Origin of the sequence: Streptomyces sp. CA-179760 (genome assembly GCF_050937045.1) — a bacterium.
Taxonomy (GTDB): domain Bacteria; phylum Actinomycetota; class Actinomycetes; order Streptomycetales; family Streptomycetaceae; genus Streptomyces.
In genome coordinates this window covers 7279043-7335414 of sequence record NZ_JBNJLZ010000001.1, presented here as the reverse complement: position 1 = coordinate 7335414, position 56372 = coordinate 7279043, and the positions used below count along the sequence as shown (strand labels likewise).

The window sequence follows — 56372 nt, the reverse complement described above, 5'->3', positions numbered from 1 at the left end:
CCGGTGAGGAAGCGCTTCCGGGACGCGGCTGGCCATCTGCAGCCTCTAGAGCGGCATGGGCGCCATGTCGCACTCGATACGGCGGCGCTGACCGGCCGCGAGTAGCCAGGGATGGTCGGCACGGAGCGCGCGGGAGAAGCCCTCCACCGCCTGCCGCTGCAGCTCTTCCGCCTCCGGCCCGCGGCCCAGCCCGCGCAGGTCGAGCGCGAGGTTCGCCGTGCCGGCGAGCGCCAGCGGGTGTTCTTCGCCCAGAACCTCGGCCAGCAGCGGCACAGTCGCCCTGTCGATCTCGTGTGCCTCGTCGAAGTCGAGCCGGAGATATGCCGTGTTGGCCCGGCCGAGCGCCGCGGTCAAAGTGATCACGTGACCGGGCCCCACTGTCTCGCTGAGCCTGCGGGCCGCGTCGTCCTCCAGTTCCCGCGCCTGGTCGAGGCAGCCGAGCGCACGCAGGGTGGCGGCCAGGTTGGCCCTGGTCAGCAGGGAGTAGGCATGCTCCTCACCGAGGAGGTACGCATATCGTCCCAGCGTCTCCTCGGCCAGTCCCTGGGACTCTTCGAGCTGGCCGGCCAGGCGCCGGTCGACCGACACGTTCGTTGCCGTCTGCAGCGTGTCGAAGTGGTCGGGTCCGTAGCGCGCGTTGAAACGCCGCAAGGTGGCCTCCGACAGCCGGGCGGCTTCGGTGAGCGCACCGTCACGGCGTCGGCAGACCGCGAGGGTACGGGCGATGCGCAGGCTGAGCGGGTTCTCCGCTCCGAGGGCTTCACGCACCCGGCGGTGCACGTCTTCCTGGAAGCCTCGTGCACCCGCGTAGTCGCCGGCTTCCAGCATGTCCAAGGCAAGGGCGTTGAGGCTGTTGAGCGTGAAGAAATTCGCGGGCCCGAACATCAGATCCCTCAGTCGGGCATTCTCCTGATCGAGGCGTAGCGCCTCCTCGAACTGCCCGCACCAGCGCAACGTCACCCCCCAGCTGTGGGTGGCGCGCAGGGTCATGGGGTCGTCCGGACCGAATTGCGACCGTGCCAGCTCGGCGGCCTCCCTGCACAAGTCCCTCGCCTCTTGGAACCTGGCCTGGTAGCCGCGGGCGTCGGCCATCTCGCACAGGGAGTCGATCAGGTCCTCGGACTCGACCCGCATCCGCCGGGACACGTCCAGAGCCCTCTCGGTGAGCGGGATGGACTCGGGAACCTGGCCGATCTGGCGCAGCAGGAACCCGAAACTCTTCATCACGCGGATGACGTGGAAGTCCTCCTCTCCCGAAGCCGCCAGCCAGGCGCTCCAGGCCTGCCGGGCCAGGTCAGCGGCGCCTTGATGATCGCCCCAGGTGTAGAGGAACCAGACGGTGTCGAAGACCAGTTCGCGCACATAGGTGTCGATGCTGGTCACCGCTTGCGAGGTGAGTACATGGGGAAGCAGTGCCTGGTAGGCACGCCACTCCAGCGCTGATCCGTACGGGCCCGGTTTCGCGGCCGACAGCAACTGGTGTGCCGCGTCCCGCATGTGCTCCCTTTCCTCAGGGCTCAGTTTGGCCAGGAGCACCGTCTGCAGCAGGCGGTGCATCTGCAGGGTGTCGGTCCGCGGGTCGACCTTGACGAGAGAGAACTGGCTGAGATCCCGGACTGCGCGGTTCAGCTTGATCGACTCCCGCAACAATGGGTCGATTTCGGGCGTGATGGTGACACCGCGGCTGCCACGCAGGATGGACCTCGGAATGGGCTCAGGGGCCATGCTGGCGCAGATGTCGAGAAGCTGCCGGGCACCGGGGTTGCTCTGCCGGAGCCGTTCCAGTGAGATGTCCCAGGCAGCGGCGACGGAGACCGGGTAGTCAGGTGCCGGGTCGAGATCGAGGATCTCGGGGCTTCGCCGGTCGAGCAGGTCGAGGTACTCATCGACCTGCATGCCCGTCACTGCGTGCCAGGTACCCGCCTGTTCCACGGCGAGGGGCAGATCTCCGAGAGCCTCGGCCAGCCGGCCGGCCTCCTCGGTCGACAGGTCGGGGGACCTTTTCTGGAGCAGCTCGACGGACTCCGCACGTTCGAAGACGTCCACCGGCAGGGGCGTGGCCACGCGCTCCCAAGTTCGGTTCCGGGAGGTGACGATGATCTTCCCGGGCCCATTGGCGGGGAAGTAGTTCCGCACCATTTCGACATCCTCGGCATTGTCGAAGACGAGCAGCCAGTCGTCGTACGGCACTCCGGTGCGCAGCGCTTCCAGGGCCGCGGGGACGGCCGTGCCCGCGGCAGGGACGCCCACGCTGTCCTGATCCGTCGGGGCGACGCCCAGTTGAGCGGCGAGAGTCGCGAGTGCGGCGAGGACCAGACTCTCGCGCTCGGCGGCGATCCAGCAGATCACCTTGTAGTCGTATTGATGGGTGTAGACGTACTCCAGCACAAGCTGAGACTTGCCCACACCACCTAACCCGTGCAGCGCATGAGGCAGTACGGCCGCAGTGTCCTGGGCAGCGAGTTGTTCCTCCACCGTCCGCAGCAGTGCCTGCCGGCCGACGAACGTCGTGTTCCGCAACGGAACGTTCACCAGGAGGGCAGGCGATCCCGCCGAAGTCCTGTTCATTGCCTGCCGTGCCTCCGTCGGGTGCTGGTTGAGGTCGAACGGTCCTGCCGCCGTCTGCGCGGCCGGTGCCTCGTGTGCGGGCCCATGCATCAGCCGTGTGGAACGCTCTGCGGGCCGGTCGCCGACCATGCCCGGGGTGCCTCGCTCGGCCTCGATACGGCGGGCCCGTTGGGAGTACGAGCCGGCCAGCGCCCGCATGACCGCGAGCTCGGACTGCTGCCAGGCCCCTGCGTTCGGGTCGGGCAGAGCCGCGCCGTAGGGGTCGCGCAGGGCGGCCCGCAGCGCGACGCCGCGTTCTCCTGCCGCGGGCAGTTCGCCGAGGATCTGGATGATTCGGGCCAACTGGGAGCGGGTCGTGGTGGCGAGCAGTGCTTCACGGATTCCTGCGGCGAATTCGGGAGGCTCCGAGTCGTGGCCGTCCCAGTCGATCAGGCCGCCCATGAGGATCTCGGCGAGGTGTTCAGGGCCGGCGGACGGCATGGTCCGCATGCGCAACTGCTCGATGAGCTCGAACTCGAGGGGGATCGCGGCGATCTGCGTAGCGAGCCTACGGGCCGCCGGTGTGGCCAGGGTGAAGAAGCGGCCCACCGCCTCGCTCGCTCCTGATCGACGCGGGGCGCGCAGTCCGGGCGCAGGAGCTCCCCGGTGCAGCGATCCCACGACCACGGCGGGCAGCGCACGACGCACGCCCGGTTCTCCCATGACCAGGTCGGCCCAGGCAGCGAAGGAGCCTGCCTTCAACGACAGCACCGGGACGGGCAAGGCTTCGTCGGAAAGGTGAGGCAGGGGACGCATCGGATCGGGCCCGCCCGCCGACGGCCCGAGGCCCAGACGGTGGTTGGCCTCGCCGAAGCCTCCGGCCTCCAGTTCCGCGGGGTGGGGATACAGGGAGGAGCGGTGCCGCATGTGCGGCGGCAGCAGGTGCACCAGGGCGGTGGGGCCGGCCCGGCCGAGGCGATCGAGGAGGTGGTCGGCGCCGGATGCGGCCCAGCCATGGCCGAGCCCGTCGGTGACAACGAGGAAGACACGGTCTCTTCTGCCGTTGAGGATCTCCCCGGGGTCGAGTGCGGCCCCCGCCGCACTCCATCGCAGTGTCGGTTCACCGTTCGGGGTCACCCCCACCCTCACTGTCCGTACGGCCCGGAAGGCACCGCTGTGTTCGGCGGCGGCGGACACAGCGGCCGTCTCCTCACCCCAGATCGCCATGGTGGGGGCGTCGTCGACAAGGAGCACCAGCTCGAACGCGGTGGCGTCGGCGGGCTGGAAGGTGGGGATCCAGAGCTCGTCGAAGACGCCCCGTTCGGCCGTGGCCTCTTCGTCCAGTCGCACGGCGTCGTGGGAGGGCACCTGGCGGGCGAGGCGGTGCAGGGCCCGGGCGAGCGCCGCGGCGGGGCGGTTCCGCTCCGATGTGCCGGGCGCTGTCCGGGGGAGGACGGGTCTGCCGAGCTGCACCCGGTCGTAGCCATCCGGGTCGGGCGTGAACAAGGAGGGCGGCGGCGTACTGGTTTCGTCCGTCGGCGGATCCGCGGGCTCGTCGGGCGGCGGAGGGTTCGCAAGTCCCGCTGTCCCGCCTTCCCGCTGCTCCTTGTCCGGCGGGTTTGCGTCCGTGCGGACGGGGCGATCGGTACGCGTCCAGTGGGCGCTCAGCCAGAGGGCGTCCGCGAAGTCCTGCCAGCGGGGGGTGGGCGATTGCACAGCGGACAATGAGGGTTCCGGCGGGGGCTGTGCCGCGGTTCTCGTGCCGACGGCGCCCACGTCGGGCCCCGGCGCGGGCTTGTCGGGCACCCCGTCCACTCAACGGCCCTTCGCCAGGTCGCGCAGCAGCATCTCCAGAAGCTTGCGCCCGCCCTCATCGGCCCGGAAGGTACCCGCGGAAGTGAGCTGGACGGCATTGAGCAGCTGGTCCAGGGAGTGCATGCCTCCCGCCTCGATCCGTTTGACGAACAGATCCACGAGGGCCTCGGCGTCCGGCGGCCGTGCCCTCAGGTGGCTTTCCACGATGGCGAGCAGTTGCTCACGGCTGGGGGTGCGCATCGCAAGCGGAAGACAACGCCGACGGAATGCGGCCGGAAACTCCCGTTCCCCATTGCTGGTGATCACCACGACAGGGAACTCCCGGCATTCCACCCGGCCTTGCCGCACCACGGCGTGCACCTCTGGATCACTGGTGTGCACAGTCGCGCTGTCCTGCGTGTCACGAACCAGCTCCGGGATGTCGTAGCTGCCGTTCTCCAGAACGTGCAGGAGGTCGTTGGGCAGGTCGATGTCGCTCTTGTCGAGTTCGTCGACAAGCAGCACGCGAGGGCGCTCGTAAGGCAGCAGGGCTGTGCCGAGGGGGCCCAGCGTGATGAAGTCACCGATGGTGGGGGGCGGTGGTCCGTCGTCGGCTCCGGCGGCATCGCCGGCCAGCCCGGCTCGCCATGCCGCGATGGCCTGAGCACGGCCGAGCGCGTCATGGGCGTACAGTCCGTCTCGCAGGGTGGTGCGGCTGACGATGTTCCACTCCAGCACGCGCCCGAGACCGAGCTCGCGAGCCATCAGGTAGGCGAGTGTCGACTTGCCCACGCCAGGTGAGCCGGTCACCAGCAGGGGCCTGCGCAGCAGAAGGGCGGCATTGACGATGTCGGTGCTCTCGCCGTCGAGCTGTGGAACGGCGTCGACCTGACCGAGGCGGCGCGTCGCGGACTCCTCGTCCTCGGGTGGTGGAGGCTGCGGTGGGTCGCCCCGGAACCGGCGCCAGGGCGGCACCGGCGGCAGTGGGGGCAGCGCCCCTCGCGGGGCGGCCCCCGTGGCTCGGAAGACGCGCCAGTTCTCCGCCTCCGCCGGTTCCGGCCCGCTCATACCGGGGCCTCCTCACTGTCGGTGGTGTGCTTGCTGTCGGGCTGACCGATGGCGGACTCGTCCGCCGGGTCGTGGTCGGCGGCTGTCTGGATGTCCACGAGCCTGTTCGGGTCGTCCCAGAAGAAGGCGATGTGCCGGCCGAGCAGCAGGGGCCCGGCGGCATCGAGTTCCGCCCTGCGCCGGAGTCGGTGGATGACCAGGGGGAGCTGTGTCGGCCGCTGCACTGCGGCGAAGACGGCCGTGACCACCTCGCGGCGCTCCTCGAGGAACGTACCCCTGCGGTCCCAGACGGCAAGGGCGACCCCTTCGGCGATGGCCGCCTTGAGGGCTTCGGTGGCCGGGCCTCCGTCAGGAGCATCGAGCACCGCGGCCGTGCGGCCGGGTTCGGCGGCGAGGGCAGCCTGCCACTCGTCAAGTGCGTCGGTATCGGAAGCCCGCCAGCCGTGGACGGCGATGCCCTGGCTCTGCAGTCTGGTCCACCGTTCCTGCCACTGAGCCCTGACCAGGACATCGTCGGTGCGCATCCGCTCCAGGCTGCGCAGGTGCACTGCGTACTTCAGCCCGAGAGGCAGCGGTTTGCCGTCTCCCGAACGGACGGTCAGACCCGCCACGTTGTGATTCAGCAACGTGTACGGGAGGACGAACTCGACGTAGGGTGGCGAGGCTTCGGCGCCGTCCGGGACGGAATCCGGAAGCCCTGAGGCGAGCCGCACCACCTGGCGCAGAGCACGCTCCACCGCGTCGCCGAGTCCGTCGAGGCTGATCGTCTCGGGCAGGGACGGCTGTGGTTGCCAGTAGCCGGGGACCGTGTTGAGCCAGGGACGGACCACGATGTCTCCGGATCCGTCGCCCGCCGGCTCCACGGTCACGACCAGGCTTCGGGGAATCGTCGGGTCGGGAGTGGCTCTCACCCGGTGAGCCCGCCGTCGTTCGAGTGCGGTGAGCAGACCCGACCGCTCTGCCCAGCCCCGGGCCCAGGAGGACAGGGCGTTCTGCCAGCCTGGCGCCCGGATCAGCCCCGCCGCGTGCTCGATGAGAAGCACGGCCGGCGGTAAACCGTCCGGCTGCACGTTCAGCTCCGTGAGGTGCACGAACAGCCGACCGGGGGTAAGCCGTGGCGGCATCTCGAGGTGCAGTTCTCTGGAGAGTCCGTCACGAAGCGCCGCCCCGGGCAGCTGCCCGTCCACGGCGTCCAGAAGCGCGAGAGCCGCATCCGTGTCACGCCGGGTCAGCGGCCCGGGGAGAGGCCGGGAGACACTCTGCTGATGATTTCCGGAAGTCAGCAACTGCTCGAACTCGGCGGCGACCGAGGAACCTTCGAAGAGCCGCACCACGTCGACCAGCGCACGCTCACCGTCGGGTACGCTCAGCGAGGCTCGCACCAGAGCGATGACGTCTTCGCGCTGCCTGGTTCCGCGCAGATCGACGTGCACGTTCAACTGATCCGCGAGGACTCCGGCGAAGAAGACCCGCCCCGGCTGATCCTCGACACAGCTCAGTTCGCACAGCGCCTCTGTCAGGCGGAACAGCAGAGATCCTCCCGGCGCACGCCCGAACTCGCCTAATCCAGCCGCTGTCTCCACCGACCTTCCCCCACGAGCCGGTACACCTGACTGACCAGCGAACGTAGCACGTCGATCCCCCTCTAACCAGAGTTGCTCGGCATCGGACGTCACAAAGCGCAGGTGGGCGAGAGCAGTTCATCGCCCACCTGCTCACAGCCTCGGGTCCACCGGCTCCGATTCCAGGGCCAGCACCCCGAAGACCGCCTCGTGCACCCGCCACAGCGGCTCACCGTCGGCCAGCCGGTCCAGGGCCTCCAGACCCAGGGCGTACTCGCGGATCGCCAGGGACCGCTTGTGGTTGAGGAACCGTGAGCGCAGGCGGGCCAGGTTCTCCGGGCGGGTGTACTCGGGGCCGTAGATGATCCGCAGGTACTCGCGGCCGCGGCACTTGATGCCGGGCTGGACGAGGCGGCCCTGAGGGTCGCGGACGAGGGCGCCGATCGGCTTGACGACCATGCCCTCGCCGCCGCGGCCGGTCATCTCGAGCCACCAGTCGACTCCGGCCCGGACGGACTCGGGGTCGGCCGTGTCGACGTACAGCCGACGGGTGGTCCTGAGCAGCCCGCTGCCGTCGTGCTCGACGAGCCGGTCGAGCAGGGCGAGCTGCTCGTCGTGGGGCAGGGCGGCGAGGCTGCGGCCCTGGACGGCGAGGATCTGGAACGGTGCCAGGCGGACGCCGTCCAGGCCCTCCGTGGTCCAGCAGTAGCGGCGGTAGGCCTCGGTGAACGCGGCGGCGTCGGCGGAGCGTTCGCGGGTCCGGGTCAGCAGGCCCGTCACGTCCACGCCGCGTGCTGCCGTGCCCTCCAGCGCCGCCAGCGCGCCCGGGAGCACCGCGCCGGAGGCGGCACCCACCGCCGCGTACTGGGAGCGCAGCAGACCGGACGCCTTCAGGGACCAGGGCATCAGCTCGGCGTCCAGCAGCAGCCAGTCGGTGGCCAGTTCGTCCCAGAGACCGGCCTCGCCGACCGCCGTGCGCACCCGGTCGAGGATCTCCTCGGTGAGGGCGTCGTCGTCGAGGAACGGGCGCCCGGTGCGGGTGTAGAGGGCCCCGGCGGGCCCGTCCACCCCGAAGTGCTTGCGCGCCGCGTCGGTGTCCCGGCACACCAGGGCCACCGCCCGCGACCCCATGTGCTTCTCCTCGCACACGACCCGCTCGACACCGTCCGCCGCGTACTGCGCGAAGGCCTCCACCGGGTGTTCGAGGTAGCCGTCGGCCTTGCTGGTCGCCGTCGGTGCCATCGTCGGCGGGAGGTACGGCAGCAGCCGCGGGTCCACCGCGAAGCGGCTCATGACCTCCAGGGCCGCCGCCGCGTTCTCCTCACGGATCGAGATCCGGCCCTGGTGCCGGGTCTCCACGACTCGCCGGCCATGCACGTCCGCCAGGTCCAGCGGGCGGCCGTCGTGCCCACCGGGGGCCTCCGTGAGCAGCGGCTTCACCGGCTCGTACCAGACGCGCTCCGCCGGCACGTCGACCAGCTCGCGCTCGGGCCAGCGCAGCGCGGTGAGCTTGCCGCCGAAGACGGCGCCGGTGTCCAGGCAGATGGTGTTGTTGAGCCAGGTGGCCTCCGGGACCGGGGTGTGGCCGTAGACGACGGCGGCCCGGCCCCGGTAGTCCTCCGCCCACGGGTAGCGCACCGGCAGCCCGAACTCGTCGGTCTCCCCGGTGGTGTCGCCGTACAGGGCGTGGCTGCGGACCCGGCCGGAGGTGCGGCCGTGGTATTTCTCGGGCAGCCCGGCGTGGCAGACGACCAGCCGGCCGCCGTCGAGGACGTAGTGGCTGACGAGGCCGTCGAGGAACTCCCGTACCTCGGCGACGAACTCCTCGCTCTGGCCCGCCATCTGCTCGATGGTCTCGGCGAGGCCGTGGGTGTGCTGGACCTTGCGGCCGCGCAGGTGACGGCCGTACTTGTTCTCGTGGTTGCCGGGCACGCACAGGGCGTTTCCGGACTTCACCATCGCCATGACGCGGCGCAGCACGGCCGGGCTGTCGGGGCCTCGGTCGACCAGGTCGCCGACGAAGACGGCGGTGCGGCCCTCGGGGTGGACTCCGTCGGTGTAGCCCAGCTTGGCGAGCAGCGCCTCCAGTTCGGCGGCGCAGCCGTGGATGTCGCCGACGATGTCGAAGGGGCCGGTGAGGTGGGTCAGGTCGTTGAAGCGCTTCTCGGTGACGACCGTGGCGTGCTCGACCTCGTCGACGCCGCGCAGGACGTGCACCTTGCGGAAGCCCTCGCGCTCCAGGTGCCTGAGGGAGCGGCGGAGTTCGCGGGTGTGGCGGTGGATGACCCGGCGGGGCATGTCCGCGCGGTCGGTGCGGCCCGCGTTGCGCTCGGCGCACACCTCCTCGGGGACGTCGAGCACGATGGCGATCGGCAGGACGTCGTACTGCTTGGCCAGGTCGATCAGCTGGCGTCGGGCGTCGGGCTGCACGCTGGTCGCGTCCACGACCGTGCGGCGGCCGGCGGCGAGGCGCTTGCCCGCGATGTAGTGCAGGACGTCGAAGGCGTCCTTGGTGGCGCTCTGGTCGTTCTCGTCGTCCGAGACGAGGCCGCGGCAGAAGTCGGACGAGATGACCTCCGTGGCCTTGAAGTGCCTGCGGGCGAAGGTGGACTTGCCGGAGCCGGAGGCACCGACGAGCACCACCAGGGAGAGGTCGGTGACGGGCAGGACCCGCCCCTCGCGTACGTCGGTCATGCCGCCTTCGCCTCCTTCGGGGTGGTCAGGGTGAACACGGCCATCTGGGTGGGCGGGCCCACCTCGGGGTCGTCGGGGCCCACGGGTATGAACTCGGCCGTGTAGCCGTGCCGTTCGGCGACCGCCTCGGACCATGCCCGGAACTCCGCCCGGGTCCATTCGAAGCGGTGGTCGCGGTGGCGGACGTGGCCGGCCGGGAGGCTCTCCCAGCGCACGTTGTACTCGACGTTCGGGGTCGTCACGAGGACCGTGCGCGGGCGGGCCGAGCCGAACACGGCGTACTCGAGGGCGGGCAGCCGGGGCAGGTCGAGGTGCTCGATGACCTCGCTGAGCACGGCGGCGTCGTAGCCCTTGATCCGCCGGTCGGTGTAGGCGAGCGAGCCCTGGATGAGCTTGACGCGCGCGGCCTGCCGCTCCCCCATGCGGTCCAGCTTGAGCCGCCGGGAGGCGATGGTGAGCGCCCGCATCGACACGTCCACGCCCACGATCTCGGTGAACGCCGGGTCCTTGAGCAGGGTCTGCACCAACTGGCCCTGTCCGCAGCCGAGATCCAGGACACGGGCGGCCCCGGACGCCTTGAGCGCGGCGGTGACCGCCTCCCGGCGCCGCACGGCCAGCGGGGTCGGACGCTCCTCCGTCTCGGTCTCCGCCCCGACCGCGTTGTCGATCTCCTCGACCTCGCTGTCGTCGGTCTCGGCCAGCCGTACCAGCTCCAGCCGCTCCGTCGCGGCACGGGTCAGCGACCAGCGGCGCGCGAGGTAGCGGCTGGTGATCAGCTTCTGCTCCGGGTGGCCTGGCAGCCAGCCCTCACCGACACGCAGCAGCTTGTCGACCTCGTCGGGGGCGACCCAGTAGTGCTTGGCGTCGTCCAGGACCGGGAGCAGGACGTAGAGGTGGCGCAGGGCCTCGGCGAGGGTGCGGTCTGTGGACTCCAGTTCGAGTCGGACGTAGCGGGAGTCGCCCCACTGCGGGAACTCGGTGTCCAGCGGCACGGGTTCGGCGGTGACGGTCCAGCCCAGCGGCTCGAAGAGCCGCCGTACCAGCCCGGGGCCGCCGCGGGCTGGCAGCGCCGGCACCTCGATACGCAACGGCCGCGGTACGGCGGGCAGTTCGGGCCGGGCGTTGCAGACGCCCTTCATCGCGCTGGAGAAGACGCCGCTCAGGGCCACGGCGAGAAGGGAGGAAGCGGCGTAGGGGCGGTCGTTGACGTACTGCGCGAGCGCCGCGTCCGGGGCACCGCCCCGGCCCTTGCCCTTGCCCCGCCTGACCAGTGCCACCGCGTCCACCTCCAGCAGCAGCGCCGCCGTGCAGCGCTCGGCTGTCGCCTCGGGGTAGAGGACGTGGGCCGTGCCGTAGGAGGTGGAGAACGCCTGGGCCTTCTCGGGATGCTTGTGCAGGAGGAAGCCGAGATCGGTGGCCGGGCGTTCCGGGGTGCCGGTGGTGGTGATCGTCAGGAACACGGTGGTGAGCCTCGAAGTAGGGGCTGAACTGCGGATCCACTCACCGTACAGAGGGAACATCGGCAGCATCCGGGAATTTTCGCTAGCCTCCGGCCGACCGGGCGTTCGAGGGAGGATGTGCGACTGTGAGCACCATCGACACCAGCAGGCCCCATGCGGCGCGGATGTACGACTACTTCCTGGGCGGGAAGGACAACTATCCGGTCGATGTGGCGGCGGCCGAGCAGGTGACCTCGCACTTCCCCGCCGTGAGCGCGATGGCGCGGACCAATCGCGCCTTCATGCACCGCGCCTCCCGGTTGCTGGCCGAGCGGGGCGTCCGCCAGTTCCTCGACATCGGGACCGGCATCCCCACCGAGCCGAACCTGCACCAGATCGTCCAGGGGATCGCCCCTGAGGCCCGGGTGGTCTACGCGGACAACGACCCGATCGTCCTCCGGCACGCCGAGGCCCTGCTGCACAGCGCGCCGGAGGGGAGGACCGCCTATGTCCAGGCCGATGTGCGGGACCCCGGGAAGATCATCGCGACGGCCCGGGAGACCCTCGACTTCAGCCGGCCGATCGCCCTCTCCCTGGTGGCGCTCCTGCACCTGGTGGGCGACGGGGACGAGCCCCTCCGGCTCGTCCGGGAGCTCCTCGAACCGCTCGCGCCCGGCAGCCACTTGACGCTTTCCCACGCGACCGGCGACTTCGACCCGGAGACCTGGGAGCGGGTCGTCGAGGTGTACCGCAAGGGCGGCACGGCGGCGCAGGTGCGCGGCCTCGGAGAGTTCTCGGAGTTCTTCACGGGCCTTGAGCTGGTGGACCCCGGGGTGGTCCTGGCCGCGCGGTGGCACCCCGCGCTCGGCGAACCGCGCGAGGGCGATGACGGGGGCGAGGAGGAGATCCCCCTCTACGTCGGCGTCGCCCGCAAGCCCTGACGGAGGCCCGGCGGATCGCGCTCCACGGCCCGATCCGCCGGACGGCCGACGTGCCGTGCCGGCCCTACGACAGCTGCGCCTGCACCTGCGAGGAGATCAGCTCCAGGTGGTCGAGGTCGTGCAGGTCGAGGATCTGGAGGTAGATCCGCCGGGCGCCGATCTCTGCGTAGCGGCCGATCTTGTCGACGACCTCGGACGGGGAACCGGCCAGCCCGTTGAGCTTCAGCTCGTCGGCCTCGCGGCCGATCGCGGCGGCACGGCGGGCGATCTCCGCCTCGTCACGGCCGACGCAGACGACGAGGGCGTTGGAGTAGGTCAGATCGTCGCCGTCGCGGCCTGCCTCCTCGGCGGCGGCACGGACCCGGCCGAACTGGCGCTCAGTGTCCTCGATGGAGGCGAAGGGCATGTTGAACTCGTCGGCGTACTTCGCGGCCAGTCGCGGGGTGCGGGTGGCGCCGTGGCCGCCGATCAGCACGGGGATCTTCTGCTGCGCGGGCTTGGGCAGCGCGGGAGAGTCCGTGAGGTCGTAGTGGGTGCCGTGGAAGTCGAAGGTCTTGCCGCGCTCCGTCGCCCACAGGCCGGTGACGATCTCCAGCTGCTCCTCGAGGCGGGCGAACTTCTCCTTGGGGAACGGGATGCCGTAGGCCTTGTGCTCCTCCTCGAACCAGCCGGCACCGAGGCCGAGCTCGACGCGGCCGCCGGACATCTGGTCGACCTGCGCGACCTGGATGGCGAGCACGCCGGGCAGCCGGAAGGTACCGGCGGTCATCAGGGTGCCGAGCCGGATGCGCTTGGTCTCCCGGGCGAGTCCGGCCAGGGTCAGCCAGGCGTCGGTGGGGCCGGGGAGGCCGTCGCCGGAGCCCATGCGGAGGTAGTGGTCGGAGCGGAAAAAGGCGTCGAAGCCCAGGTCCTCGGTGGCCTTGGCGACGGCGAGCAGCGTGTCATAGGTGGCCCCCTGCTGGGGCTCGGTGAAGATGCGCAGTTCCATGCTTCCATCCTGCACGCCGGGGTGCGGGGCGACGAGATCGGTCCCCCGTCCCCGCGCGCCCCTGTCGGGTGAAATTACGTCCATACCGCGGGTGCGGCCTGACCCGGCCAGTGACCGGCCCCGGTGGTGATCGTTGGCTCGGGCGGAGCCGGAGCCCCCGGCTTCCGCACCGCCCGGCGACCGCCGGGGTGTCACCCGCGTCGGGCCTCCCCGGGGGCCATGGGCCGAGGAGGCCGTCATGTCCGAAGAGACCGTGCCGCAGCAGGGCGGGACCGGGCAGCCGAAAGGGCTGTTGCAGCAGATGGAGGAGCTGATGGCGGCGTTGAACGCGGATCTGTCGGCGTTGGACGCGGATCTTCAGGCAGCGGGGGATGCCGGCCGGGGGCCGGGCGAGGAGGGTTCTGTGGGCTGAGGGCGGGGGTGGGGGTGGGGGTGGGGGTCTTCGGGGTGAAGGCGGGCTTGTAGGCTGCGGCGCCGTTGTGGCCGGGCGCGCGGTTCCCCGCGCCCCTTGAGGGCGTTGCCGCGCAGCAGGCGCTCCAGCGGTCCCTCTCCTAGCCCGCCTCCCGCTCCGGTACCACCTGCTCGCGGTCCGCCAGTCTGCGGAGCATTTCGAGGACGCGGTCGCGGGACTCGTCCGCCGCGTCGATGGCCTCCATGCACTGCCAGTACGTCCCCTCGTCGTCCGCGGCGCAGGCGAGGCCGACGAGGGCGATGCCGACCTCGCCGAGGAGGCCGCCGAGGAACATCAGGGTGTGGCGGGCGTCGCCCAACTCGGTGAGCTGGCCCGCCCGCAGCTCACCGGGGGCCAGTTCGGGCGGGTCCAGGACGCCACAGCCCCGGCCCGCCAGCTCCGTCAATCCCAGTGCCTCGCCGCGCAGTTCGGGCGGTCCGGCGACCGCGAGGCGGCTGCCTATCGCCTGCGCGAGGGCCTGTGCCTGCCACACCTCGGCCAGGATCTCCCGCTGGTCCCCGCCCGCTGCCAGGAACCGCCTGCTCGTCACGATGAGCCGCACCGCGTCCATGCGCTGCCCCGTCTGTCCCGACGCGCTCCCGCGCGTACGCCTGCCCGAACTCCCTAGTCCACTACCCAGAGTGAAGGGGCCTGAGACGAAAAGCCAGAGGAAGGCGGAAATCTGCGGACAACAATTCGGATTCGGGCGGCATTTTGGTTACGTAGCGTACAAGTGGACTCTGCTACTCCAGGATCGGGAACCTCCGTTCGTTCCGGTCGATCTTCGCGTTCAGCGCGGCCAGCGGGTCGATGCCGAGTACCTCGCACAGCTGGAGCAGATACGCGAGCACGTCGGCGACCTCGTCGGTGACGCGGTGCGCGGAGCCGGGGTCGGTCATGACGCGGGCCGACTCCTCGGGGGTCAGCCACTGGAAGATCTCGACCAGTTCGGAGGCCTCCACGCTGAGTGCGGCGACCAGGTTCTTGGGGTGTGGTACTGCTGCCAGTTCCGCGCGGCCGCGAAATCGGCCAGGCGGCGTTGCAGTCCGGCCACGTCCAGGGGATCAGTCACGGTCCAGGTGTACCACCGTGACACCCTCCGTCCCGGCGGCCCACGAGGCGTCACTGACCGTGCCGACGAGCCGGATGTGGCCCCGGTCGCACATCCGGGCCGCCAGCCGCAGCAGTTCAAGCCGCTGCCGTCCGTCCAGGCCACGGTCGAAGCCGTCGGCGAGGACGGTGAGCGTCTGGAGCGCGGCGGGCACCTCGCCGGCCGGGTCGACCTCCAGTACGCCCGGTCCGGTGAGCAGGACCAGCGCGAGGGCCACGTAGCGCAGTTCGCCGTCGCCGAGGCGCCGTAGGTCCGTGCGGACGCCGTCGCCCCGGTCGAGGGTCGCGCGGATCGTTCCCGTCGCCTCCTCCGCCCGGGCCAGGACGTCCGCGACCGGTCCGGCGCAGCCGGCGCGTACCGCGGCGACGAACAGCGCGTGCCGTCGTCCGCACTCGGCGCGGGTGCGGCCCAGTACGTCGGCCAGATTGCCGCAGCCCCTGTACAGCCGGCCGGAGCCGGACGGTACGGGGCCCCGCATCCGGGCGGGCTGGGGGTCGCAGGCGAAGACGGAGCGCAGGGCGACCACCATCTGCTCGGCCGCGGCCAGCACCCTGCGCTGGCCGGAGGTCCTGCCGGCCACGCGCAGCGGCAGCAGGGCCGTGCCGAGCCGGTCGTCCGGCAGCGGGCCACGGGTCACCGGCGTCGGCCCGGCCGTGTGCCAGGAGGCCTGCACGGCACGTTTCCCGGGGTCGCGCAGGGCGGTCTCCAGGAGGATCAGGCCGCCGGACGTCAACCGCTCGCCCACGACCCGCAGTTCGGGCTCGGCCTGCACGGCCACGTCCAGCCGGACCGGGCCCGCGGGGCCGTCGGCCGTGCAGCCGATGCGGAAGCCGCGGCGGCGCTGTGCGTCGGGCCGGGCCCGCTCCGGGACACAGGCGACGGGGTCCGGGAACGCCTCGCCGAGCCCGGCGCCGCCACCGAGCCGGGCCAGGGCCTCGTAAGCCCGTAGCGCGCTGGTCTTGCCGCAGCCGCTGGGACCGGCGAGGAGGGTGAGCGGCCCGAGCGGGAAGGCGGCGCGGCGGTGGGTGGTGAAGGCGGCCAGGCGCAGCTCGGTGAGGCGGGGGCGGCCGGTATGCGCGAGGGGCGTGTCGGCGGGCGAGGTGGCAGCGGGGGGCTGGGTCATATCCGGACGGTAGGGCTCCGGCTGCAGGGCGAACCGTTCCGCCCCCGGGGCGTTCCTACGATCGAGCTACCGTCACACCGGTCGAGCCGACCTCACACCCCGGGAAGCCCGGCCCCCTCCATCAGCCCCGTCACCTCGGTGCCTGCCGGTGTCAGCAGGAACACGTTGCGGTCCACGCGGTGCATCCCGCTCGCCAGGCCGAAGACGACGCCCGTGCTGAAGTCGAGGACGCGCTTGGCGACCTCCGTCTCCGCGCCGGTCAGGTCGAGCAGCACGGGTACACCCGCCATCAGCCGCTCGGCGACGTCACGGGCGTCGGCGAAGACGTTCACCCGCAGGACGACGAAGCGGCGGCGCGTCTGCGTCTCGGCCTCGGGTATGGACCGGTGGCCGACGGAGGACGGCCAGGCGTCCCGGCCCCGCAGCGGCACGACCTGGGCGAGCCCCTCCCACTGTTCGTCGGTGACATCGTGGCTGTTCACCGGCATGCTCCGTCCTGGCTCGGGCTGACTGTCTGCATCGGGCAATTCTTGCGCAGAGTCACCCGTTCGGCCCAACAGCGACACGCTCCGCGACGTCAATGCACCTCACAACGGCCGGAAGGCGGCTGTGTGACGGGCGTAACTCCTCGTGATCAAGCAATGTGACACCTGCGTAACGGGGTCTTCGTACCGTCGACGGCATGACCACGACTCCCCGGCCGCAGCAGGAGACGCAGCAGGTGCGCACCGTCTGCTCCTACTGCGGTGTGGGCTGCGGCCTCGTCCTCGATGTCGGGGCGGGCCCGGACGGCCGGCGCAAGATCTTCAAGGCCTCCGGTGACAAGGCGCATCCGGCGAACGCGGGGCGCCTCTGCACCAAGGGCGCGACCACGGCCGACATGCTCGCCGCCCCCGGGCGGCTGGACGGCGCGCTGGTGCGGGACGACCGAGGCGAGGAGCCGGTTCCGGCGCCGGTGGCCGACGCGATCGCCGAGACCGCGGCGCGGCTGCGGGCGATCGTCGACGAGCACGGGCCGGACGCGGTCGCCTTCTATGTGTCCGGGCAGATGAGCCTGGAGGCGCAGTATCTGGCGAACAAGCTGGCCAAGGGGTTCGTGCGGACCAACGGGATCGAGTCGAACTCGCGGCTGTGCATGGCGAGCGCGGGCACCGGCTACAAGCTGTCGCTGGGTGCGGACGGGCCTCCCGGGTCGTACGACGACTTCGATCAGGCGGATGCCTTCCTCGTCATCGGGTCGAACATGGCCGACTGCCATCCGATCCTGTTCCTGCGGATGATGGAGCGGGTCAAGGCGGGTGCCAAGCTGATCGTCGTCGATCCACGGCGGACCGCGACCGCGGCGAAGGCCGATCTGTTCCTGCAGGTCAAGCCCGGGACCGACCTGGCGCTGCTGAACGGGCTGCTGCGGCTGCTGCACGAGGGCGGGCACACCGACCCGGAGTTCATGGCCGCGCACACCGAGGGCTGGGAGGCCCTGCCCGGATTCCTCGCCGACTACGCACCGGCCGCCGTCGCGGAGATCACCGGGATCGCCGAGGACGATCTGCGCACCGCCGCCCGGCTGATCGGCGAGGCGGGCCGGCGGTGGATGAGCTGCTGGACCATGGGGCTCAACCAGTCCACGCACGGCACCTGGAACACCAACGCCCTGGTCAATCTGCATCTGGCGACGGGGGCGATCTGCCGTCCGGGCGCCGGGCCGTTCTCCCTGACCGGCCAGCCCAACGCCATGGGCGGACGCGAGATGGGCTACATGGGGCCGGGGCTGCCGGGGCAGCGGTCGGTGCTCGTGGACGAGGAGCGGGCGTTCGTCGAGGACGTGTGGGAGCTGCCGCCGGGGACGCTGCGGAAGGACGGGGTCGGGAAAGGCACCGTCGAGATGTTCCGGAGGATGGCCGACGGGGAGATCAAGGCCTGCTGGATCATCTGCACCAACCCGGTCGCCTCGGTCGCCAACCGCCGCACCGTCATCGAGGGTCTGGAGGCCGCCGAGTTCGTCGTCACGCAGGACGTGTTCACCGACACCGAGACGAACGCGTACGCCGACGTCGTCCTGCCGGGCGCGATGTGGACCGAGGCGGAGGGCGTCTTCGTCAACAGCGAGCGCAACCTCACGCTGACCCGGCCGGCCGCGGACCCGCCCGGGGAGGCGATGGCCGACTGGCGGATCATCGCGGAGGTGGCGTGCGCGATGGGGTACGAGAAGGGGTTCTCGTACGACAGCGCCGAGCAGGTCTTCGAGGAGATCCGGCGGTTCTGGAACCCGAAGACCGGGTGGGACCTGCGCGGGGTGTCCTACGAGCGGCTGCGCGAGACGCCCGTGCAGTGGCCGGCCGCGCGGGAGGACGGGCCGGAGCGCAATCCCGTCCGGTACGTCGGTGACGAGGGGCTGCGATTTCCGACGGCCTCCGGTCGGGGTGTCTTCTTCGCGCGCCCGCATCTGCCCGCCGCCGAGATGCCGGACGGCGACTATCCGTTCGTGCTCAACACCGGGCGGGTGCAGCACCAGTGGCACACGCTCACCAAGACCGGGAAGGTCGCGAAGCTCAACAAGCTGAACTCCGGGCCCTTCGTGGAGCTCCATCCGCTGGACGCGGCCGCGATCGGCGCCGCGGAGGGCGATCTGGTCGAGGTCGCCTCGCGGCGCGGGCGGGCCGTGCTGCCGGCGGTGGTGACGGACCGGGTGCGGCCGGGGTGCTGCTTCGCGCCGTTCCACTGGAACGACCTGTTCGGCGAGTATCTGAGCATCAACGCGGTGACGAGCGACGCGGTGGATCCGCTGTCGTTCCAGCCGGAGTTCAAGGTGTGCGCGGTGTCGCTGGCGAAGGTGGCCGCGCCGATACCGGCACCGGCGCCGCCCACCGAGGCGCTCGTACCGACGGAGGTGACCCCGGGCGCCGCCGACCCCTTCGGCCTGGAGCCCTCCCCTCCGCCGGTCCTCTCCGCCCAGGAGCGCCGGTACCTCACCGGCTTCCTCGCGGGGCTCCGTTCGGGCACCCTCGGCGGTGTCCCGGTGCTCCCGCTCGACGCGCCCTTCTCGCCCGAGCACGCCCTGTGGGTCAACGGGGTCCTCGCCGGCATGTACTCCCGGACCGCGACGGCGACGCCCGCGCCGCAGGAGCCGGCCGGCCGCGAGATCGTCGTGCTGTGGGCCTCGCAGACCGGGAACGCCGAGGAGTTCGCCTCCGCCACCGCCGAGCGGCTGACCGCGACCGGGCATCGCGCGCGCCTGGTCGGCATGGACGAGGCCGACGTCGGGACGCTGGCCCGCACGGCCGACCTGCTCTTCATCACCAGCACCTTCGGGGACGGTGACGCGCCCGACAACGGCAGCGGCCTCTGGGACACGCTCGCCGACGCCGGGGCGCCGCGGCTGGACGGGGTGCGGTACGCCGTGCTCGCCTTCGGGGACTCCTCGTACGACGACTTCTGCGGGCACGGGCGGCGGCTGGACGCGCGGCTCGACGAGCTGGGCGGGGTGCGGCTGGCCCCGCGCACGGACTGCGAGCCGGACTACGAGCCCTCCGCCGGGGAGTGGCTCGACCAGGTGCTCTCGGCGCTGGGCGGCACGAGCACGGCCCCGGCCCAGGCCCCGACGCCGGCTCCGGCTCCGGCTCCGGCTCCGGCCGAGAAACCGAGGACCGTCTCCAAGCCCGTCGCCACCGCCCGGCTCGTCGGCAACCAGCTGCTCAGCCGGCCCGGTGCGGGCAAGGAGGTCCGCCGGTTCACCTTCGACCTGAGCGGGACGGACCTGGCGTACGAGGCCGGGGACGCCCTCGGTGTGCGGCCGGTCAACGCGCCCGCCCTGGTGGACGAGTGGCTGGCGGTGACCGGCCTGGACGCGACCACGGCCGTGCGGGTCAAGGGCGTGGGCGAGGTGCCGTTCGCCGAGGCCCTGCACCGGCACTTCGACATCACGAGGATCACGCCCGACCTGCTGCGCTTCGTCACCGAACGCGCCCGGGACAAGCACGAGTTGCGCAGGCTGCTGCGGCCCGACAACAAGGACGGGCTGGCGCAGTGGAGCTGGGGCCGGCAGGCCGTGGACGTGATCGCCGAATACGCGGTGCGGGCGAGCGCCGAGGAGTGGGCCGGGGTGCTGCGGGGGCTGCAGCCGCGGCTGTACTCGATATCGTCCAGCCCGCTGGTCGACGCCCGTCGGGTGTCACTGACGGTGTCCGTGGTGCGGTACGAGAACCTGCGCGGCCGGGCGCGCGGCGGGGTCTGCTCGCCCTTCCTCGCGGACTCCGGGGCGGACACGGAGGTGCCCGTGTCCGTGCAGCGCTCCCCGCACTTCCGGCCCCCGGGCGACGCCTCGACGCCGATGGTCATGGTCGGCCCGGGTACCGGTGTCGCGCCCTTCGTCGGTTTCCTCGAGGAGCGGCGGGCCCTCGGCCACCGGGCTCCCAACTGGCTGTTCTTCGGCGAGCAGCACCGCGCGACGGACTTCTACTACGAGGACGAGCTGACCGGGCTGCTCGACGAGGGCACCCTCACCCGCTTGGACACCGCCTTCTCCCGCGACCAGCGCAACAAGGTGTACGTACAGGACCGGATGCGCGAGCACGGGCCCGAGCTGTGGCACTGGCTGTGCGAGGGTGCCCGCTTCTACGTCTGCGGCGACGCCTCCCGCATGGCCAAGGACGTGGACCGGGCGCTCAGGGACATCGCGGTGACCCACGGCGGGCTGAGCGAGGCGGAGGCCGCCGCGTACGTGAAGCAACTCGCGTCGGACAAGCGGTACGTGCGGGACGTGTACTGACCCGCGGGGCCGGGAGGGGTTGTCAGCTGCTCGCTCTGGAGCGTGCATAACGTCGCTTCAGCTCGATCGTGTGAAGGTCGGCTTCTGTGCTTTGCGGCGTGATGGGCCGTTCGGGCTACGGTGACCGTGCGATCTGGGACGCCGGGTACGGCGCCAGTGTGCGGGGCCCCCGCTCCACCAGCGAGATGGCTCGGGGCCTCCCCGTCACCTTTGGCCGTACCCATATGGCCAGGTCGTGAGGGAGCCGGCCTCCCGGGATCGGACCACGCACCGGATGCGTGTCGCTGCCCCGGGGTTGAGTACGCCGGTGACCAGTGCGCCCAAGACCGTTCGGGGCGTGCGGCTGAGCAGGACCCACTTCCACTCAGTCCACAGGAACGGTACCGGCCCGGCTGTCAGCCCGTGGTGCGGACGAACCGGAGGGCGGCGGCGACCGTGGTCCGGCCGCGGATCATGCCCAGCTGGTTCCAGCCCATGCCGAACTGGTCCCGGTCCACGCTGAACTCGGTGTCCAGGGTGAGCCCGGCGGCGTCCCTGTCGGTCAGGCGGGCGGTGAGGGACAGCGGCCTGCTGATGCCGCGCACGGTCAGCTGACCGACGACACGCACCTGGTCGCCGTCGCGGAGTTCGGCGCCGCGGGCCGCGAAGGTGATCTCGGGGTGGTGGTCGGCGTCGAAGAAGTCGGCGGACCTCAGGTGGGTGTCGCGCTTGGCGTTCCCGGTGTCGAGGGAGGCGACGTCGAAGGTCAGGGTGCCGACGGCGGAGCCGTCGGGCCGGACCTCGCCCGTGCCGCTCAGCGCGCCGAAGCTTCCCTTCACGGTGACCAGGCCCCACATGGTCCTGTGCCGGATGCCGACGGTCGAGGCGGTCGCGTCGAGCTGCCACAGTCCGGTTTCCACGGCGACGGTCATGATGTTTCTCCCACTCGTATCGTCCAAATTTGGATGACTACAATGACTGCACGCTAGCGGCTCGTCCAAAATTGAACAACCCCCTGCTCCAAATTTGGACGACAGGTAGGCTGGACGGCATGGCCGACCCCCAGGAGCACCCCGCCGACCTGCCCGGATGTCCGTCCGCCGAGGGCAGCGGGCTGCTGCCCGCCGAGCTGCGCGCCTGGATGCTGCTGCTCGCCGCGACGGGAGCGGTGGAGCAGCGGTTGCGAGCGGTCGTGAAGGAGAGGCTGGACATCTCGCACGACGAGTTCCTGATCCTGTGCCTGCTCGCCGAGCAGCCCGAGGGCGGCCTGCGCATGACACGCGTCGCGGAGCTGCTGGGCCGCCCCAAGACCCGCCTCACCTATCAGATCGCCTGCCTCCAGCACGCCGGCCTCGTCACCCGCGGATCGGTGTGCGGGGACAAGCGCGGCATCGAGGTCGCCCTCACGGACAAGGCCCGCCGAGTCCTGACCGAGGCCTCCGCCCCGCTCTCCGAGACGGTCCGGCAGGCCCTCGCCCGCTTCATGGGCCCGGACCAGCGTGCGGCCCTGTGCGCGCTGGTGCCGGACCTCGCCGAGGAATCCCGCGCGCAGTGAGGGGCACCCACCCTGCCCGCCCGGAGCGGGGCAGCCTTCTCTACACCGTCGTAGAATCCGGGAACACGGGCGCGAGAAGGATCGTTGACCCGAGTACACACCCCACATGAGGAGCGACTTCTTGTCCGCCAGAGCGACGGACCTGCCACGATGAGCGCCACCGAGGCCCTGCTGGGCCTGCTCGCCGTATTCCTGCTGACCGCCGGCACCGGTTACTTCGTGGCCCAGGAGTTCGCCTACGTCTCCGCCGACCGCCTCGCCCTCGCGCGCGCGGCCGAGGCCGGGGACCGCAAGGCGGCCCGGGCCCTGAAGGTGCTGGAGCGGCTGTCGTTCATGCTGTCGGGCGCGCAGCTCGGCATCACCGTCACCGGCCTGGTCGTCGGCTTCATCGCCGAGCCGTCGGTGTCCGCGCTGCTGAGGCCCGCCCTGTCCGGGCTCGGCCTGCCCGACGCGGCCGTGAGCGGTATCGCCGTCGTCCTCGCCTTCGTACTGGCCACGGTCGTGCAGATGGTGCTGGGCGAGCTGGCCCCGAAGAACCTCGCGATCGCGGTTCCCGAGCGGCTGGCGAAGGCGCTGGCCCCGTCCACGCTGGCCTATCTGAAGGTCGTCGGCCCCGTCGTCCGCGTCTTCGACAACGCGGCGAACAAGCTGCTGCGCAAGGTCGGTATCGAGCCCGTCGAGGAGCTGCACCACGGCGCCACGCTGGAGGAGCTGGGCCATCTGATCGGCGAGTCCCACGAGCAGGGCGCGCTGCCGAAGGACACCGCGGCGCTGCTGGACCACGCGCTGGAGTTCTCCGAGCGCACGCTCGACGAGGTGATGGTGCCGCGCGCCGACGCCGTGTTCGTCCGCAAGGAGGCGGGCGCCGAGGAGGCGATCGGTCTGATCGCCGGGCACGGCCACTCCAACTACCCCGTCCTCGGCGACCACCCGGACGACATCGCGGGTGTGCTGGGCGTACGCGAGCTGATGGCGCTGTCCGCCGCCCGCATCGCCGGCGCGACCGCCGGTGAGGTGGCCCGGCGGCCCCTGCTGCTGCCGGACACGCTCGCGCTGCCCGACGCGGTGACGCGGATGCGGGAACAGGACGACGAGTTCGCGGTCGTCCTCGACGAGCACGGTGGCGTGGCCGGCATCGTCACCTACGAGGACATCGCCGAGGAACTGGTCGGTGACATCGCGGACGAGTCCGACACGGTCACCGTGCTCGCCGTCGCGGACGGCGACGGCTGGCTGGTGGACGCCGGCCGCCGGCTGGACGAGGTGGCCGAGGCCACCGGTGTCCTGCTGCCGGCGGACGACGACTACGACACCGTGGCAGGCCTGGTCGTGGACCGGCTCGGCCGCTTCCCGACGGTCGGCGACAGCGTCACGGTCGAGCTGCCCGAGGGCGGCCGGGCCGTGATCGACGTCCGTACGCTCGACCGGCACGTGGCCGACCGGGTGCGGATCAGCCCGCTCGTGGAAGCCGAGGAGATGGCGTGAGTTTCCCCATGGCGGTCTTCGTGACCGTGCTGCTGCTGATCGGCAGCGGTTTCTTCGTGGCGGCCGAGTTCGCGCTGGTCGCCGCCAAACGCCACCGCATGGAGAAGGCGGCGGCCGAGGGGCGGCGCGGTGCCGGGGCGGCACTGGCCGGTATCCGCGAGCTGTCGCTGATGCTGGCCGGCGCCCAGCTGGGCATCACCGTGTGCACGCTGGGGCTGGGCTCGGTGTCGAAGCCGGCGATCTCGCACGAACTGGACCCGCTGCTGCACAAGCTGGGCCTGCCCAGTGCCGTGAGCTACGGCGTGGCCTTCGCCGTGGCGATGGTCGTGGTGGTGTTCCTGCACATGGTCGTCGGCGAGATGGCGCCCAAGTCCTGGGCGATCGCCCACCCCGAGCGTTCGGCGATGCTGCTCTCCCCGCCCTTCCGGGCCGTGGTGCGGGCCGTGCACCCGCTGATCCGGCTGCTCAACGCGGTGAGCAACGCGCTGGTACGGCTGTGCCGGGTGGCCCCCCGCGACGAGCTGGCCTCGGTGCACGACCGGGAGCAGCTGACTCAGCTGGTGGAGGAGTCCGAGCGGCTGGGCCTGATCAGCGCGACCGACTCGGAGCTGCTGACCCGCTCGCTGACCGAGCCGGAGACGCCGGTCGCGGCGCTGCGGATCCCGGCCGCGGAGATCACCTGGGCCGAGGGCGGCGCGGACGTCGACGCGCTGTTGCGTTTCGCGGCCGAGCACGACCGCACCCGGCTGCTCGTCCGGGAGAACGGCGTCGTCCTCGGCTCGGTCCACGCCCGTGACGCCCTGGTCGCCCGGGCCCGGGGGCGTGCCACGACCGCGCGCGAACTGGCCCGGCCGGTGCCCGAGCTGACGGAGGCCACCACGGTCGCCGACGCGATCGAGGTGCTGCGCCGCCGCCGGTCGTCCCTGGCCGTCGTCCGCGACCCCGCCGGCCGTCTCACCGGCCTGGTCACCCTGGACGACCTGCTGGCCCGGCTGATGCAGCCGGCCGCGGCGGCTTGACGGCGCGGCCTGACAGGGCGACCTGACGGGGCGGGACCGAACATCCAGCACATCTGCACACCGCCCGCCAGGACACCGCAGGACGGCGCGCCCGGCGCCAAGTACGTCCCACGGCTTGGGAATTTGACGCCGAAGTGCCCGCTTCAAAATTCGGGGCGCAATACACCTGTGTGCCGCCGGGCGACGGGGTGCGTGAAGGAGTGTGCGCAATTCGGCGACCCCGTGGTCATGGCGGTGAAGGCGGTCACCGAAATGCCGGGTGCGGCGACGGCATGCGGCTGGCCCTCCGCTCAGCGGAATGTTTTGATCCTCCGCACGGCGGCACCGCGGATGCGGGAACCCGGTCCCCGGAATCCCGCGATCACCCGCGCCGCTCCGCCATTGCGCACTTTCACGCGAAGGGAAACACCCCCATGAACCTCACCCCCCGGGTTGACATCGCCGAGCTCTCCGACGCGGACCTGGAGCAGGTCTCCGGCGGCAACGCGGGCGGCGCTGCCGCCGCGGGCCTCGCGGGCGGCCTCTCCGCCGGCCTGGTCGGGCCGCTGACCGCCGAGGTCTGCGGGAACCTGCAGGCGGCGCTGTCGACGGAGGGCGCCGCGGCGGGCGCCAACGCGGGCGTTCACACGACCTCGCTCTGACGAACCCCCGCACGAAGGGCCCCGGCGCGATTGCCGGGGCCCTTCGTGCTGCACATGGTCGCAATGTTGTGGAATTCGCGAAGCACGTGACGGAAATATGTACGTGACGGGGGTGGGTAACACCGCAGAAGGGCATGACGCAGACTTACACGGGCCCATCAGACCCGGCTGTAAAGCGATAGGACCAACCCTGTGATACCCGACTCGACCCGAACCGAAGAACTGCCGATCTACGAAAGCCTCATCCGCGAACGCGGTGACGTCGTCGAGGAGGCCCGCGTGGTGGCCGAGGAGACGCAGCACCAGATGACGGAGGCGCTGAACGGTCTCACACCAGCGGGTCGTGGCCCCAGTTCATGAGTGAGTGGCGCCACCGGCTGTCCTGCAGGTCGCCGGAGGGCCGCTGTGCCAGGTGGCGGCGGACGTAGCCGACGACCTTGCGCATGTGCTGATGGTCGTCGTCCGTGAGATCGGCCTTCTTGGCCCGCAGGATCGCCACGATCCGCCGGCCGGAGGCGTGCCCGGTGGACTCGCCCCCGCCCTGCTGCTGACCGACGCTCCGCGACTCGTCGGAGGCCAGCCACTTCTCCAGTTCGGCCGGTGTCATGTTCACCAGCTCACGGAAGTCGTTCCAGGTCTCCTCGCGTTCCTCGCCGTCCACGCCGCCTCACTTCTTCTTCTTGAGCGCGGACGGCTTGTGCACGGCTGTCCTGCCGGACTTGTCGCTGCGCACCTCGTACTGCGGATCGTCGGACGAGGCGTCGACCGTGCGGCCCGCCGCCCGGGTCCGCTCGGTGATCTCCTTCTCCACCTCGCCCTCGGTCCGGCTGCCGTGACTGCTCCAGGTGACCTTGTCGCCCTTCTTCGGCTTCCCGCCCTCACTGCGGCGCTTCGCCATGCCCGTGCTCCCTCGCGGAGAGGTGTGCTGTCTCTCCAGCGTGCGGGCTCGACGCTCACCCCGCAGCTCGGCGGAAGGCCCAGCGCATCCCGGGTTCCGTCACGCAGCGGAAGAGGCGCCGTACGGAGGGCGTGCACAGCGCGGTCATGACCGCGGCGGCCACCAGGGTGGCCGTGAGCGCGCCTGCGGGTCCCTGGGCCCAGGCCGGTTCGTACCAGCCCCAGTACTTGGCGGCCTGCGCGACGAAGCCGTGCAGCAGATAGCCGCACAGCGTGCCCGCGCCCAACGCGGTGAACCACATCCGGCGTCCCGGCACCCAGGCGAGGAAACACGCGACCAGGACGACCGAGCAGCCGAAGGCAGCCAGGGTCATCAGGGGCCCGTACCAGAAGGGCGCGGCCAGGGCCCGGGCGCTGTCCGCGTGGAAGAACCAGGCGTAGTTCATCCGCGGAACCGCCCAGTACGCGACGGCGAGGGCGCAGACGGCGACCGGAACGGCGAGGAGGCGCACCTTGCGCCGGCGCACCAGCCGGAAGTGCTCCGGCCGCAGCAGCAGTCCGAAGACGAAGTACGGCAGGAACTGCAGGGTGCGTTGCAGGTCCAGGTCGTTACCGATGGACGGCGAGAGCGTCGCCAGCATCGCGATGACGAAGGCCAGCGGCAGCGGCCATCGCACATGACGCCAGAGCGGCGTGGTCAGCCGCCAGATGAACAGCGCCGCCAGGAACCAGGTCAGATACAGGGGATCAAGCAGGCTGATCGGCCGGTCGGAGTCCTGGCTGGTCCAGCGGGTGAACAGGGTGTACGCCGTCTCGAACACGACGTACGGCACGACGACGCCGGTGACCAGCCGCCTCAGCTTCCCCGGGCTCCCGTCGAAGGTGCGCGAGAAGTAGCCGGAGATGATGATGAACGCCGGCATGTGGAAGGCGTAGACGAGCATGTACAGAGCGGTGACGGCCCTGCTGCCCGGCCGCAACGGCTCCCAGGCGTGACCCACGGCCACCAGTACGATCGCCAGGTACTTGGCGTTGTCGAAGAACGCGTCCCGCTGCCGGACCGGCCGGGCCGGCGCGTCCTGCTCTTTCGTCCGAGTGGCCGTGCCTCCGTCGGCCGCCGGACGGGCCGTCGTCACCGTGTCACTCACGGGCCCTCCCCCAGCGACTCGAAGCGGCTGTGCCTCGTCTTGCCTGGAGTAAAGGTGTGGTGTCTGCGCAGAACATCGCCCGCACCTTAATCACAGTGCCGTGCCCTCGTTCAACTCGTAACGGGTGTGAATCGCTTCGGCTCATGCCCGGGTATACGTACCGAGACGGGCGATCGTCTCCGCGAGTGCGGCGGTGAATGGATGCCGCGGTTCGGTCAGGACCCTTCGGGCCGGGCCCTGTTCGACGAGTTCGCCGGCGTCCAGTACGGCGATGCGGTGGGCGAGCGCCGCCGTGTCCAGGTCGTGCGTGATGAGCACGAGGGCGAGGTCGTCGCGGTCGCGGACCAGTGCGGTGAGCAGGTCGAGGATGCCGCGGCGGGTGACGGTGTCGAGGCCGGAGGTGATCTCGTCGCAGACCAGGACCCGGGGGTGGGCGAGGAGGGCGCGGGCGAGGGCGGCGCGCTGGAGTTCGCCGCCGGAGAGCTCGCCGGGGCGGCGGCGGACCGGACCGTCCGGCAGCCCGAGGCTCGCGAGCGTGGTCAGGGCCTCGTCCGTGGCCGTCTCCTCGTCGGTGCCGCGCAGCCGGACGGCGGTGCGGGCGACCTGGGCGAGGACGGGCCGGTGCTCGTCGAAGGCGGCCCGGGCGTCCTGGAAGACGTACTGCACGGCCGCCAGTTGGGCACGGCTGCGCCGCCGCAGGCTGCGCGGCAGCGGGGTCCCGTCGAGCAGGATCTCGCCGTCGTGGTCCCGGTGGAGTCCGGCCAGGCAGCGGGCGAGGGTGGTCTTGCCGCTGCCCGAGCGGCCTACGACGGCGAGGCATTCGCCGGGGTGCAGGGCGAGGTGCGGGGCGCGCAGGACGGTGGTGGTGCCGGTGCGGGCGCCCCCGTGGTGCCGGGCGGTGAGGTGACTGACGCGGAGGACGGGGTGACGGGCCGGGCCGGGGGCGTCTTCGTCGGCCTCGGCACGGGCGGGGCGGTCGGGTTCCGGCGGGGCGGGGCGACGGGCGGGGGCGAGGCCGTTCTGAGCCGAGTCGGCGCCGGTCTCGTCGGCGAGCGCCGGGACGTGTTCAGCCAGGAGGCGGCGGGTCCATGCGTGGCGGGGTGCGTGCCACAGGCGTTGCGCGGGGCCCGACTCGACGACCCGGCCGGCGCGCAGGACGAGGACCTCGTCCGCGAGCGCGCGGACCACGTCCAGGTCGTGGCTGAGCAGGACGACCGCGATGCCGCGGTCCGCGACCGCCGCCAGCTGGTCGACGACGCCGCGCTTGGTGAGCGCGTCCTGGCCGGTGGTGGGTTCGTCGGCGACGATGACACGGGCGCCGAGGAGGAGGGCCTGGGCGAGGACGACGCGTTGCTGCTGGCCGCCGGAGAGCTGGTGGGGGTAGCGACGCAGCAGGGCTTCGGGGTCGGGGAGTTGGGCGGCGGCCAGCGCTTCGCGTACCCGTTCCCGGGCCGCCGTGCGGCGCTGGGCGCGGGGCAGCCCGCGTACCCGGTCGCGGGCGATGTCGTCGAGCAGGGCACTGACGCGGCGGGCCGGGTTGAGGACGGCGGCGGGGTGCTGGGGCACGTATCCGACCGGGCCGTCACCGGACCGGCGTACCTCCCCGGTCACCCGGGCGCCGGGCGGGTACTCCCCCAGCAGCGCGAGGCCGGTGGTGGTCTTGCCGCTCCCCGAGGCACCGACCAGGGCGGTCACCCGGCCGGGGACGACGCGCAGATCCACACCGTCGACGATGGCCCGTTGGGCGATCTCGACGCGCAGGTCACGGATCTCGGCGACCAGGTCGGTCTCATGGCTCACGGGCGGCGCCCTTTCTTGTCCAGTGCGGCGTCGAAGAGCAGGTTGGTGCCCGTCGTCAGGCCGACGATCAACAGGGCGGGCACGATCACGGCCCAGGGCTGGATGAACAGGCCCGTGCGGTTGCGGTCGACCATGACCGCCCAGTCGGCGGCGTCCGGGGCGACGCCCACGCCGAGGAACGCGGCCGTGGACACCAGATACAGCACACCGGTCAGCCGGACACCGGCGTCGGCGGCCAGGGTGCGCAGGGCGGAGCGGCCGACGTAGCCGACGGCGACCCGCCACCACGACTCGCCCTGCATACGCAGCGCCTCCACGGCGGGCCGGGCCGCCGCCTCGGCCGCCGCTGCCCGTACGATCCGAGCGGCGTCGGGCACGTTCACCAGCGCGACGAGCAGCGCGAGCCCGGCCGCACCCGGCGAGAACACGGACGCCACGAGCAGGATCAGCAGCAGCGACGGTACGGCGAGCAGCACGTCCAGCGGCCGCATCAGCAGCTCCTCCAGCCACCGTGCGCGGGTGACAGCGGCGGCGAGTCCGACCGGCAGGGCGACGACGTAGGCGAGGGCCGTCGCGGCGAGCGCGGTCAGCACGACCGTACGGCCGCCGTGCAGTACCTGCTGCCAGACGTCCCGGCCGACGAAGTCGGTGCCGAGCCAGTGGCCGCCGCCGAGGGTGAAGGAGACGGCGCGAGGGCCGGGGTCGCCGGCGAACAGGGGCCCCAGGAGCGCGAGAAGCAGCGGGACCGCGACGACGGCGAGGCCGGGCAGCAGCCGGCGCGGGGCCCTCACGCCGCCACCCCCGCCCGCGGTGTCAGCCGGTACGCCACCACGTCCGCGCCCAGGTTCAGTACGACGGTCAGCACGCCGAACACCACCGCCAGCCCCTGCACCACCGGCACGTCCCGCTCGGCGACCGCGTTGAGGAGCACCGTGCCCAGGCCGGGGATCACGAAGAGCGCCTCCACGACGATGACCCCGCACAGCAGCCAGTCGACGGTGCGGGCGAGTTGCTGCGCCGCCGGGGCGAGGGCGTTGGGCAGGGCGTGCGCATAACGGACGCGGGCGCCGGGGACGCCGTAGCGGCGGGCGTGGGCGGCGTAGGGCGAGGCGAGGGCGTCGACCATGCCCGCCCGGACCAGGCGGGACAGGGAGCAGACCGGGCGGGAGAGCAGGACCAGCACCGGCAGGACGAGCACGGCCGGGTGGCCGAGCAGGTCCGTGCCGTAGCCCACCGCTGTCGGCGGCAGCCAGGCCAGCTTCAGCGCGACGGCCGTCACCAGCAGTACCCCGAGGGCGAATTCGGGGACGGCGTAGACGGCGAGCGTGACGGAGCTGATCAGACGGTCGATGAGCCGCCCCTCGTGGCGTGCGGCGAGCACGCCGAGGCCGAAGCCGAGGGGGACCAGCAGGGCGAGGGTGAGCGTGGCCAGCAGCAGGCTCGGGCCGAAGCCGTCCGCGATGTAGTGGGCCACCGGGCGGCCGGAGGTCAGGGAGGTGCCGAAGTCGCCGTGGGGCAGGCCCGCGGCCCAGCTCAGCAGCCGTTCGTGAGCGGGCCGGTCCAGGTCCATGGCCTCCCGGATCGCCGCGATGCGCGCGGGGTCGGGCTGGTCGCCCGCGAGGGCCACGGCGGCGTCGCCCGGCAACGCCTCGGTGAGGGTGAAGACCAGCAGCACCACGGCCACGGTCTGGACGAAGCCGAGGATGAGCCGCCGGGCGACGAACGGGCCCAGGGCGCTCTCCGTCACGCCAGCCACACCTTGTCGAAGCGGGCCCAGTCGAGGGTGTTGGCCGGGGCCTTGGTCTCGACTCCCCTGACCTTGCGGGCCGTGCCGAGGATCCAGTCGGCGAAGCCCCAGATCAGGAAGCCGCCCTCGGCGTACAGGCGGCGTTGCATCCGCCCGTAGACGGCGGCCCGCTCGGTCTTGTCGCGAGTGGACTGTGCCTGCTGGTAGAGGGCGTCGAAGTCCTTGTGCCGCCAGTGGGTGGCGTTGGTCGTGGAGTCGGTGAGCAGCCGCTGGGAGATGTGGGCCTCGATGGGCATGGCGCCGGAGCGGTAGCAGCACAGGGTGCCGCCGTCGAGGATGTCGCTCCAGTAGGAATCCTTGCTGCCCATCCGTACGTCGATCGTGACGCCGGCCTTGGCGGCCTGGTCGCGGAAGATACCGGCCGCCTCGGTGAAACCGGCGGCGACGGCCGAGGTGTCCAGGGTGACCTTCAGCTTCTCGGCGCCGGCCTTCTTCAGCAGGGCGCGGGCGCGGTCGAGGTCCTGCGCGCGCTGGGGCAGACCGTCGGCGTAGTACTCGTAGCCCTTGCCGAACAGGTCGTTGCCGGTCTCGCCCGCGCCGGACAGGGCGCCGTCGACGAGTTCCTTCCGGTCGGCGATGAGGAAGAACGCCTCGCGCACCCGCCGGTCGTCGAAGGGCGGCCGGTCGGTCTTCATGCAGAACGCCTGCATAACACTGTTGCGCAGCCGGACGATCTCGATCTGTCCCCGGCCCTCGTGGGCGCGTGCGGTGGTGGGGTTGAGCTCGTGGGCGTACTCGACCTGGCCCGCGAGGAGGGCGTTGACGCGCGCGGACTCCTCGCCCGCGACCACGAATTCGAGTTCGTCGAGGTAGGGGGCGCCGTCCCAGTAGTCCTCGTGGCGGCGCAGGACGGCGGAGCGGCCGGGCGCGAAGGAGACGAACCGGAAGGGGCCGGAGCCGATCGGCCGCTGGTCGAAGTCGGTCGCGTGCTCGGGGACGATGTACGCGCCGAACGCGGCCAGCACGTTGGGGAATTCGGCCGTGGGGCGCTTGAGGACGAACTCGACCGACCGCTCGCCGGTGGCACGGCTGGCGTCGAGGTCGATGGGTTCCAGGGACGCCTTGGCGCGGAACGCCTGCTTGGGGTCGGCGATACGGCGGTAGCTGTGGAGGACGTCCTTGGCGGTGACCGGCCTGCCGTCGTGGAAGGCTGCCTCGCGAAGGGTGACCTGCCAGCGGTCGAGGGTCTTGTTCGGCTCCCACTTGGCGGCGAGGCGGGGGCTTGCGGAGAGATCGGCGTCGTAGTCGGCGAGCTTGTCGTAGAGGGCCTTGGCGCGGGCGACGTCGGCGAACAGACTGGCCAGATGCGGGTCGAGGGTCTCGCTCGCGCCGCCGCCTGCGAAGGCGGCGCGCAGCCGTCCGCCCCGCTTCGGCTGGTCTCCGCTGCCGCTGTCCGTCCTGCCGTCCGGGCCGCCGCCGCAGCCGGCGAGGGCGAGGGCGGCGGCGCCCGTGGTGGCGGCGAGGAAGCCGCGTCGGCGCAGGCCGGGGAAGTGTTCGTCGTGCATGACTGGTTCCTTCGCGTTCTGCGGGTCAGGGGGTGTGGAGGCGCGCGACGACGTGCAGCCGGTCCCCGTCGGTGGTGGTTCCGGGCAACTCGCCCTGCCGCCAACGGGGTTCGGTGCGCGGGCCGGGGCCGTCGTGCAGTTCGAGCACCTCGAAGCCGTGCGCGGCCAGGAAGCGCCGTAGCTCCTGCGGGAACAGCAGTCGCCAGGCGGAGTGCTGTGCGGCGGGCGGGGCGCCGTCGTCCGTGGTCCAGACGCGGGTACGGCGCAGGAGCTGGGCGGTGCGGTCGACAGTCAGCCTGGTCGTCGACCGGTAGGCCGTGCCCTGCCAGGCGAACTCGTCGACGGCCGGCCGGTCGAGCAGGTCGGCGCGGCCGAGGAAGTACGCGCCGTTGCGCATCTCGGCGACCAGCAGACCGCCCGGGCCGAGGGCGCGGCGACAGGAGGCGAGGAAGCCGTCGAGCTGGTCGTTGGTGTGGCAGTACAGCAGGGAGCTGTCCAGGCAGACGACCGCGTCGAAGGCGCCCTGGCCCAGGTCGAAGCCGTGCAGGTCGGCCCGGACGTAGGCGGGGCCGGGATGGCGGGTGCGGGCGTGGGCGAGCATCGCCTCGGAGAGGTCGGCGCCGGTCACGGTCCGGCCGCGGCGGTGCAGGGCGGCGGCGTCGCGGCCGGTGCCGCAGCCCAGGTCCAGGACGCGCGGCCCCGCCCCGTGGCGGCGCAGGGTGTCCTCCGTCCACCGGGCGGCCAGCCGCTCGGGGTCGGGGAAGCGGGCCTCGTACAGCTCCGGGTTGTCGGTGAGGAGGTTGCCGGGCACTCCGTCGCGGAAGACGCTCATGCCGTGCTCCGCTCGCGCACCGGTTCCGCGGGCTCCGGCAGCGCCCCGCGGCGATACAGCCACGCGACCGCGCCCGCCGAGGCCAGCCCGAAGAGCGCGCAGCAGACCCACGGCAGCCACCGGTGCCCGTCGCTGTCACCCGTGTCCATGGCCCAGCCGACGGCCGTGTTGCCGAGGGCGGCGGCGACGCCCGAGACGACGTAGAAGATCCCGAAGCAGGTGCCGGTCAGCTCGGGCCGGCCGAAGCGCGGGATCAGCTCCATCACGAACGGCTGCGCGATCATGATGCCGAGGTAGAGCAGCAGCGCGCCCGCCAGCACGGGCACGGCACCTCCCGTGAGGGCCGGCGGCAGGAAGGCGAGCCCCATCACCGCGAGCCCGACGGCTATCCAACGCGCCCTGTCTCCCCGCGCCTTGAGGCGCTTGGTGATCCTGAGCTGCAGCGCCAGGTTGGCGACCGTGCCCACGAGGAAGACGATGCCCGCCGCCCCGTCCCAGCCGGTCGCCTCCCTGGCTCCGGCGGGCAGCAGCAGATACAGCTGGTTCTCCAGGGTGAACATGCCGACCATGGCGAGCGCGAAGGCCACGAAGGCCCGGTTGCCGAGCACCTCGCGCCAGTCCCCGAGGACGCCCCCGCCGCTCGGCTCGACCTTCCGCGCGGGCAGGACGAGGGCCTGCGCCACGGTGAGGACGGCGAAGATCCCGGCCGCGGTGAGCGCGGACGTGCGGAAGTCGACGAGCAGCAGGGCACTGCCCAGCAGCGGGCCGATGAGCGCTCCGGTCGTGGCGAACACATTGAACAGCGCGAACGCCTCCGCCTTGCGCTCGCCGGACTCCTGCGCGAGATACGTCCGCACGGCCGGGTTGAACAACGCCCCCGCGAGCCCGCTCAGCACGGACGCGGCGAGCAGCACCGCCAGCCCGTCGCCGAGCGCGAACAGCGCGAACCCGAGGGTGCGCAGGGCACAGCCCGCGATGATGACGCCGCGTGCGCCGAGCCGGTCGGAGGCGGAGCCGCCGATGATGAACAGGCCCTGCTGGCTGAGGTTGCGGACCCCGAGGACGATGCCGACGACCGCCGCCGACAGGCCGAGGTTCTCGGTGAGGTGGGTGGCGAGGTAGGGGATGAGCAGGTAGAAGCCGGTGTTGACGCCGAGCTGGTTGACCAGCAGGAGCCGCACGGCGAGCGGGAAGCGCCGTACCTCATGCCACGTGCGCACGGACCGCCACCTCCTCGACGCCCAGGCCGGGGAGGCCACTGGTGCGGACGACGCCGTCGGCGCCGCCGATGCCGGTCCACGGGTCGTGGGCGAGCAGCAGATGCCCGTCGAGGTCGGCCCAGCGGGCCCGGTCGGCCAGGTGGACGGCGGGGGCCAGTCCGAGGGTGCTGGCGGTCAGGCAGCCGAGCATCAGGCCGGTGCCGCTGCCCTCGATCAGCTCGGCGACGCGCAGGGCCGCGTGGACGCCGCCGCACTTGGCGAGCTTGACGTTGACGCCCTGGACCCGTCCGGCGAGGCGGCGGACGTCCTCCAGGGTCACGGCGTCCTCGTCGGCGATGACGGGCAGCGGCGCGCGGTCCGCGAGGGCGCCCAGGGCGTCCGGGTCGCCGGGCGGGACGGGCTGCTCGACGGCCTCCACGCCGAGGTCGGCGAAGCGCGGCAGCAGAGCGTCCGCCCGTGCCACGGACCAGGCGCCGTTGGGGTCGAGGAGCAGCCGGGCCCGGGGAGCGGCGTCGCGGATGACGCGCACGCGCTCGATGTCGTCCTCGGGGTCGGGGGCGCCCGCCTTGACCTTGATGACCTCGAAGCCGCTCGCCGCCAGGCTCCGGGCCTCGGCAGCCGCACGGGCGAGCGTCGTGATGCCGATGGTGCGGGCGGTCACGGCGACGGGCGGGGCGGTGGTCCCGAGGAGCCGGTGCACGGGGACGCCCGCGCGCCGGCCGGCGAGGTCGAGCAGCGCCGACTCGACGGCGGCCGCGACCGCGGGCGGCGCGTCCCTCGCGGGCGGCTCCCCCGCCCGCAGGGCCTCCAGGGCGCTCTCCGGATCGGCGAAACGGCTCAGGTCCACGGCGGCCAGGAGGCGTACCAGCGTTTCGGTGCCCAGTCCGTAGTACACGCTGGTGACGGCCTCGCCGTGGCCGCGCAGTCCGTCGTGCTCGACGGTGAGCCATACGGCGTCGCGTGCGGTCATGGTGGAACGGGAGATGCGCAGCGGCTCGGCGAGTTCGAGGCGTACGGTGCGCAGGCTGGACTTCACGGGCTCTCTTTCTTCGGGTTCTGCGACGCGAGGGCGGCGAGCGGGTCGCTGACGCGGGTGCAGCGGGCCCAGCCGGCGGCCTCCGCCGCGTGCGGGTGCGGTATCTCGACGGGCCGGGTGGCCGCGGCGGCCGGGTCGAGGCCGTGGGCCGCGGTGAATTCGTCGTCGTAGACCGTGCCGAGGTAGCGGTGCGGGCCGTCCGGGAAGACGGTGGCGACGACCGACCCGGGGTGGACGCGGGCGGCCCAGGCGGCGACCCGGGCGGCGGCGCCGGTGGACCAGCCGCCGCTGACGAAGGCGCCCCGCGCCAGCCGGCGGCAGCTGTCGACGGCCTCGGCGGGGCCGACCCAGTGGACCTCGTCGAAGGCGTCGTAGGCGACGTTGCGCGGGTGGATGCTGCTGCCGAGGCCGCGCATCAGCCGGGGCCGGGCGGGCTGGCCGAAGATGGTGGAGCCGGTCGCGTCGACGCCGATGAGCCGCAGGGCGGGCCAGTGCCGGCGCAGCGGGCCGATGATGCCGGCGCTGTGGCCGCCGGTGCCGACGCTGCACACCAGGATGTCCAGATGGTCGAGTTCGACGGCGATCTCGGCGGCCAGGGAGGCGTAACCGGCGGTGTTGTCGGGGTTGTTGTACTGGTCGGGCCAGTAGGCGCCGGGCAGTTCGGCGAGCAGTTCCCGCAGCCGGGCCAGGCGCGCCGCCTGCCAGCCGCCCCGCTCGGCCGGGCGGTCGGCGATCTCCAGCCGTACTCCGTGGGAACGCAGCAACTGGCGCATGGACGGTTCCAGTTCCCGGTCGCCGACCAGCACGACGGGGTGGCCGAGGGCCTGTCCGGCGAAGGCGAGCCCGATACCGAGGGTGCCGGAGGTGGACTCCACCACCGGAGCTCCGGGCAGCAGTGCACCGCGCTCGCGGGCGCCCAGCAGCATCGACACGGCGGCCCGTGCCTTCATCCCACCGGCGGCGAGCCCTTCGAGCTTGGCCCAGAACCCGGGGTGCGGGCCCGGCAGATCGGCGGTGATGCGGGCCAGTGGGGTACGGCCGACCAGGGAGAGCAGTTCCCGTCGCGCGGCCGGTCGCAGCGCGGTCGCGGTCATCGCCCGCCTCCCGGACAGGAGCCGTCGTAGCGGTGCAGGACACCGGGGCCGCCGTCGAGCCAGAAGAACGGGTACGGCTCCGCGCACACCGCGCTGACGCCCTGTCCGAGGAAGCGCGGCAGTACGGCGCTCCCGGTCTGGGCGAACATCACCAGCTGCTTGCCGTGCGCCAGCGCGTGCCGCCGCAGCGGTTCGAAGGTGCCGTTGCCCAGGGTCATGCCGGAGACGAGCAGCGCGTCACACCGGCCGGCCGCGGCGAGCGCGTCGGCGACGACCGGCTCGTCCCATTCGGTCGCGCCGCCCTTGAGGTCACACGGGATGTAGCGCAGATCACGCGAACGAAGCGCTTCCAGAAGGGAGTTGACCACTCCCACCACGAGCACCGTGGCTCCGGGCGGCAGGTCGAGCAGGCCGGCGACCACCTGGGCCCGGGCCCGGGACTTCTCCAGCGACGACCCTGCGGGCAGCGGGACCGGGTCGGCCCCGTTCGCCGGGGTGTGCGGCAGGACGTGCGTCAGATAGGCGTCGAGGGCCGCGACCCGCACCGCCGGCAGGGGGTGCTCCAGCAGCCGGGCCACGTCCGCGCCCACACACTCCTCGACCGCGCTGTCGGGCAGCGCCCCGGGTTCGACCGCGCAGGAGCCGACCGCCTCGGCGAGGCGCAGGCTGAGCACCTCGTTGCGGTAGCCGGTGCCCCGTCCGTGGTGCCGGACGGCCTGCCGGGTGGTGAAGGCGACGGCGATGCTCAGCGTGCCGGGGTCGGGCCCGAGGGCTCCCGCGCGGACCAGGCTGACCAGTCCCAGGAGGTCGTCGTGCGAGGTGCGGGTGCCGGTGAGGGCGGTCATCGGATCACCAGTCCCGCCCGCAGCCCGTCCAGCAGGGTCTCGACGCGTGCGCGGGCGCCGGGTCCGTCGGGGTCGCCGGCCATGACGTGCCCCAGATACTCGTTGTTGCTGCCCGCCGCCTTCACCTCCTTGCCGGGTTCGGCGAGTTGCACCTCCAGCACACCGGGCAGGTCGCACACGCTCACACCGTCCAGCACTTCGAGGGTGCCCGAGGAGCCCGGCACCAGGAAGCCGACCGCCGCGCTGCGCAGCCCGGTGTCCGTGTGCCGCAGGTCGGGTGCGCGGCCCAGGGCGACGTCCACGAAGGCGGCGGCGAGGTCGATCCCGGTGACATGCCGGATGAGCTCGGTGATGCGGTTCCCGGCGGGCCGGGGGTTGACCTCGACCACGCGCGGCCCGGCGGAGGTCAGTTTGATCTCCGTGTGCGCCACGACCCCGTCGGTCAGGCCGAGGGCCTTGAGGGCGGCCAGAGCGGTCTGTTCGGCGGCGTCGGTGTCGGCCGTCGTCAGGTCGGCGGGGAACATGTGGCCGGTCTCGACGAAGGCGGGCGCCCCTCCGACGCTCTTGTCGGTCACTCCCACGACATGGACCGCGCCCGCGTGCGACACCGTCTCGACGCTCACCTCGGGACCGTCCAGCAGCTCTTCGAGCAGCACCGCGGGGGTCCGCCGCTGTCCGCGGGCGTTGACCGGGAAGTCGGCCAGGGCCCGGCAGGCGGCGGCGAGCTGGGCCTCGTCGTCCACGCGGCGCACGTACATGCCCGCGCAGAGGTCGACGGGCTTGACGACCAGCGGGTAGCCGATGTCCCGCGCGGCCCGCACGATGTCGGCCCACTCCTCCCGGACGGCGAAGCGCGGGCCGGGCACTCCCGCGTCGGCGAGGACGCGGCGTGTCGCGTCCTTGCGGCAGGCGTCGTGGACCGCCTCGGGGCCGGGGCCGGGCAGACCGAGACGCTCCGCGATCCGTGCCACGGCCGGCAGGTAGTAGTCGCAGGAGGTGACGACCCCGTCGAAGCCGAGCACCCCGTGCAGCCGCTCGACCTCGGGCAGCAGCGCCTCGATGTCGTTGGTGTCGGCGGTGATGACATGGCGGGCGCCGAGCAGCGGATGGGCCGTTCCCTCCGGGGCCGAGCGCAGATAGTGGTGCAGGTCGCGGGTGAGGAACGTGAACGCGTGCCCGTTCTCCCGGATCGCCCGCGGCAGCAGCCGGCTCATGGACCCGACCCAGCTCTCGACCACCAACAGATGAGCCACAACTCCCCCTTTCTTGCAGTGAGTCAGAGGCGTACGGGCAGCCCGGCGAGCCCTCCGGGAGGAGGGTGCCGGGGGTTGCCCGCGACAGACGTTATCGATAATCATTTTCATTGTCATCTGATTGGGCGAAGATCTTCTGGAGACCCCTTGACCCGTCCCGCACGCCGCACCGCACTGCTGTGCGCCCTCGCGGCCGCCACCGCCCTGCTCCCCGCCGCCCCCGTCCGGGCGGCCGAGCCGCGCTCCCCGCTCCGCTTCACCGACTGCCCCGACTCCGTCCCCGGCCGGCCGCGCCGGAGCGCGTCGAGTGCGGGCGGATCAGCGTGCCGCTGGACTGGCACCGCACCCGAGGGCCGCGTATCGAGGTGGCGGTCTCACGGGTCCGCGCCTCGGGAACCCCCGCCGAACGGCGCGGCATCCTGCTGGTCAATCCGGGCGGCCCGGGCGGCTCCGGACTCCCCTACGCGGTCACCAAGCGGGCCAAGCTGCCCGAGAGCGTGCGGCGCGCGTACGACGTGGTCGGCTTCGACCCTCGCGGCATCGGGCGGAGCACCCCGGTCTCCTGCGGCCCGATGGGCGGCCTCTTCGACAGCCCGGGCGGCGACCCGGTGCCGGCCGGGGCGCGGGCGGAGCGGGCGTATCTGTCGTCCCTGCGCGCGATGGCCGACGACTGCGCGACGCACGCGGGCCGCCTGCTGCCCCATCTGTCCACCGAGCAGACGGCGTACGACATGGACGCGATACGCGAAGCCCTCGGCGAGCCGCGGACGAGCTTCCTCGGCGTCTCCTACGGGAGTTGGCTCGGCGCCGCCTACAGCGCACGCTTCCCGCACCGCGTCGGCCGGATGGTGCTGGACAGCGTGGTCGGGCCGTGGGACTGGTACGACTTCGACGTGATCCAGAGCCGGGCGCTGCTGCGTCAGCGCGCGACCTTCTTCGCTTGGACGGCGGCCCATGGCGAGCGTTTCGGCCTGGGCGGGACACCGGAAGCGGTGCGGGAGGCGTATCTGCGGGTGCGCTTGGGGCTCGCCGCGCGGCCGGTGGCGGGCTTCGGTCCGGCCGAGTTCGACCGGGCGGTGTACCGCGCGCTGGGCCGCACCGAACGCTGGGCGGGCCTCGCCGACGGCCTGCGCGGCTATCTGGCCGACGGCGATCCGGACGGGCTGCGCCCGGCCACCGCCTTCGACGGCCCGGAGTCCCGCAACTACGAGGCGGCCAACCGCGTCGTCAAGTGCGCCGACGGGCCGGGCCCCGGCCCCCGCGACATCGTCACGGACATCCGCCGCACCCGCCGCCTCGACCCGCGGCCGGTCCTGACGGGCATGGAGGCGAACGCCTGCGCCTACTGGCACCACCGGCCCGGCCACCGCACGCCGCTCGGCAGTCCGGACGCGCCCCCGGTCCTCCTCGTCGCCTCCGCGCACGACCCCGTCACGCCCGTCGAGGGGGCCCGTGCCCTGCGGCGCCTGCTGCCCGGCTCACGCATGGTCACCCTCGACGACGACTACTCCCACGGCGTGTTCGCGAGCCGCGGCAACGCGTGTGTGGACGACACCGTGGCGGACTATCTGGTGCGCGGAACTGTGCCAGGGGCGGACGTGCGCTGCGCGGGCCCGGGCCTGCCGACGGTTCGGTAGAGAGCGCCGGCCTCAGGCCTCCGTCCACACCAGCACGGTCAGCACCGCGTTCGCGACAGTGACGGGCACGGCGGCCTGGCTCAGCAGCCGCACCCGCATACTCCGACCGGAGGCGAGCCGCTTCGTCAGAGGCACGACGACGAAGCTGCCGCCGCCGGTCCCGGTGATCTCGTGGATCGGGTGGTCCGCGTGGTGCTCGTCGCCCTCGTACTCCGACATGCGCGCCTGCACGACCGCGCCCGCCGGAAGACCGTCGATCTGGAGGCTGAGGGTCCCGCTGAAGCGGGCCGGGCCACGGGCGAACACGCTCCCGCCGGTGGCGTGGTGACCGGTCTCGTCGGTCCACTCCGTGGTGAACTCGACCGAGTCCCAGGCGCCGGGCGCGAGCTCGTACTCCCCGGCGACACCTAAGTTGACGTAGTGGGGCATGGGGTCCTCTCCTTCCCACCGGCCCGCCGGGAGGGCCAGGGCGTCGGCGACATCACGGCGGAAGTCGGCCATGTCGAATCCGCGCGGGTCGACCTTCCAGTCGCTCCATTCCAGGTGGCCGATGGCGCTCTTGTGGCCCCAGCCGTGCGCGCGGCAGACCGCGGCGGTGGCCTTGACCATGGCGAGGTACTGCTCGCGCGGCCACGGGTCCTTGCCGTCGCCCTTGTTCTCGCATTCCCAGCCGTAGAACCGGGCGTTGCCGTCGACCGCGCCGGCCGAGCCGTCGTGCTCATGCGTCGCCGGAGGGTACGTGCCGTACGACTCGCCTATGACGGCGTTCAGCACGTCACCGTCGCCGCCGCCGGCATGGTTGGCCCGGCCGTTGCCGGTCAGGTGGACGACACCGTCCTTGGTGATGCACCCGGTGGCGAGCGGGCCGGGCAGGGCGCTGTGGCCGTGGTAGATCAACCCGACGACGTCCGTGCTCGGCCCGGTGACGGTGTGGTGGATCATCACACCGTGCACGGGGCCCCAGGGGCCCTTGTGATTACGGTTGTTGGTACGCCAGCCGCCGACCTCGTGGACGGCGCAGCCCTCGGCCTTCAACGCGGCGACGAGCCGGGCGGCGGTGAGTGGTGTGGCCATGCGTCGGTCCTCCGTTTCGGCGCGCTCGCGCCGGTCCGAAGATCGCGGGCCCGGCGGCGGAGCGTGCCTGCGGAACGCTTCGCCGAAACCTGCCCTGGAAACTCGCCAGGCCCTCACTCACCATTGTTCCGCCGCTTGCCGCCCCGCTCACCTCGCCGTGCCCCCGCACACAAATTCGGCGGGATTACGCCCCTGCCGCCCCGGAATCGGCAGGGCACTGTCAGTGGCCCGGCGTAGGGTCCGCTGCCATGAGCATCCCCGCCGTCGAGGAGTCCTGGCTCCGCATCGACGCCTGGCTGACCCGGCACGCTCCCCTCACCCGTGCCACCCTGCGCCCGCCGGCGGCCGAGGCCGGCGTCGAGGCGGCCGAGCGCTCGCTCGGGGTGGCATTCCCTCCCGACCTGGTGGCGTCACTGCGGTGCCATGACGGGGTGGAACCCGGCGGTGCCGCTCTGGAGTTGACGTATCACGGGCCGCTGTCCGCAGTCGCGGACATCGTGCGGAGCACGACATTCCTCCGAAGCGTCGCGGCGGAGGTCCGTGAGGACCGGCTGCCCATCACGCTGGGCATCGCCGGGAGGTCCTCGGACAGCCTGTTCGTCTCCTGCCGGCCCGGGCCCCACCACGGCCAGGTGGGCCGCTCTTTCGAGGAGGACATGCTCTCCCCCGCGCACTGGCCCTCGCTGCGCCACGTTCTGGCGGACTTCGCGGATGCCCTGGAGCAGGGCCTGCCGTTCTTCGGCCGTACCCCCCTCGCCGTGGACGGAAAGCTGCTGTGGGAGGAGAAGAGAACCGTGCCCGCCGACGCGGTCTCCCCGCTCACCCACGCCACCACGCTGACCGAGCCGGAGTCGGACCCGCCGTTTCCCCAGAGCCCGGTCTTCCCGAACCACGCCGAAGGTGCCGCGCAGGGCGTCACCGAGGCAGGGACGCAGAGACTCTTCTTCGTCCGCACAGGCCGGCCGCGCCGCGAACCGCTCCCGGACCAGCCGGACGTGGCGTTCGCCGCGGGGCTGTCCCCGGCCGAGATGCTGCGCCGGCTCGGCGCGATCCCCGACACCGTCCGGCCGCGCGACCGGCGGCAGGCCCAGCGGGCCGTGGAGTCGGCGTGGGCCGCCCACCGGCCCCTGGCCCGTGCGGGCGCTGTCGACGGGTGGGCGTACGCCACGATCGAGGGCGGGGCCGCGCAGTTCGCCCGGCCCGAGGTGCTGCGCGCCCTGTCCGCCGGAACCCGGGTGGTGGTCCTGACCCGGCAGGGCCCCGAGGTCGCCCTCACCTTCGCGGAGGACGGGGTGCCGGGCCCGGAGGAGGACACCCGGCGCGTCATGTCACCACGGGAGGGCAACCACGCCGGCGGACCGTGGGCGCGGCGTCTCGGTGTGGACCTCTGGCCGGGCTCCACCGCCGCCTACACCGACTTCCTGGCCGTCCTGGAGGAGGAGTTCAAGATCGCCTACCACCCGGACGAGGAAGGGCCGACGGAGCTGACCAGCGCTCTGCTGCTGCCCCTCCTGGACGACCTGCCGGAGCGTGAACCCGGGGCGTATGTAAGGGACTTCGACCTGGCCGGACTCGTGGAGCGCACCCCGCACCGGCGACTGCGCACGGCCGTCGCGGCCCAGGTCACCCGGCTGGCGGCCGAGACGCACCTCGACACCCACCCGGAGGTGACCGAGGCCCTCGACCGGGTCCGGCGCGGCCTGCCGGTCGACTGCGCCCAGGAGGACCCCCTGGCCGTGCGGATGCGGACCCTGGTCGCGGAGGTCCACGCGACCAGGACGATGCTGTCCGACGGCGACAGCGGACCCGTGTCCGGGAAGGACCTCACCGCATGGCTCGCGCGAAGAGACGCCGCCGACGCGCTACGGGCCTTCCTCCTGCTCCCGTTGCCCGTCGCCGCCGAGGCGGTCCTCCAGCGGCGGCTCTCCCTCCACTGGCGTGACGAACTCGCCGCCGACCTGCGGGGCGCGTGACGAAAGGCCGTCCGGCGGTCAGACCAGTTCGGGCTGCGGTTCCGGCTTCGGCATCGGTGCGGGCCCGGGTTCCCACACCCGGGTGGTCCGTATGTAGCCGTAGATCACGGAGGCCATCAAGGCGATGAGGAGGGGTCCGAACAGCTTCGGGTGGGCGGCCATCTCCACCGGCAGATAGCGGTAGGACACCAGGAGCGCGGCGAACACCGCCGTGCCGTACGTGACCAGCTGGATTCCCGAGCGGTCCCAGCCGCGCGCCTGGGCCCGCAGGGCCGCCTCGATGGTGAGCGTGAACACCACGCCGGCGACGAGGTCCACGCCGTAGTGGTAGCCGAAGCCCAGCGTGGCGGCGAGCGTGGCGATCAGCCAGAACGTGCCCCCGTGGCGCAGCAGGCGCGGGCCCCGGCGGGAGTGGAGGTAGATCGCGACGGCCCATGCCGTGTGCAGGCTGGGCATGCAGTTGCGCGGGGTGATCCCGTCGAACGGCATCGACTGCGGGGCTCCGATCGGCGGCGGCAGTTCGGGCCACAGGTTGGCCAGCGCCCAGTGCCCGCCGTCGGCGCCGTAGGCGTAGACCGGCCCGACCACCGGGAAGATCATGTAGATGCCCGGTCCGAGGAGGCCGATCACCAGGAACGTGCGCACCAGATGATGCTGCGGGAAGCGGCGCTCGGCGGCCACGTTGCGGAGCTGGTACAGCGCGACGACGACCGCGCCCACCGCGAGCTGTGCGTAGACGACGTCGAGCAACCCGGTGCCGACCGGGCCGGTCGCCGTGACGAGACGGCCCACCAGCCACGACGGGTTGCCGAGCGCGTGATCGGCGGACGCCAGGTACTGGTCGAGAACCGTCGGCTGGGTCTCCGACGTGATGAGCAGCCAGGTGTCGCCGACCTTACGGCCGGCCACCAGCAGCAGGCCGAGCCCGACACCCTTCAGCAGCAGGACGCGGTCCGCGCCGGTGCGGCGTGTGACGGCCATGACCGCGATGCCCAGGATCACCCACAACGCACCGTTTCCGAACGGGTGACCTTCGGCCAGGAAGGGAGCGCCGATCGCCCACCGCACCAACTGGAAGACGGCGTCGATGCCGACCGCGATGCCGACCGCGATGAACCGTTGCCGCCGGTTGAGAACGATCAGCGCCATGGCCAGGCAGGCATACAGCAACCAGCCCGATTTGGGAGGGAGTATCACTTCTTGCACCTGGCAGGTGATCGGCCCCGGCACTCCGTAGCGACGCGCGGCGATCTCCAGCGCGATGAGGAAGCCGAGGGTGACCACCCCCGCGATGGCCCATAGCAGCACTCGCGGTTGACGCCATGCGGCGAACGTCGTCCTGCTGCTTATTCGCGCAAACAACCGCGATGCCATGGGTATCAATTTTTTAGTCTGTTTTCCGGTGAAGAAGGACTATGAGGGCGCTCGTCACAAGCTCGAACATGCTAGCGGAGCGATGCGGATGAGTCTCGCGATTGCGGGTGATTCGAGCCGACTCAGATGGTCAGGGCATCGATGAGGGCCTTGGTGACGTCCTCCGTGGCGGCGGTGCCGCCGACGTCGCGGGTGAGGATGCCCGCTGCCGTGGTCGCCTCGATCGCGTTCCGCAGCCGGGCCGCCTGGTCCGGCAGGCCGAAGTGCTCCAGCGTCAGGGCCGCGCTGCCGACCGCGCCGATCGGGTTGGCCAGGCCCTGGCCCGCGATGTCCGGGGCGGAGCCGTGCACCGGCTCGAACATGCTCGGGAAGCGGCGCTCCGGGTTGAGGTTGGCGCTGGCCGCCAGGCCCAGACTGCCGGCCAGGGCACTGCCGAGGTCGGACAAAATGTCCGCGTTCAGGTTCGAGGCCACGACCACCGACAGGTCCTCGGGGCGCAGGACGAACTTCTCGGACATCGCGTCGACCAGGACGCTCTCGGTCTCCACGTCCGGGTAGTCGGCGGCGACCCGCTTGAAGACGTCGTCCCATAGGACCATGCCGTACTGCTGGGCGTTGCTCTTCGTCACCGACGACACCTTGCGACGGCCGCGCGTGCGGGCCAGGTCGAAGGCGAAGCGCATGATGCGTTCACAGCCGACCTCCGTGAACAGGGCCGACTGCACGGCGACCTCGCCGCCCGGCCCGCGACCGCCGAGGTTGCGCCCGCCGAGCCCGGCGTACTCGCCCTCGCTGTTCTCCCGGACGACGACCCAGTCCAGCTCGGTGTCGTCGGCCTTGCGCAGCGGGCTGACGACGCCCGGAAGGAAGTGCACGGGGCGGACGTTGGCCCACTGGTCGAAGCTCTGGCAGATCTTGAGGCGCAGGCCCCACAGGCTGATGTGGTCGGGGACGTTGGGCCAGCCGACGGCGCCGAAGTAGATCGCGTCGAAGTCCTTCAGCCGGTCGAGCCCGTCCTCGTCCATCATCCGGCCGGTGCGCTCGTAGTGGGCGCAGCCCCAGGGGAACTCCTCCCACTCGAAGGCGAAGGCTCCGCCGGAGTCCGCGGCCAGGGCGTCCAGGACCGTGCGCCCGGCGGCGACGACCTCCTTGCCCACGCCGTCGGCGGGAATGGCGGCGATACGGGACGTACGGTCTGCGATGGTCATGGGGGCCTCCGGCTCGCTGGCTCGCTGTGACGGGATCGGTTGCGAGTCGACACAGGGCGCTCGTACGGCGTCCAAGACCTGGTTCCGATGCGACGTATAGGCGCGGCCGATCGGTCACGCGTCGCGCATCAGGCGTCGTGTGCCGCCCGCCGCCGCGCGAGCGATCCGGTGAGGGCGAGGAAGGCGCGCGCGGCCGGCGTGAGGTGCGCGGGCAGGCTGACCATCGCCACGTGGAGTTGAGCGGTCGGCTCGATGGGCGCGACCACGGCACCGCAGCGGCGGGCCAGCCGAGTCCAGGAGGACGGCAGGACCGCGACGCCCACCCCGGTGAGGACCAACGGCAGGATCGAGGTGCGGTGGTCCACGACCGTCACGATCTCGGTGCCGGTGCCGCCCGCGGTGATGTCGTCGACGATGCCGCGCATCAGGCTGCCGGTACGGGAGGCGATGAGTTTCTGCCCGGCGAGGTCCCCAGGGCGGATCGTGACGTCGTCCTCGATCACCCCGCCCGGGACGGCGACCACCACGAACGGCTGGTCCTCGACGTGCAGGACGTCCAGCCCGGCCGGCCGCACCGGGGCGGCACTGCCCAGCAGCCCCAGTTCGCAGGCACCGCTGCGGACCAGGGACAGCACCTCGTCGGGGGTCCATCGATGCCCCGTATAGGCGATGCCTATCTGTGCCGGCGCCTACGACGGGCGGCGCCCACCGGAGCCCGCAAGCGGGACGAAACTCTCCCTGCCACGCGTGGTGTTGGTGGGGCCGGAATCCCGACCGACCAGCCCGCTGCCAAGGTGATGCGAAGGCGACGCCTGTCTGTTGAACTCCCCGAGCCCACTGCCCCACCCCCACCGGAGCCGGTGACCCCGCCCCGGCTCCGAGCCGGCGCACGTTCATAGCCACCGGTACCGCGGTCGGCGGCGTCGCCGTCGCGGGCGGCCTGACCGGAGGGCCCCGGCACCATCGACACCCCCATGGTCAGCGGCATGATCGCCAAGGGCGAGCTCGGCCGGACCGGAGCCGAGGCCGACCAGCCCATCAACCGGCTCGGCACCGCCGACGTGATCGCCCAGACCCTGCTGTGGCTGTGCAGCCCGGGCGCCGGCTTCGTCGTCGGTGTCGCCCTTCCCGTCGACGGCGGCTATGTCGCCCGCTGACCGGCCCTCGCCGCTATAGGCTGTATACAGGACGAGGTGCGGTCTGGCGACGAGGGAGTGTCATGGTCCGGGCGACCGGCAAGAGCGAAGCAGTGTACGAGCGGCTGAAGGGTGACATCGAGTCGCTGCGCCTGCGTCCCGGAGCGAAGCTGAGCGAGATCCAGCTCGGGGAGGAGCTGGGGGCGTCCCGGACCCCGGTGCGCGAGGCGATCCGGCGGCTGGCCCGTGAAGGGCTGGTGGACTTCGTGCCGGGCGAGGTGGCCCGCGTGGCGGGGATCTCGCTGGGCGGGGTGCGCGCCCTGTTCGACTTCCGGATGCTGCTGGAGCCGGAGGCGGCCGGTTCGGTGGCGACGGCGGGCGCGGCCCGAGAGCAGACGCTCGCGCCGTTCCGGGAACTCCTGGAACGGCTGGACGAGTTCGACTCGGCCTTCCGGCCACTGAGCGCGACCGAGCAGGAGCGGGCCTACCAGGGGTTCTACGATCTGGCCGAGCGGTTCGACCAGGCGGTCATCGCGGCGTGCCGCAACCCCTACCTCGCCCGCACGATCGGCGACCTGCGCAGTCAGACCGTGCGGCTGCGGCATCTGTCGCACAGTGGCCCCCGGCGCATGCTGACGTCGCTGGAGGAGCACCGCGCCATGCTCAAGGCGATCACGCGGGGCGACGCACAGGCCGCGTCGGCGGCCTGCCGCCACCACCTGGCGCAGACACTGCAGGCCCTCATCGACAGCCTGACCGCACAGGACTTCGCCTTCGGCGGCGAGGTTCAGCTCGGCGTCGTCGGCTGACTTCCCCGCTCCGGCACCGGAGCGGGGACACACGCGTTCGCGGACTCCTGGTTCCCCAGTCGCGACCATTTACTGTATACAGGAGTGGATACAAGACACCGTTACCCTTCGCAGGCGAAAGGCCCCTGATGCCTTACAACGTCGCGGCGGCGGATCTGCTTCGATTCGCCGCGGCCACCACGGAAGCCCACGGCGTTCCTGCCGAGGACGCCCGTCTGCTCGCGGACACGCTGGTGACCGCGGAACTGTGGGGGCACCCGTCGCACGGCGTGCTGCGTCTGCCGTGGTACCTCGCCCGTGTCGCCTCCGGGGCGACCACCGCGACCGCCGCCCCGGAAGTCGTCAGCGACAACGGCGCGGTCATCGTCCTGGACGGCCGCGACGGTCTGGGCCAGGTGCTCGCCGATCGCGCGACGCGTCTGGGGGTGGAGCGGGCCCGGGAGCACGGCATCAGTGCCGTCGCGGTCCGCGGCTCCGGGCACTTCGGGACCGCCGCCTACTTCACCCGCAAGGCGGCAGAGGAGGGCTGCGTCGCACTGCTGGCCACCAATGCCAGCCCGGCGATGGCGCCGTGGGGCGGAAGGGAGAAGCGGGTCGGCACCAACCCGTGGTCGATCGCCGCGCCCGGCGGCCGCTACGGCACGGTCGTGATGGACATCGCCAACACCGCCGTGGCGCGCGGCAAGATCTACCACGCCGAGGAGCACGGCGAGCCGATCCCCGAGGGCTGGGCGGCCGACGCGGACGGCGTACCGACCACCGACCCGCGCCGCGCCATCGAGGGCCTGATCCTGCCGATGGCCGGTCACAAGGGCTACGCCATCTCCTTCATGTTCGACGTGCTGGCCGGTGTCCTCACCGGCAGCGCGTTCGGAACCGGCGTCGTGGGCCCCTACCGGCCGACCGGCCGCAGTGGCGTGGGCCATCTGCTGATCTGCGTCGACATCCGCTCCATGGCCGACCCGGCCGAGTTCGGACGGCGGATGGAGGCCCTGATCGAGGAGACCAAGTCCGTCCCCACCGCCCCGGGCGCGGCCGAGGTCTTCGTCCCCGGCGAGCCGGAGACGCGCACCGCCGAGCGGCTGCGGACCGAGGGCATCACCCTCGCCGACGGCACCTGGGCCTCCCTCGCCCGTGTCGCCGACGCCACGGCCGTACCCCTGCCCACCCCGGTCATCCCCCAGGAGCTGCCCGCGTGATCGCGCTGACCGTGTCCCTCCAGGTCGTCCCCGGCCGCCGTGACGACTTCCTCCGAGCCATCGAGGAGAACGCCGAGCGCTCCTTCACCGACGAGCCCGGCTGCCGTTACTTCGACGTCGTGTGCGACCTGGACGACGACCATCATTTCGTCTTCCACGAGCTGTACGACGACGAGGCCGCCGTCGAGGCCCACCGCGCCGCACCCCACTTCAAAGTCTGGCGCGAGGCGGCGGCGAAGTACGTCGTCCCCGGCAGCCAGGTCAACACCCTCTCCCGCCGCCTGTTCCACCATTCCTGAACGGAGCCGTTCTGATGTGCACCCACCACCTGATCGTCCACCCTGACGAGGTCGAACGCTTCGACCGCGGCGGCGGTGTCGCCACCGTCCCCTACGTCGGCAAGTGGAACTCCGAGAAGGCGGTCATCACCACCGGCCAGACCGTCTTCCAGCCCGGCACCGGCCTGCCCCTGCACAGTCACAACGTCGAGGAGTCGGTGCTGATCGTCGAGGGCGAGGCCACCGCCGAGATCGACGGCGAGTTCTTCGACCTGGAGGCCGGCCAGGCCACCTGGGTCCCGGCGGGCGTCCCGCACCGGTTCTTCAACCGCGGCGATGGCGTCATGCGCATCTACTGGGTCTACGGCGGCCGGGACGTCACCCGCACCATCACCGCGACCGGCGAGACCTTCGAGCACCTCTCGGAGCACGACAAGGGAGGGGCCCCCACCGCATGAGCGGCGTCATCACCACCGTCGACCCGGCCACCGGGCAACCGACAGCCACCTACGAGACGTGGGACGGCCCCCGGGTCGAGGCCGCCGTGGAGCGGGCGTACACCGCGTCGCGCGACTGGGCCCTGGTCCCGGTCGCCGAACGGGCCGCCCGTGCCGCCCGCCTGGCACGCACACTGCGCGAGCACGCCGGCCGGCTCGCCGACCTGGCCGTGGCCGAGATGGGCAAGCCCGTCACCGAGGCCGCGGGCGAGGTGGAGAAGTCCGCGCTGACCGCCGACTTCTACGCCGAACAGGGCCCGGGCATCCTCGCCGACGAGCCGGTGGCCGTCGAGGGCGCGCAGGCCTGGGTGGCGTACGAGCCGGCCGGCCTGGTGCTGGCCGTGATGCCGTGGAACTTCCCCGTCTGGCAGGTCATGCGCTTCGCCGTCCCCTCACTGGTGGCGGGCAACGGCATCCTCCTCAAGCACGCCTCCAACGTCACCGGCAGCGCCCTCGCGTTGCAGGACCTCTTCGTCGAAGCCGGCTTCCCCGAGCACCTGGTGACCGCACTGCTGATCGCGGACGCGGAGGTGCCGCAGACCACCGGCCGGCTCATCGAGGACGACCGGATCGCCGCGGTCACCCTCACCGGCAGCAACCGGGCCGGTGCGGCCGTCGGGGCGGCGGCCGGGCGCGCGGCGAAGAAGTCCGTGCTGGAGCTGGGTGGTTCGGACGCCTTCGTCGTGCTCGCCGACGCCGATGTCGACCAGGCCGCGGCGGCCGCGGTCAAGGCCCGGTTCACCAACTCCGGCCAGAGCTGCGTGTGCGCCAAGCGGTTCATCGTCCACACGGCCCTCGCCGACGCCTTCACCACCGCGTTCGTGAACGCCGTGGAGGACCTGCGCCTCGGTGACCCGCGCGAGCGGGACACTCAGGTCGGCCCGCTGGCGCGGGACGACCTGCGCGCGGCGGTCCAGCGGCAGGTCGAGGAGTCGGTGGCGGCCGGAGCACGCCTGCTGACCGGCGGCAAGCCGGTGCCGGGCGACGGCTTCTTCTATCAGCCGACCGTGCTGGCCGGCACCGGGCCGGGCATGGCCGCCTTCGACGAGGAGACCTTCGGCCCGCTGGCCGCCCTGTCCGTCGCCCGAGACGACGAGGACGCCGTCCGGCTGGCGAACGCCACGGCCTACGGGCTGGGCCTGAGCGTGTGGACCGCCGACCCGGCCCGCGGCGTCGACGTCGCCCGCCGCATCACCAGCGGCGCGGCGTTCGTCAACGCAGTCGTGGCCTCCGATCCCCGCCTGCCGTTCGGCGGCACCAAACGCAGCGGCTACGGCCGGGAGCTGGCCGCCGCCGGCATCCGCGAGTTCACCAACACGCGCACCTACTGGGTCAGTCCGTTCGTGCGGGCGGCGCCCGGCTCGGGAGTCTGCGAGCCCTGAACGTACTTGGTCAGGAACCGCTCGGCCCGCGGGTCCGATGCCTTGTCCACGGTGAGCCGGCAGCCCCGGGCCGACAGCATGCACTGCCCGGACTCTTCTCGCGGTGCCCGCCTCTACAGCCAGTCGTGCTCCCGCGCGTAACGCGCCGCTTCGTGCCGGGTCCGGGTCTGGGTCTTCTGCATGGCGTTCGAGAGGTAGTTGCGTACGGTGCCCTCCGCCAGGTGGAGGCGGGCGGCGATGTCGGCGACGGAATAGCCGTCGCGTGTGACGCGCAGGACGTCGATCTCCCGGTCGGTGAGGGGGCAGTCGTCGACGACGGCGAGCGCGGAGACGTCCGGGTCGATCCAGCGCTTGCCGGCGTGCAGGGTGTGGATGACCGACATGATGTGCGCGGGTTCCGCCGACTTGCTGACGAATCCCTGGACGCCCAGTCTCAGGGCCTTGCGGAGCACGCCGGGCCTGGCATGGCGGGTCAGCATGAGGATCACCTGCTCCGGCCGGGCACGGCGGATCTCCGCGACGGCGCCCAGTCCGTCCACACCGGGCATCTCCAGATCGATGACGAGCACGTCGGGCCGGTGCCGGAGCGTGGCCCGCACCGCCGATTCGCCGTCCTGTGCTTCGGCGAGCACGGCGATCTCGTCTTCCAGGCTCAGCAACGCCGCCAGCGCCTTGCGGAGCAGGGCCTCGTCGTCGGCGAGCACCACGGTGGTCATCGGTCGGTCCTCCCGTACGAGAAAGCCGCGGCCGTGAGGAAGCGCCCGTCCGACTGCTCCACCGTCAGCTCACCTCCGTTGTCGCCCACGCGTTCCCTGAGGGTGGACAGTCCGCTGAGCCCGGACAGGGGAGCCGTGCCCGCGCCGTCGTTGACGATGGTGATGCCCGACTCCGCGACAGTGATCCGCACCTGTGTGGCTTGCGCATGGCGCAGGATGTTCGTCGTCGTCTCCCGCAGGACCTGGCCGAGCAGCTCGTTGACCCGCTCGTCGGCCTCGGCCTCACGGTCGACCCGCACGCGGATGCCCGCGGCTTCGAAGAGATTCTTCGCGTTCTCCAGCTCCACGGACAGATTGAGCCGCCGCTGTGCGTAGGCCAGCTCCTTGGTCTGGGTGATGGTGTCGCCGACCAGGGCGCGCACCTCCCGCAGTTCCTCCTCCACCCGCCCGATGTCGCTGCGCACCAGCTTCTCGGCCAGTGCGATCTTCAGCTTCACCACATGCAGGGTGTGGCCCTGGATGTCGTGCAGGTCACTGGCGAAACGCACACGTTCCCGGACGACGGCCAGCTCCGCTTCGCGTTCCCGTGACTGCTCCAGCTCCTCCACAAGGTCGTAGAAGACCTGCCCGGCGAACATGCCGCCGGTCACGACGACCATGACGCCTGCCGGGATGAGGACATAGAGGAGCAGGGTGTCCGGCACAGCCGCCGGTGCGACCGGCAGCCGGGCCGCGCCCACGGCGGCGACGAAGGCGATCAGCGCGACGGCGGCCACGATGCGGTGGCGCGGCAGCTTGGGCGCGTACAGGGGGCCCAGGACGGAGATGCCGTAGAACGCCGTGTGGGCGCCCAGGACCAGCACCCCGGCGATCCACACCATCGCGGTGACGATCAGGCACGGGAGAACGATCCGCGGGATGCCGCTCGCCGTCCACCGCGCCGAGCCCACCAGCGCCGCCGCCACGCCCAGGCTCAGGATGACGGCGTCCCACCACGTCCCGGCGTCGACCACCACCAGCAGGGTCCCGACAGTGGCGTTCACGGTGACCATCGTGATGACGTTCAGCCGGCGCAGCCGTTCCCGTGTTCCCTCGCGGTCCAGTGGTCTCACCGCCGCGTCCGCACACTGAGCAGCGGGATCGCCGAGGCGCTCGCCACGGCGAGGACCGCGGCCGCCCACATCAGCCACTGGTGGTTCTCGAGCCAGGACTCCATGTCGTCAGGGTAGAGACCGACGCCGAGGTGATGGCCGAGGAAGACCGCGCACACCAGGAGGAAGACGGCCGCGTTGGCCGTCAGCAGTATGCGCAGGGGTCTGGTGTCCATGTAGGGCGCTCCGGGGTCGAACAGCAGCGTCCCCCGTAGTGTTCTGGCTGGTCATGAGCGGCACCAGTGACACCGCGTCATGGGTTCGCCCTCCGGAATGTCATACCGCGGCGATGACGCCACGGCACTGCCGGAGGAGCGTGACGACGGCTGAGATCGACGCATGACCTCGACACCAGTCATCGACGTTGAACGCCTCAACCTCAGCTACGGCGACTTCCACGCCGTGAAGGACCTGTCGTTCCAGGTGCGCAAGGGGGAGCTCTACGCGCTGCTCGGCACGAACGGGGCCGGCAAGACCTCGACCCTGGAGACCGTCGAAGGCCACCGCGCGGCCACCTCGGGCACCGTGCGGGTCTTCGGCCGGAGCCCCCGCGACCGGCGGGCCGTACGGCCAAGGATGGGCATCATGCTCCAGGAGAGCGGGTTCTCCCCCGATCTGACGGTGAAGGAATCCGTCCGGATCATCGGAACGCTCTCCCGGCGCGGAGACAGCGTGGAACGCGTCCTCGACATCGTCGACCTCACGCACAAGGCCGGCACCAAGGTGTCCCAGCTGTCCGGCGGTGAGAAGCGGCGTCTGGACTTCGCCACGGCCGTGTACGGCAAGCCCGAGCTGATCTTCCTCGACGAGCCCACCACCGGCTTGGACATCCGGTCCCGGGACGCCCTGTGGCACGCCGTGGACAAACTGCGCGAAGACGGATCCACCATCGTGCTCACCACGCACTACTTGGAGGAGGCCCAGGCGCGTGCCGATCGCATCGGGCTCATGCACAAGGGCACCTTCCACCAGGAGGGGACCGTCGCCGAGCTGACGCGGACCCTGCCGGCCGCCGTCCGCTTCTCCCTCCCGGCCACCGCACCGGCGCTGCCGCTGCCGGCCACGCGTGAGAGTGACGGCAGGTTCCTCGTCGAGACCTTCGGCCTGCAGGAGACCCTCTACGCCCTGCTCGACTGGGCGCACGCCAGCGGGCTGGAGCTGCGGGAACTCGAAGCCGGGCCGACCCGGCTGGACGACGTCTTCCGCGCCATCGCCAACGACTAGCCCCCCGACCAAAGAACGGTCGCCCCTCCGGCACCTCCCAGGAAAAGGCCTTCACCATGCTCTCAATCGCTCTCGGCGAGCTGATCCAGATCTTCCGGAACCGGCTGGTCCTGGTCACCAGTTTCATCATGCCCACGGCGGTCAGCGCGTACTTCATCCGCCGGCACGAGGTCTTCGCGGACCTGGGCAGCCTCGGATACATCGCGGCGGTGGTGGTGTTCACCGTGGGGGCGTTCGGCCTCTACACGACGACGGTGACCACTCTGGCCTCGCGCCGGCAGAACCTCTTCCTCAAGCGGCTGCGCTCCACTCCGGCGGGCGACGCCGGCATCCTCTCCGGCCTGATGCTCCCGGTCACGGTCCTGGCGCTGGTCCAGGTGGTCGCGATCCTCGCCGTCCTGGCCACGGTCGCCGGCGAACCCGCCAATGTTCCCCTCCTGGCGGCGGCGATCCTCTCGACCATCGTCATGATGCTCGGCCTGGGACTGGCCACGGCCGGACTGACGAACTCCCCCGAGCACGCCCAGGTGACCACGCTGCCGGTCAGCCTCGGCACCATCGCCGTCGCCAGCTGGGTCGGGATCAGCGGCACCGAGGAACTCACCCTGCTCAAGCGGCTGCTCCCCGGCGGCTCGGCCACGGAGCTCGTCCTCAACGCCTGGAACGGCGGCGTCCCCGTGGCGGACTCGCTCCTCCTGCTGGCGCCCACACTGAGCTGGGTCGTCGTCGCCATCGCGCTGGCTTCCCGCATGTTCCGCTGGGAGCCGCGCCGCTGAGCGGAAACGGGGATCAGGCCTCGCCGCCTCCGAGGCCACTCCGTACGAGACCGACCTCCTCGTTGGAACCGACCACCTCGTTGGACGTCAGCCGTCCCAGACCGCCGTTCCAGGCCACCTGCATCTCTGCTGGTCAGACCCCGTTCCAGCATTCCGGCGTCCCGCAATCACCGCCACCTGTGGCGGGCGGGACGGATCGCGGAACAAGCTGCGGTCGTCCCAGCAGCCGCTGGACGACGCACCTCTGCACGATGGAGATACCGATGCGTTCGCGCTTTGCCGCCCGCCCCGCCCGCCTCGCCCTGGCCGCCGTCGCGGCGGTGGCCCTCACCGCCACCGCCACCGCGACCGCCACCGCCGAAAGCCGAGGCAGCGCCGCGCGGGCCTGCGTGACCAAGGACCTGACCTTCAAGCTCACCTCGCAGACGCAGGCGGGTGGCTACTACCTCCTCACCGCCAAGGCCAAGCCGGGCGTCACCTGCTACCTGAAGGGTGTCTTCCCCTCGGCGTCCTTCGGCTCGGCCGCCGACACCGAGGTGGGACCGGCCGAGCACGCCGTCAGCGAGAACGTCGTCCTCTCCGGCTCCACCCGGGCGTACGCCGGCATCAACCCCAAGACCACCAACAACGACCACGGCAAGGAGTTCGAGCGGATCCACCTGTCCGTCGCGGGCGACGAGGCCAACTCCGTCAGCCTCGACCTCCCCGACACCGCCCTGGTCGACAGGCCCGTCGCCACCAACTGGCACGCCGACCCGGCCGACGCGGTCCCGTTCTCCGGCTGACGGGTACAGCGCACACCCGTCCAGGTGATGACCACCGACGCGCACGCGGTGCCCACGGAGCGGGACCCGGTCCATGAAGGCTGTGATGGACCGCGCGGAGATCGTTCCGCGGGTACCGCGTGCCGACGGCCGGTGGCCGGCCGGGACCGTCTGGGGGTGCTCGCCGGGGAGGCGTACGTCCGCTCGGCGTTCGGGTGGCGCGGCGCCCGGCACCGCAGCTTCTGGGACGGTCCCGCGCACGGCATCACCGGCGTGCGCGCATGGACCTTCACCGAGGACGGCGACAGCGTCGTGGTCCGCACCCGGGAGTCCTGGTCGGGCGCGCCGGTCGGCACCGACCGGGACGACCGAGTAGCGCCGTTTTGGCCTAGTTACGCATACGGTCCTTCATCGTTCAGCAGTGCATGACCAACACACGACGCACGCTCGCCGCCCTGATTCTCGCTGGAGCCGCCCTGACCACTGCCACCTCGGCTCACGCCGCCGACCCCGGCGACCAGGGCGAGCAGACGAGGGACCGGTCCAGCAGCACTGCCGTGAGCACGAGCGAGAAC

The 56372-nt window shown here is 71.9% G+C and carries 49 protein-coding genes and 3 pseudogenes (1 of these 52 cut by a window edge); 20 read left to right on the top strand and 32 right to left on the bottom strand.

Annotation, left to right across the window (positions count from 1 at the left end; all coding sequences use genetic code 11):
* Positions 1–45 precede the first annotated feature (45 nt).
* The 5 genes from fxsT to ACQEV8_RS33395 form a co-directional block, all read right to left on the bottom strand.
* Positions 46–4263, bottom strand: a complete 4218-nt coding sequence (gene fxsT / locus ACQEV8_RS33415) for an FxSxx-COOH system tetratricopeptide repeat protein (protein ID WP_432967707.1) — start codon at positions 4261–4263, stop codon at positions 46–48.
* Positions 4264–4362: 99 nt separating this feature from the next.
* Positions 4363–5409 carry an AAA family ATPase gene (locus ACQEV8_RS33410; RefSeq protein WP_432967704.1) on the bottom strand — a complete coding sequence of 349 codons (1047 nt, stop codon included), beginning with the start codon at positions 5407–5409 and terminating at the stop codon, positions 4363–4365.
* On the bottom strand, positions 5406–6992 hold the full coding sequence (locus ACQEV8_RS33405; RefSeq protein WP_432967701.1) for an effector-associated domain 2-containing protein: 1587 nt from the start codon (positions 6990–6992) through the stop codon (positions 5406–5408). Before ACQEV8_RS33405 ends, ACQEV8_RS33410 begins: the two co-directional genes overlap by 4 nt.
* Positions 6993–7124: 132 nt before the next feature.
* A complete protein-coding gene (locus ACQEV8_RS33400; protein ID WP_432967698.1) occupies positions 7125–9665 on the bottom strand; it encodes a polynucleotide kinase-phosphatase in 2541 nt (846 codons plus the stop codon).
* The gene (locus ACQEV8_RS33395; RefSeq protein ID WP_432967695.1) at positions 9662–11125 is read right to left on the bottom strand and encodes a 3' terminal RNA ribose 2'-O-methyltransferase Hen1; all 1464 of its coding nucleotides are present in this window, start codon (positions 11123–11125) and stop codon (positions 9662–9664) included. Before ACQEV8_RS33395 ends, ACQEV8_RS33400 begins: the two co-directional genes overlap by 4 nt.
* A 125-nt stretch (positions 11126–11250) precedes the next feature.
* Between ACQEV8_RS33395 and ACQEV8_RS33390 the strand changes: the two genes are divergently transcribed.
* On the top strand, positions 11251–12045 hold the full coding sequence (locus ACQEV8_RS33390) for an SAM-dependent methyltransferase (protein ID WP_432967692.1): 795 nt from the start codon (positions 11251–11253) through the stop codon (positions 12043–12045).
* Between the two features lie 64 nt (positions 12046–12109).
* Here ACQEV8_RS33390 and ACQEV8_RS33385 read toward each other — a convergent pair whose 3' ends face one another.
* On the bottom strand, positions 12110–13033 hold the full coding sequence (locus ACQEV8_RS33385; RefSeq protein ID WP_432967689.1) for an LLM class F420-dependent oxidoreductase: 924 nt from the start codon (positions 13031–13033) through the stop codon (positions 12110–12112).
* 238 nt (positions 13034–13271) lie between these two features.
* Here ACQEV8_RS33385 and ACQEV8_RS33380 point away from each other — a divergent pair, with 238 nt between their 5' ends.
* Complete coding sequence (locus ACQEV8_RS33380; protein WP_382498243.1) at positions 13272–13445, top strand: hypothetical protein; 174 nt, start codon at positions 13272–13274, stop codon at positions 13443–13445.
* A 139-nt stretch (positions 13446–13584) separates the two neighbouring features.
* Here the strand turns inward: ACQEV8_RS33380 and ACQEV8_RS33375 are convergent, their stop codons facing one another.
* From ACQEV8_RS33375 to ACQEV8_RS33360, 4 genes and pseudogenes are all read right to left on the bottom strand, one after another.
* Entirely contained in the window at positions 13585–14055 is a 471-nt protein-coding gene (locus tag ACQEV8_RS33375; RefSeq protein WP_432967686.1) for a DUF6099 family protein, read from the bottom strand.
* Positions 14056–14227: 172 nt separating this feature from the next.
* Positions 14228–14556 (bottom strand): annotated as a pseudogene (locus ACQEV8_RS33370) (nucleotide pyrophosphohydrolase).
* Positions 14549–15718 (bottom strand): ATP-binding protein, encoded by a 1170-nt coding sequence (locus ACQEV8_RS33365; protein WP_432967683.1) that lies wholly within the window; start codon positions 15716–15718, stop codon positions 14549–14551. The pseudogene ACQEV8_RS33370 and the gene ACQEV8_RS33365 overlap by 8 nt, the downstream one beginning before the upstream one ends.
* A 92-nt stretch (positions 15719–15810) precedes the next feature.
* A complete protein-coding gene (locus ACQEV8_RS33360; RefSeq protein WP_382580445.1) occupies positions 15811–16206 on the bottom strand; it encodes a cell division protein SepF in 396 nt (131 codons plus the stop codon).
* 194 nt (positions 16207–16400) lie between these two features.
* Here ACQEV8_RS33360 and ACQEV8_RS33355 point away from each other — a divergent pair, with 194 nt between their 5' ends.
* Positions 16401–20483, top strand: a complete 4083-nt coding sequence (locus tag ACQEV8_RS33355) for a molybdopterin-dependent oxidoreductase (RefSeq protein ID WP_432967678.1) — start codon at positions 16401–16403, stop codon at positions 20481–20483.
* A gap of 395 nt (positions 20484–20878) precedes the next feature.
* Here the strand turns inward: ACQEV8_RS33355 and ACQEV8_RS33350 are convergent, their stop codons facing one another.
* Positions 20879–21394 (bottom strand): YceI family protein, encoded by a 516-nt coding sequence (locus ACQEV8_RS33350; protein WP_432967675.1) that lies wholly within the window; start codon positions 21392–21394, stop codon positions 20879–20881.
* Positions 21395–21513: 119 nt separating this feature from the next.
* Between ACQEV8_RS33350 and ACQEV8_RS33345 the strand changes: the two genes are divergently transcribed.
* From ACQEV8_RS33345 to ACQEV8_RS33330, 4 genes are all read left to right on the top strand, one after another.
* Positions 21514–22017, top strand: coding sequence for a MarR family winged helix-turn-helix transcriptional regulator (locus ACQEV8_RS33345; RefSeq protein WP_432967672.1), 504 nt, complete (start codon positions 21514–21516; stop codon positions 22015–22017).
* 150 nt (positions 22018–22167) lie between these two features.
* The gene (locus ACQEV8_RS33340) at positions 22168–23502 is read left to right on the top strand and encodes a hemolysin family protein (protein WP_432967669.1); all 1335 of its coding nucleotides are present in this window, start codon (positions 22168–22170) and stop codon (positions 23500–23502) included.
* A complete protein-coding gene (locus ACQEV8_RS33335) occupies positions 23499–24521 on the top strand; it encodes a hemolysin family protein (protein ID WP_432967666.1) in 1023 nt (340 codons plus the stop codon). Before ACQEV8_RS33340 ends, ACQEV8_RS33335 begins: the two co-directional genes overlap by 4 nt.
* A 413-nt stretch (positions 24522–24934) precedes the next feature.
* Positions 24935–25162: a hypothetical protein gene (locus tag ACQEV8_RS33330; protein WP_432967663.1), complete on the top strand. Its 228-nt coding sequence runs from the start codon at positions 24935–24937 to the stop codon at positions 25160–25162.
* A gap of 328 nt (positions 25163–25490) precedes the next feature.
* On the opposite strand, the gene ACQEV8_RS33325 is transcribed toward ACQEV8_RS33330, so the two are convergent.
* The 13 genes from ACQEV8_RS33325 to ACQEV8_RS33265 all read right to left on the bottom strand — a co-directional run bounded on the left by ACQEV8_RS33325 (position 25491) and on the right by ACQEV8_RS33265 (position 38599).
* Positions 25491–25823 carry a DUF3140 domain-containing protein gene (locus ACQEV8_RS33325; protein WP_432967660.1) on the bottom strand — a complete coding sequence of 111 codons (333 nt, stop codon included), beginning with the start codon at positions 25821–25823 and terminating at the stop codon, positions 25491–25493.
* Between the two features lie 6 nt (positions 25824–25829).
* Positions 25830–26060 (bottom strand): DUF2945 domain-containing protein, encoded by a 231-nt coding sequence (locus ACQEV8_RS33320; RefSeq protein ID WP_432967657.1) that lies wholly within the window; start codon positions 26058–26060, stop codon positions 25830–25832.
* 55 nt (positions 26061–26115) lie between these two features.
* The gene (locus ACQEV8_RS33315) at positions 26116–27207 is read right to left on the bottom strand and encodes an acyltransferase family protein (RefSeq protein WP_432967654.1); all 1092 of its coding nucleotides are present in this window, start codon (positions 27205–27207) and stop codon (positions 26116–26118) included.
* Between the two features lie 141 nt (positions 27208–27348).
* Positions 27349–29007: an ABC transporter ATP-binding protein gene (locus tag ACQEV8_RS33310; RefSeq protein ID WP_432967651.1), complete on the bottom strand. Its 1659-nt coding sequence runs from the start codon at positions 29005–29007 to the stop codon at positions 27349–27351.
* Positions 29004–29798 carry an ABC transporter permease subunit gene (locus ACQEV8_RS33305; RefSeq protein WP_432967648.1) on the bottom strand — a complete coding sequence of 265 codons (795 nt, stop codon included), beginning with the start codon at positions 29796–29798 and terminating at the stop codon, positions 29004–29006. The genes ACQEV8_RS33310 and ACQEV8_RS33305 overlap by 4 nt, the downstream gene beginning before the upstream one ends.
* On the bottom strand, positions 29795–30754 hold the full coding sequence (locus ACQEV8_RS33300; RefSeq protein WP_432967645.1) for an ABC transporter permease: 960 nt from the start codon (positions 30752–30754) through the stop codon (positions 29795–29797). The genes ACQEV8_RS33305 and ACQEV8_RS33300 overlap by 4 nt, the downstream gene beginning before the upstream one ends.
* On the bottom strand, positions 30751–32319 hold the full coding sequence (locus ACQEV8_RS33295) for an ABC transporter substrate-binding protein (protein WP_432967642.1): 1569 nt from the start codon (positions 32317–32319) through the stop codon (positions 30751–30753). The genes ACQEV8_RS33300 and ACQEV8_RS33295 overlap by 4 nt, the downstream gene beginning before the upstream one ends.
* A 25-nt stretch (positions 32320–32344) precedes the next feature.
* Positions 32345–33151, bottom strand: a complete 807-nt coding sequence (locus ACQEV8_RS33290; protein WP_432967639.1) for a class I SAM-dependent DNA methyltransferase — start codon at positions 33149–33151, stop codon at positions 32345–32347.
* Positions 33148–34371 carry an MFS transporter gene (locus ACQEV8_RS33285; protein WP_432967636.1) on the bottom strand — a complete coding sequence of 408 codons (1224 nt, stop codon included), beginning with the start codon at positions 34369–34371 and terminating at the stop codon, positions 33148–33150. The genes ACQEV8_RS33290 and ACQEV8_RS33285 overlap by 4 nt, the downstream gene beginning before the upstream one ends.
* Complete coding sequence (locus ACQEV8_RS33280) at positions 34355–35407, bottom strand: dipeptide epimerase (RefSeq protein ID WP_432967633.1); 1053 nt, start codon at positions 35405–35407, stop codon at positions 34355–34357. The genes ACQEV8_RS33285 and ACQEV8_RS33280 overlap by 17 nt, the downstream gene beginning before the upstream one ends.
* A complete protein-coding gene (locus tag ACQEV8_RS33275; protein ID WP_432967630.1) occupies positions 35404–36501 on the bottom strand; it encodes a PLP-dependent cysteine synthase family protein in 1098 nt (365 codons plus the stop codon). Before ACQEV8_RS33275 ends, ACQEV8_RS33280 begins: the two co-directional genes overlap by 4 nt.
* Positions 36498–37346 carry a Rossmann-like domain-containing protein gene (locus ACQEV8_RS33270; RefSeq protein WP_432967627.1) on the bottom strand — a complete coding sequence of 283 codons (849 nt, stop codon included), beginning with the start codon at positions 37344–37346 and terminating at the stop codon, positions 36498–36500. Before ACQEV8_RS33270 ends, ACQEV8_RS33275 begins: the two co-directional genes overlap by 4 nt.
* Complete coding sequence (locus ACQEV8_RS33265; protein WP_432967623.1) at positions 37343–38599, bottom strand: ATP-grasp domain-containing protein; 1257 nt, start codon at positions 38597–38599, stop codon at positions 37343–37345. The genes ACQEV8_RS33270 and ACQEV8_RS33265 overlap by 4 nt, the downstream gene beginning before the upstream one ends.
* 323 nt (positions 38600–38922) lie before the next feature.
* Here ACQEV8_RS33265 and ACQEV8_RS33260 point away from each other — a divergent pair, with 323 nt between their 5' ends.
* The gene (locus tag ACQEV8_RS33260; RefSeq protein ID WP_432967620.1) at positions 38923–40236 is read left to right on the top strand and encodes an alpha/beta fold hydrolase; all 1314 of its coding nucleotides are present in this window, start codon (positions 38923–38925) and stop codon (positions 40234–40236) included.
* A 12-nt stretch (positions 40237–40248) separates the two neighbouring features.
* On the opposite strand, the gene ACQEV8_RS33255 is transcribed toward ACQEV8_RS33260, so the two are convergent.
* A complete protein-coding gene (locus ACQEV8_RS33255) occupies positions 40249–41310 on the bottom strand; it encodes a peptidoglycan recognition protein family protein (RefSeq protein ID WP_432967617.1) in 1062 nt (353 codons plus the stop codon).
* Between the two features lie 248 nt (positions 41311–41558).
* Here ACQEV8_RS33255 and ACQEV8_RS33250 point away from each other — a divergent pair, with 248 nt between their 5' ends.
* The gene (locus ACQEV8_RS33250) at positions 41559–43283 is read left to right on the top strand and encodes an SMI1/KNR4 family protein (protein ID WP_432967614.1); all 1725 of its coding nucleotides are present in this window, start codon (positions 41559–41561) and stop codon (positions 43281–43283) included.
* Between the two features lie 18 nt (positions 43284–43301).
* On the opposite strand, the gene ACQEV8_RS33245 is transcribed toward ACQEV8_RS33250, so the two are convergent.
* The 3 genes from ACQEV8_RS33245 to ACQEV8_RS33235 all read right to left on the bottom strand — a co-directional run bounded on the left by ACQEV8_RS33245 (position 43302) and on the right by ACQEV8_RS33235 (position 46500).
* On the bottom strand, positions 43302–44588 hold the full coding sequence (locus tag ACQEV8_RS33245; RefSeq protein WP_432973172.1) for a phosphatase PAP2 family protein: 1287 nt from the start codon (positions 44586–44588) through the stop codon (positions 43302–43304).
* Positions 44589–44779: 191 nt separating this feature from the next.
* The gene (locus tag ACQEV8_RS33240; protein WP_432967611.1) at positions 44780–45865 is read right to left on the bottom strand and encodes a tartrate dehydrogenase; all 1086 of its coding nucleotides are present in this window, start codon (positions 45863–45865) and stop codon (positions 44780–44782) included.
* Between the two features lie 128 nt (positions 45866–45993).
* Positions 45994–46500 carry a LysR family transcriptional regulator substrate-binding protein gene (locus ACQEV8_RS33235; protein ID WP_432967608.1) on the bottom strand — a complete coding sequence of 169 codons (507 nt, stop codon included), beginning with the start codon at positions 46498–46500 and terminating at the stop codon, positions 45994–45996.
* Between the two features lie 318 nt (positions 46501–46818).
* Between ACQEV8_RS33235 and ACQEV8_RS33230 the strand changes: the two are divergent.
* The 6 genes and pseudogenes from ACQEV8_RS33230 to ACQEV8_RS33205 all read left to right on the top strand — a co-directional run.
* Positions 46819–47022 (top strand): annotated as a pseudogene (locus ACQEV8_RS33230) (SDR family oxidoreductase); the annotation flags it as partial.
* A 62-nt stretch (positions 47023–47084) separates the two neighbouring features.
* The gene (locus ACQEV8_RS33225; protein WP_432967605.1) at positions 47085–47810 is read left to right on the top strand and encodes a GntR family transcriptional regulator; all 726 of its coding nucleotides are present in this window, start codon (positions 47085–47087) and stop codon (positions 47808–47810) included.
* Positions 47811–47938: 128 nt separating this feature from the next.
* Positions 47939–49009 carry an Ldh family oxidoreductase gene (locus ACQEV8_RS33220; protein ID WP_432967602.1) on the top strand — a complete coding sequence of 357 codons (1071 nt, stop codon included), beginning with the start codon at positions 47939–47941 and terminating at the stop codon, positions 49007–49009.
* Complete coding sequence (locus ACQEV8_RS33215; protein ID WP_432967599.1) at positions 49006–49308, top strand: putative quinol monooxygenase; 303 nt, start codon at positions 49006–49008, stop codon at positions 49306–49308. Before ACQEV8_RS33220 ends, ACQEV8_RS33215 begins: the two co-directional genes overlap by 4 nt.
* Before the next feature lie 14 nt (positions 49309–49322).
* A complete protein-coding gene (locus tag ACQEV8_RS33210; RefSeq protein ID WP_432967596.1) occupies positions 49323–49745 on the top strand; it encodes a cupin domain-containing protein in 423 nt (140 codons plus the stop codon).
* A complete protein-coding gene (locus ACQEV8_RS33205) occupies positions 49742–51166 on the top strand; it encodes an aldehyde dehydrogenase family protein (protein ID WP_432967593.1) in 1425 nt (474 codons plus the stop codon). Before ACQEV8_RS33210 ends, ACQEV8_RS33205 begins: the two co-directional genes overlap by 4 nt.
* On the opposite strand, the pseudogene ACQEV8_RS33200 reads toward ACQEV8_RS33205, so the two are convergent.
* The 4 genes and pseudogenes from ACQEV8_RS33200 to ACQEV8_RS33185 form a co-directional block, all read right to left on the bottom strand.
* Positions 51109–51255, bottom strand: a pseudogene (locus ACQEV8_RS33200) (DUF3105 domain-containing protein); the annotation flags it as partial. The gene ACQEV8_RS33205 and the pseudogene ACQEV8_RS33200 overlap by 58 nt on opposite strands.
* Positions 51256–51279: 24 nt before the next feature.
* The gene (locus ACQEV8_RS33195) at positions 51280–51882 is read right to left on the bottom strand and encodes a response regulator (RefSeq protein WP_432967590.1); all 603 of its coding nucleotides are present in this window, start codon (positions 51880–51882) and stop codon (positions 51280–51282) included.
* Complete coding sequence (locus ACQEV8_RS33190; RefSeq protein WP_432967587.1) at positions 51879–52994, bottom strand: sensor histidine kinase; 1116 nt, start codon at positions 52992–52994, stop codon at positions 51879–51881. The genes ACQEV8_RS33195 and ACQEV8_RS33190 overlap by 4 nt, the downstream gene beginning before the upstream one ends.
* Positions 52991–53209, bottom strand: coding sequence for a hypothetical protein (locus ACQEV8_RS33185; protein WP_432967584.1), 219 nt, complete (start codon positions 53207–53209; stop codon positions 52991–52993). Before ACQEV8_RS33185 ends, ACQEV8_RS33190 begins: the two co-directional genes overlap by 4 nt.
* 163 nt (positions 53210–53372) lie before the next feature.
* Here ACQEV8_RS33185 and ACQEV8_RS33180 point away from each other — a divergent pair, with 163 nt between their 5' ends.
* The 5 genes from ACQEV8_RS33180 to ACQEV8_RS33160 all read left to right on the top strand — a co-directional run.
* The gene (locus tag ACQEV8_RS33180; RefSeq protein WP_432967581.1) at positions 53373–54257 is read left to right on the top strand and encodes an ABC transporter ATP-binding protein; all 885 of its coding nucleotides are present in this window, start codon (positions 53373–53375) and stop codon (positions 54255–54257) included.
* A 56-nt stretch (positions 54258–54313) separates the two neighbouring features.
* Entirely contained in the window at positions 54314–55033 is a 720-nt protein-coding gene (locus ACQEV8_RS33175; protein WP_432967578.1) for an ABC transporter permease, read from the top strand.
* Positions 55034–55296: 263 nt separating this feature from the next.
* Positions 55297–55818 carry a DUF4232 domain-containing protein gene (locus tag ACQEV8_RS33170; RefSeq protein WP_432967575.1) on the top strand — a complete coding sequence of 174 codons (522 nt, stop codon included), beginning with the start codon at positions 55297–55299 and terminating at the stop codon, positions 55816–55818.
* A 27-nt stretch (positions 55819–55845) separates the two neighbouring features.
* Positions 55846–56226: a hypothetical protein gene (locus tag ACQEV8_RS33165; RefSeq protein ID WP_432967572.1), complete on the top strand. Its 381-nt coding sequence runs from the start codon at positions 55846–55848 to the stop codon at positions 56224–56226.
* Positions 56223–56372 carry the 5' portion of a hypothetical protein gene (locus tag ACQEV8_RS33160; protein WP_432967569.1) on the top strand. 90 nt of this gene lie beyond the right edge of the window, so only the first 150 of its 240 coding nucleotides appear in the window; the start codon lies at positions 56223–56225; the stop codon falls past the right edge of the window. Before ACQEV8_RS33165 ends, ACQEV8_RS33160 begins: the two co-directional genes overlap by 4 nt.

What these genes read in the sequence shown, in the direction of transcription:
- ACQEV8_RS33410 (WP_432967704.1), bottom strand. Translation starts at nt 5,409, where the DNA reads ATGAGCGGGCCGGAACCGGCGGAGGCGGAGAACTGGCGCGTCTTCCGA.
- ACQEV8_RS33400 (WP_432967698.1), bottom strand. Translation starts at nt 9,665, where the DNA reads ATGACCGACGTACGCGAGGGGCGGGTCCTGCCCGTCACCGACCTCTCC.
- ACQEV8_RS33385 (WP_432967689.1), bottom strand. Translation starts at nt 13,033, where the DNA reads ATGGAACTGCGCATCTTCACCGAGCCCCAGCAGGGGGCCACCTATGAC.
- ACQEV8_RS33380 (WP_382498243.1), top strand. Translation starts at nt 13,272, where the DNA reads ATGTCCGAAGAGACCGTGCCGCAGCAGGGCGGGACCGGGCAGCCGAAA.
- ACQEV8_RS33375 (WP_432967686.1), bottom strand. Translation starts at nt 14,055, where the DNA reads ATGGACGCGGTGCGGCTCATCGTGACGAGCAGGCGGTTCCTGGCAGCG.
- ACQEV8_RS33365 (WP_432967683.1), bottom strand. Translation starts at nt 15,718, where the DNA reads ATGACCCAGCCCCCCGCTGCCACCTCGCCCGCCGACACGCCCCTCGCG.
- ACQEV8_RS33360 (WP_382580445.1), bottom strand. Translation starts at nt 16,206, where the DNA reads ATGCCGGTGAACAGCCACGATGTCACCGACGAACAGTGGGAGGGGCTC.
- ACQEV8_RS33355 (WP_432967678.1), top strand. Translation starts at nt 16,401, where the DNA reads ATGACCACGACTCCCCGGCCGCAGCAGGAGACGCAGCAGGTGCGCACC.
- ACQEV8_RS33350 (WP_432967675.1), bottom strand. Translation starts at nt 21,394, where the DNA reads ATGACCGTCGCCGTGGAAACCGGACTGTGGCAGCTCGACGCGACCGCC.
- ACQEV8_RS33345 (WP_432967672.1), top strand. Translation starts at nt 21,514, where the DNA reads ATGGCCGACCCCCAGGAGCACCCCGCCGACCTGCCCGGATGTCCGTCC.
- ACQEV8_RS33340 (WP_432967669.1), top strand. Translation starts at nt 22,168, where the DNA reads ATGAGCGCCACCGAGGCCCTGCTGGGCCTGCTCGCCGTATTCCTGCTG.
- ACQEV8_RS33330 (WP_432967663.1), top strand. Translation starts at nt 24,935, where the DNA reads ATGAACCTCACCCCCCGGGTTGACATCGCCGAGCTCTCCGACGCGGAC.
- ACQEV8_RS33320 (WP_432967657.1), bottom strand. Translation starts at nt 26,060, where the DNA reads ATGGCGAAGCGCCGCAGTGAGGGCGGGAAGCCGAAGAAGGGCGACAAG.
- ACQEV8_RS33295 (WP_432967642.1), bottom strand. Translation starts at nt 32,319, where the DNA reads ATGCACGACGAACACTTCCCCGGCCTGCGCCGACGCGGCTTCCTCGCC.
- ACQEV8_RS33290 (WP_432967639.1), bottom strand. Translation starts at nt 33,151, where the DNA reads ATGAGCGTCTTCCGCGACGGAGTGCCCGGCAACCTCCTCACCGACAAC.
- ACQEV8_RS33275 (WP_432967630.1), bottom strand. Translation starts at nt 36,501, where the DNA reads ATGACCGCGACCGCGCTGCGACCGGCCGCGCGACGGGAACTGCTCTCC.
- ACQEV8_RS33270 (WP_432967627.1), bottom strand. Translation starts at nt 37,346, where the DNA reads ATGACCGCCCTCACCGGCACCCGCACCTCGCACGACGACCTCCTGGGA.
- ACQEV8_RS33255 (WP_432967617.1), bottom strand. Translation starts at nt 41,310, where the DNA reads ATGGCCACACCACTCACCGCCGCCCGGCTCGTCGCCGCGTTGAAGGCC.
- ACQEV8_RS33250 (WP_432967614.1), top strand. Translation starts at nt 41,559, where the DNA reads ATGAGCATCCCCGCCGTCGAGGAGTCCTGGCTCCGCATCGACGCCTGG.
- ACQEV8_RS33240 (WP_432967611.1), bottom strand. Translation starts at nt 45,865, where the DNA reads ATGACCATCGCAGACCGTACGTCCCGTATCGCCGCCATTCCCGCCGAC.
- ACQEV8_RS33225 (WP_432967605.1), top strand. Translation starts at nt 47,085, where the DNA reads ATGGTCCGGGCGACCGGCAAGAGCGAAGCAGTGTACGAGCGGCTGAAG.
- ACQEV8_RS33220 (WP_432967602.1), top strand. Translation starts at nt 47,939, where the DNA reads ATGCCTTACAACGTCGCGGCGGCGGATCTGCTTCGATTCGCCGCGGCC.
- ACQEV8_RS33210 (WP_432967596.1), top strand. Translation starts at nt 49,323, where the DNA reads ATGTGCACCCACCACCTGATCGTCCACCCTGACGAGGTCGAACGCTTC.
- ACQEV8_RS33205 (WP_432967593.1), top strand. Translation starts at nt 49,742, where the DNA reads ATGAGCGGCGTCATCACCACCGTCGACCCGGCCACCGGGCAACCGACA.
- ACQEV8_RS33195 (WP_432967590.1), bottom strand. Translation starts at nt 51,882, where the DNA reads ATGACCACCGTGGTGCTCGCCGACGACGAGGCCCTGCTCCGCAAGGCG.
- ACQEV8_RS33185 (WP_432967584.1), bottom strand. Translation starts at nt 53,209, where the DNA reads ATGGACACCAGACCCCTGCGCATACTGCTGACGGCCAACGCGGCCGTC.
- ACQEV8_RS33180 (WP_432967581.1), top strand. Translation starts at nt 53,373, where the DNA reads ATGACCTCGACACCAGTCATCGACGTTGAACGCCTCAACCTCAGCTAC.
- ACQEV8_RS33175 (WP_432967578.1), top strand. Translation starts at nt 54,314, where the DNA reads ATGCTCTCAATCGCTCTCGGCGAGCTGATCCAGATCTTCCGGAACCGG.
- ACQEV8_RS33170 (WP_432967575.1), top strand. Translation starts at nt 55,297, where the DNA reads ATGCGTTCGCGCTTTGCCGCCCGCCCCGCCCGCCTCGCCCTGGCCGCC.
- ACQEV8_RS33165 (WP_432967572.1), top strand. Translation starts at nt 55,846, where the DNA reads ATGACCACCGACGCGCACGCGGTGCCCACGGAGCGGGACCCGGTCCAT.